The organism is Streptomyces sp. LHD-70 (assembly GCF_031157275.1).
In the GTDB taxonomy this organism is placed as follows: Bacteria; Actinomycetota; Actinomycetes; order Streptomycetales; family Streptomycetaceae; genus Streptomyces.
Window position 1 is genome coordinate 114,008 of the sequence record NZ_JAVIFW010000014.1, and the last position, 56,127, is coordinate 170,134.

The window sequence follows — 56,127 nt, forward strand, 5'->3', positions numbered from 1 at the left end:
CCACCGGCATTGCGATGTCAGTGGTGGGTGCCACAGTGGGGGAGTGAGCAAAGCCGTCGCAGGGCAGAGGGGGTGACGTCCGGCCGTGTCCGGAACCGGTATGGAGGGCGAGATGGGCGCGCAGGCGGCGCGCTTCCGTGCGCTGGCCGTGCTGCGGGTGCGCAGCCGGGCGATCGCGGTGGCTCTGCTGCCCGCGGCTGTGGCCGTGGTGCTGCTGGCCGGAGGCGTCACCGGCCGTATCGGCGGCGGGAGTTGGGACGTCGTCCGGTGGTTCGTGACGGGCGCCGCGCTGCTCGTGCTGCTCGCCGCGGCGGGCGTCGCCCTCGTGGTGGCCCGCGCGCGGCCGGCCGTCAGTCCGACGGTCCCGATCGCGGAGGAGTCCGCCCCGGATCTGTACCGCCTGGTGCGCGATCTCGCGGACCGGCTCGAGGTCCCTGCGCCCTCCGCCATAGCGCTCACGCCCGACTGCGACAGCTGGCTCGAGGACCGTACGCACCCGGCTCACGGCCCGCCCCTCCCCGCCGCCGAGGGCTCGCCGCCCGGCCGCTCCGCCGCGGATTCCGGCTCGGGGACAGCCGCCGAGACCGCCCCGGCGCCGCCCGCGCCGGTGCTCGTCATCGGCTCGCCCTTCCTGTGGTGGATGCGGGTCGCCGAGCTGCGCGCGGTCCTCGCCCCCGTCGTGGCCGGTACGGGACCTTCCGCCCACCCCGACATAGCGGCGGCCCGGCGCTTCGTGCGCGGCCTGGACGCGGCGGTCGCCGTGGCCTCGAAGCCGGGCCGGGGTTCGGTGCCGCGAGTCGTCCTGGCCGGGGTCGGCTGGGTCTCCCGGCTGCTGCTGCGGGCCTGCCGCGGGCACGCCGCGGAGATGGAGCGCGGCGTCGCCGCAGCCGCCGCGGAGCGCGCGAAGTCGGTGGACTACGGCCTGCGGATCGTCGCCCAGGAGCAGGTAGGCCTGGCGTACGCGGGCTGGGACCGGCTGCTCACCAGGGTCGCGCTGCCCGCCTGGCGCATGGGCCGCTGGCCGGACCGCCTGGACGCCGGAGTGGTCGCCGCCCTGACCGAGCTGTCCCGGCGGGACCGCCTCGCGGAGGGCTTCGCCTCCCGGCTCGGCGAGCGCCCCGCCTGTGACCTCCTTGAGGAGCCGGGCGTGGTGGACGAGGCGACGTCGCTGCTCGCCGCCCGCCTCTTCCACGGCGGCCCCGCCGAGCGGGGGCCGGACTGGGCGCCGGTCGGCTGGCAGGAGTATCCGGAGGAGGTCGTCGACCGGAAGTGGCGCACGGACGCCGCCCGCCTCCATCGCGTACTGAACGACCTGGGCGTACGCAGCACGAGCACAGACGCGGCCGGCACGATCACGGACGCACTCGGCACGATCACGGACGCACGCGGTGCCAGCACGGACGCGCACGGTGCGAGCACGGCGAAGGGTGACCCCGAGCCGCCCACGCTCGCCCGGATCATGGAGCACCTGGCAGCGAGACCGACCGGCGCCGGACCGAGTACGACAGCCCCCGGAACTGCGTCCTCCGGCACCGGGCCCAACGGCAGCACGCCCTCCGTCGGCGCCCCGGCACCCACTGCGGCCGCCTCCACCTCCGCCACCTCCGCCACCTCCACCTCCGCCACCTCCACCACCTCCACCTCCGCCGTCGGTACGCGGGCCAAGCCCGACCTCACCGAGGCCGACACCGCAATGGCCCCCGCCGACACCGCGACCTTCCCCGACCCCACCGCTCCCCTGGACCTCGCCGACGTGAGCCCCACCGAGGCGCCGGAGGCGGCGGAGTCGGCCGAGACCGCTGCTCTGGCCGCGCGGCTCACCGCGGAGGTGGCGCGGGAGGAGGCCGCCGTTCCGGTGCCCGCGGCGCCCGGGGGCGGGCCGGACGAAGTCCTGTGGGGTGACGGGCAGTTGCCGCTCTTCCCGCTGCAATCTCCGCGCTCAGGACGCGAGTTGCTCACGGATCACGTGCTGGCGATGATCTGCTGCGCCGCCGTCGACACCGCGGGTGCCGCCCCCGGCCTCGACTGGCTGGACGGGCCCACGCTGCTCGTCTCCGGTGAGCGTGCCGTGGACCTCACGCCCCGTGTGCAGAGCCTCGTGGAGGACGGCGACCCCGAGCCGTTGCGCGGCTGGCTGAAGGAGCTGGGCGTGCGCCCGGAGAAGCCGGTACGCCTGGTGTAGACCCGGCGCAGACCGTCACAGCAGTAGGGGGACAAGCCCCGATACGCCCCCAACACCCCTGAGAAACCCTGAATTTCGCGACGAAGGGTGACGGTGTGCATGCGTGATGTGATGTGCTGTGGCCGAAGCAGGCCAGACGCACACGCCCGCTGAACGGCGACCGAGAACGCAGATCGCAGACCGCAGATCGCACGCTAGACCGCAGACCGCAGACCGCAGACCGCAGACCGCAGACCGCAGACCGCAGAAAACGCAGAACCCGAAGGAGCGAAGAAAGGGGGGCGCCATGGGGACGGAGCGGGAGACACCGCAAGAGGCACAGCAGCAGGCACAGCAGCAGGCCTCGGAGACTCCAGGCCCGAAGCAGCCGATCCGGCGCTGGGAGTCCGGCGCGCTCGCGCACGGCGTCACCGACCCCTTCGGCCAGGGCCCGCTGCCCTGGCTGCGCGGCAGCGAGCACTACTTCGACGACACCGGCAAGGTCGTCCCCTGGTACGTGGACCTCGCCCCCGCGCAGCCCGCCGAGACGCAGCCTGCCCAGACGCACACCGCCGAGGCGCGGACCGCCCCCCGCAGGGCACCCGAGATCCCGCACCCCCGCAGCACGACGGGCGGCCCGCGCACCGCCGACGACGTGCACCGGCAGATCAAAGGCTTCACGTCGACCGGAGCAGTGGCGCCCGGAGAGGCGATCGACTTCCACGTGACGGTCGACCCGCCGCAGGAGTTCGGCGTCGACGTCTACCGCATCGGGCACTACGCCGGCGACGGCGCCGCGAAGATCACCACCAGCCCGCGCCTCTCCGGCATCGTCCAGCCGCCCCCGCTCACCGCGGACCGCACGGTCTCCTGCCACCACTGGTGGCTCTCCTGGCGCCTGCAGATCCCGAGTCACTGGAACATCGGGGCGTACGTGGCGGTCCTCACCACCGCCGACGGATACCGCTCGCACATCCCCTTCACCGTCCGCGACGACCGCCCGGCCGACCTGCTCCTGCTCCTCCCGGACATCACGTGGCAGGCGTACAACCTCTACCCCGAGGACGGCCGGACCGGCGCCAGCCTCTACCACGCCTGGGACGAGGAGGGGCGGCTGCTCGGCGAGAACGAGGCCGCCGTCACGGTCTCTTTCGACCGGCCGTACGCGGGCGCGGGCCTCCCCCTGCACGTGGGCCACGCCTACGACTTCATCCGCTGGGCCGAGAGGTACGGATACGACCTGGCGTACGCCGACGCCCGCGACCTGCACGCGGGCCGCGTCGACCCCGCGCGCTACCGCGGCCTGGTCTTCCCCGGCCACGACGAGTACTGGTCGGTGCCCATGCGCCGCACCGCCGAGCAGGCCAGAGACGGCGGCACGTCCCTGGTCTTCCTCTCTGCCAACACCATGTACTGGCAAGTGGAGTTGAGCCCGTCCCCGTCCGGCGTGCCCGACCGCCTGCTGACCTGCCGCAAGCGCAGAGGCCCCGGCCGCCCCACCCTGTGGCGCGAGGTGGACCGGGCCGAGCAGCCGCTCCTCGGCATCCAGTACGCGGGCCGCGTACCCGAGCCGGCCCCGCTGGTCGTGCGCAACGCCGAGCACTGGCTGTGGGAGGCGACCGGGGCGGGCGAGGGCGATGAGCTGGAGGGCCTGGTCGCCGGGGAGGCCGACCGCTACTTCCCGCGGACCGCACTCCCCGATCACCGCGGCCGCATCCTCCTCGCCCACTCCCCGTACGAGGACGGCGAAGGCGTCCTCCGCCACCAGGAGACTTCGCTCTACCGCGCCCCCTCCGGCGCCCTGGTCTTCGCCTCCGGCACCTTCGCCTGGTCCCCGGCCCTGGACCGCCCCGGCCATGTCGACCCCCGCATCCAGCGCGCCACGGCCAACCTCCTCGACCGCATCTGCAAACGCGACTGACGCCCCGGCCCGCCCCGGCAGCCACCCCGCCCCCTGGCCGGAAGCAGCCCCCGCGTACGGGAGAATGCGAGGTACTTGGCCCGCCCGTCTCCCACCGCCACCCTGCCGGAGCCCTGCGGGCGCCCCTCTTGTTCCAACCACGGGGAGGAACCGTGTCCGGATTCGTTGAAAAGCCCGAGCCGATCGAGGTCCCGGGTCTGGTGCATCTGCACACCGGCAAGGTGCGCGAGCTGTACCAGAACGAGGCGGGCGACCTCGTGATGGTCGCCAGCGACCGCATGTCCGCGTACGACTGGGTGCTGCCCAGCGAGATCCCCGACAAGGGGCGGGTGCTCACGAAGCTGTCGCTCTGGTGGTTCGACCAGCTCACCGACCTGGTCCCCAACCACGTGCTCTCCACGGAGCTGCCCGAGGGCGCCCCGGCCGACTGGGCGGGCCGCACCCTGGTCTGCAAGTCGCTGAAGATGGTCCCGGTGGAGTGCGTCGCGCGCGGCTATCTCACGGGTTCGGGACTCGTCGAGTACGAGCAGTCCCGCACTGTGTGCGGCCTCGCCCTGCCCGAGGGCCTCGTCGACGGCTCCGAGCTGCCCGCGCCGATCTTCACGCCCGCCACGAAGGCCGAGGTCGGCGAGCACGACGAGAACGTCAGCTACGAGGAGGTGGCCCGCCAGGTCGGCGCGGAGACCGCCGCCCAGCTGCGCCGCACGACCCTCGACGTGTACGGCAGGGCCCGCGACATCGCCCGGGAGCGCGGCATCCTGCTCGCGGACACCAAGTTCGAGTTCGGCTTCGACGGCACGGAGTTGGTGATCGCCGACGAGGTGCTCACGCCGGACTCCTCGCGCTTCTGGCCGGCCGCGACCTGGGAGCCGGGCCGCGCGCAGCCCTCGTACGACAAGCAGTACGTACGGGACTGGCTGACCTCGCCGGCCTCCGGCTGGGACCGCAGGAGCGAGCAGCCGCCGCCCGCGCTGCCCGCCGAGGTGGTGGAGCGGACCCGCGCCAAGTACATCGAGGCGTACGAGAAGCTCACCGGAACTTCCTGGTGAGGCCGTGAACGACGAAGCCCCCGGCGCCGATGGCGCCGGGGGCTTCGATCAAGAGCGGACGACCAGGTTCGAACTGGCGACCTCAACCTTGGCAAGGTTGCGCTCTACCAACTGAGCTACGTCCGCAAGGCGTGCACCGCGTCGGTGCACCTCCACTATAGCCAACCTCGCTCGCGTGCGATGCGCACTGCCGCATGACGATTCTCGGCGGAGAGCTTCGAGACGGCGGACGAGAGGTAGTTGCGGACCGTTCCCTGCGACAGCGCGGCCCGCTCCGCGATCTCCGCGACGGGCGCTCCGTCGGCCGCGAACTCAAGCACCTCGGCCTCCCGCGCGGTCAGCGGAGAGTCCCCCGAGGCGATCGCGTCGGCGGCCAACTCCGGGTCCACATAACGGTTTCCGGCGTGGACGGTACGGATGATCTCGGCGAGCCGCTGGGCGCTGACGGTCTTCGGCACGAAGCCGCGCACCCCCGCTTCGAGGGCCCGCTTGAGGTGTCCGGGACGGCCGTGGCTGGTCACGATCATGGTGCGGCAGCCCGGGAGTTCGGACCGCAGGGATGTGGCCACACTCACACCGTCGGCGCCCGGCATCTGCAGATCGAGGACCGCGACGTCCGGCCGGTGCGCCCGCGCCATGGCGAGCGCCTCCGGACCCGAGGCGGCCTCGGCGACCACGCTCAGGTCGTCCTCCAGCGCGAGCAGGGCGGCCAGCGCCCCCCGGATCAGATGCTCGTCGTCGGCGAGCAGTACGCGTACGGGCGTCACCGGGTTTCCTCTCGTGCCTTCTGTGCCTTCTGTGCCTGCTGTGCCTTCGGGGCTGTCGGGACTGCCGGTGCTGCCAGCGCTGCCGGGGCTGCCGGGGCTGTCCCGACGGTGGCCGGGGCGCCGGTCAGCGGGACCTCGGCCGTCAGGCGGAAGTGGCCGTCCCCGGTCGGGCCCGCCTCCAGGGCGCCGGCCACGCCGGAGAGCCGTTCGCGCAGGCCCACGAGGCCCGAGCCGCGCGAGGTGCCGGGCGGCGCGGACTGGGGCCGTACGCCGTCGTTCTCGACCGTCAGGACCGCGGTGCGGCCGTCGTCGTCGGTCACGCGGAGGGCCACCGTGCAGCGCTCCGCGTCGCCGTGCCGCAGTACGTTCGTGGCGGCCTCTCTGACGACCCAGCCGAGCGCCGCGTGCACGGCCGGTGGCAGAGCGTCGGCGGCCTCCGCGCCGAACACCCGGCAGTCGATCCCGGCGGCCTTCAACACACCCTGGGCGCCCGCGAGTTCGGCGCCGAGTCCGGTCTCGCGGTAGCCGCGTACGACCTCCCGGACCTCGCGCTGCGACTCCTGGGCGATCCGCTGGACCTCGATCATCTGCTCCACCGCCTCGGGCCGGTCGCGCCGGGCCAGCTGGACGGCGAGCTCGCTCTTGAGGGCGACCACGGCGAGGTTGCGGCCGAGCACATCGTGCAGGTCGCGCCCGAACCGCAGCCGCTCCTCGGCGACGGCCAGGCGGGTCTCGATGTCGCGGGCCTCGCGCAGCTCGTACATCACACCGAGGACCCAGCCCGAACAGCGCACGGTCATCGACATCCATCCACCCGCGAAGGTGAGGGAGATCAGCGCGGCCGCCGTCAGCGGGGCGCTCCCGCTCATCAGCCACACGGCCGCGCACAGCACCGCGTTCAGCGCGAGGATCCGCTTGACGGCCGTACGCACCGGGACGATCAGGGCGTAGGCGCAGAGGAACGGCATGGTGGCGCAGCCGAGGGCCGTCGTCAGCATCGGGTACTTCGCCATCCCGGCGAGCCCGCCGAGTGCCAGCAGGCCCACGAGCAGCATGCCGGTGAGCGCGGCCCCCACCTGCACCTCCCGGCGGGGCACGTCCGCGACGCCCAGATACTGGAGGAACGCCTTCCGGATCAGCCGGATCGCCAGACAGCCCACGGCGAGCGCGATCAGGATCACGGCGGCGATCAGCACCGCCGGGGCCTCCGCCCGCACCGGCCGCGTCACCGACAGGGCGATCACGGCGGGGACGGCGGCCCAGACCAGGAGGTACACCGTCGCGCGCGTATAGAGGTCGACCCGGTCCAGGGCACTGCCCTCACGCCACTTCCTGACCCGCACGAACACCGTCCCGCTCACTCCCCGCTCAGTGCCGCGGTTCCCACCGGAACCACCGCTGTACAGCAAACACCGCGAGCACCACCCAGGCCACCGCCGTGGCGACGGCACCGAGCGCCTCGTACGCGGAGAGCTCCCCGGTCCAGCCGCCGCGCACGAGCAGGATCGCGGGGGACAGCGGCAGCAGCTCGAGTACGGAGGCCACGCGGTCCGGGAAGATCTCGAAGGGCACGGTCATGCCGGAGCCGATCATCGAAATGAACATCAGCGGCAGGCTGCTGACCTGCGCGCTCTCCGCGGTACGGCTGAACGCGGCCGTCACCGCCCCGAGTGCCACCATCAGCACGATCCCCAACAGCACGCCCAGGACGGCCAGATGGAGGGCCTTGGGCGCCTCCAGGTCGATGAGCGCCGTGCACGCGACGGCCACGACGACGCACTGCACGAGCCCGATGAGGGCGGCGGGCAGCGCGGTCCCGGCGAGGATCTCCCGGTCGAGCAGCTCGCCGGTGCGCAGCCGCTTGAGGACGAGTTCCTCGCGGCGGGCGACGTAGATGTTGACGAGCGCCGCGTACACCGCGAAGAGCATCGCGAAGCCGATGCCGGCGGTGAGCATGGCGGTGCCCATGCTGAGCCCGGCCTTCTCCAGGATGTCGCCCTTGAGCGTCTGCTGGACGCTCAGCGGGAGCACCAGCGGGATGACGACGGCGGTGACGAGCATGCCCTTGCTGCGGCCGAGCAGCGTCAACTCGGCCTTCCCCAGGGCCGCGAGCCGTCCCGCGGCGGTCGTGCCCGGTCCTGCGGTCGGTCCTGCGGTCGGTCCTGCTGTCGTGGTCGCGGCGCTCATGCCACCTTCTCCTTGTCCCCGGCTTCACGGGCGTCCCGTGCTTCCTGCTTGACGTCCCGCGCGATCCGCAGGAAGGCCTCTTCCAGCGAGGCCGACCGCACATCGAGCCCGCGCAGCTCCACGCCCGCGTCCCGCGCCCACAACAGCAGCTGCGTGGCGGCCTGTTGGAGCACGTCGGTACGGAGCTTCACGTTCCGCCCCTCCGTCTCGTGCGCGGTGACGCCGAGCGAGCCGAGCGGCGGCAGGTCGCCGAGGTGGTAGCCGTCGGGCAGCTCGAAGCTGATCTGGGAGGGCTGCGCGGCGGTGACCTCGGCGGGCGTGCCGCTCACCGCGAGCTGCCCGGCGTGCATGATCGCGAGCCGGTCGGCGAGCGACTCGGCCTCTTCGAGGTAGTGCGTGGTGAGCAGCACGGTGGTGCCGGAGGCGCGCAGGGCACGCACCAACTCCCAGGTCTCCACGCGCCCTTCGGCGTCGAGTCCGGTGGTGGGTTCGTCGAGGAAGAGCACCTCGGGCCGGCCGAGCAGGGCGAGCGCGAGGTCGAGCCGCCGCTTCTCGCCGCCGGACAGCTGCTTGATGCGTACGCGGGCCCGGTGGCCGAGGCCGACGAGTTCCAGGGCCTCTCCCGTGGGCCTGGAGCCGCTGGTGCACCCGGCCCACATGCGGACGGCCTCGCTGACGGTCAGCTCGGAGGGAAAGCCGCCCTCCTGCAGCATCACGCCGATCCGGGGCCGTACGCGGCTCCGCTCGGCGTACGGGTCGTGCCCGAGCACCCGCACCCGTCCCCCGGTGGGCCGGGCCAGGCCTTCGAGCAGTTCGACGGTGGAGGTCTTGCCCGCGCCGTTGGTGCCGAGCAGGGCGAAGAGTTCGCCGCGGCCGACGGCGAAGGAGATTCCCCGTACGGCCTCGAAACCGCCCCCGTACACACGCCGCAGATCGGTGACTTCGATCACGTGGTCATCGGTGTTCATGGTTCAAGGATTTCGTGGGCGCCGGGCCGGCGGCAGTGCGCGCTGTCACGAGCGTGCATGACAAATGTCAGAGAGGGGCGGTGCATACGACGAAGGCCCCGGTCCATCGGACCGGGGCCTTCGTTTCTGAGCGAACGACGAGGTTCGAACTCGCGACCTCAACCTTGGCAAGGTTGCGCTCTACCAACTGAGCTACGTTCGCATTGCCTCCGACCGCTTGCTTCTCAAGTAGAGGAGCCACCGATCGGCGCGAACACCAGAGTACCTGATCCACCGGAGTGGTCGGTAACCCGATGCGGAGCGGGTGACAGGAATTGCACACTGCGCCTCCCCCTTGGAAAGGGGGTGTTCTACTACTGAACTACACCCGCGCGTTCTCCGTGGAGTCCGGCCTTGCGGCCTCGCCCCGCGGCGCGCTCCAGACTTTAGCCGACCTGCGGGGGTGGTGTGCAAGTCGGCTGCTGCGACGAGCTCGCGGAGCTTCGCCGCAGCGTCCGTGCGGGGGCGGTCAGTTGGCGGCTTCGAACGCCTCGTAGACCTTCTTCGGGATGCGCCCGCGGGCCGGGACCTCCATCTTGTGCGATCGGGCCCAGGCGCGGACCGCGGCGGGGTCGGCGGTCACCGCGGTGTGCTTGAACTCCTTGCCCGGCTTGCCGGCCCGGCTCGTCCGCGACTGCTTGCGGCCCGCCTGCAGGTAGGGGGCGAGTGCCTTGCGCAGTTTCTTGGCATTGGCTTGATTCAGGTCGATCTCGTACGACTTGCCGTCGAGACCGAAGGCGACCGTTTCCGCCGCTTCTCCGCCGTCGATGTCGTCAAAGAGAGTGACCACGACACGCTGCGCCACGAATATCGGTCCCTTCATGCGGACTCACCGCGCTGACATGCGGTGATGGCCGACTGTTCGGCTGTGTTGCGGCTCTTACCCCGGTATTTCCGGAGCAGTGTGCGGACTGTCCCGAGGTATTGCCATTTCCTTTGTACAGGGCGAGGCAATGCATGGGGAAGTCCGACTGAATACGTCCGCGTGTCCATGTGCAATGGGTGCGGCAATGCCTGCACGGAATTTTTCCTGGATTTTCCCCGGCTGGTGCTCCGTGTCTCCCTAAAGTGACGGCCATCACGTAGGACTCTACGAATCTATGCGCGTAGAAATTTCCGTCGGATACGCTGAAGGAACCGTTCTCACGCACCACACACCGGGAGTGCCAGTGGCACGCGTCGTAGTCGACGTCATGCTCAAGCCCGAGATCCTCGACCCCCAGGGACAGGCGGTGCAGCGTGCACTGCCGCGCCTGGGATTCCAGGGCATCGCGGACGTACGTCAAGGAAAGCGCTTCGAGCTCGAGGTCGAAGGGCCGGTCGACGAGGCCGCCCTCGCCCGTATCCACGAGATGGCCGAGACGTTCCTCGCCAACACCGTCATCGAGGACTTCGTCGTCAAGGTCGAAGAGCCCGCAGCTGCCGGGGAGCCGAAGTGACCGCTCGTATCGGAGTCGTCACTTTTCCCGGCACGCTCGACGACCGTGACACTCAGCGCGCGGTCCGTGTCGCCGGCGCGGAAGCGGTGCCGCTCTGGCACCGCGACAAGGACCTGAAGCAGGTCGACGCCGTGGTCCTTCCCGGCGGTTTCTCCTACGGCGACTATCTGCGGGCCGGGGCGATCTCCCGGTTCTCGCCGTTGATGGAGACGATCATCGAGCAGGCCAAGGGCGGAATGCCGGTTCTGGGCATCTGCAATGGCTTTCAGGTGCTGACGGAAACGCATCTGCTGCCCGGCGCGATGCTGCGGAACAACCATCTGCACTTCGTCTGCCGCGACCAGAAGCTGCGCGTCGAGACCGACAGGACCGCCTGGACCTCCGATTACTCGGCCGGCCAGGAGATCTCCGTACCGCTGAAGAACATCGACGGCCGGTACGTCGCCGACGAGCGCACCCTGGACATGCTGGAGGCCGAGGGCCGCGTCGCCTTCCGGTACCTGGCCCGCGGCGAAGCCGCTGATGGGTACGGCAATCCGAACGGCTCGCTCCGTGACATCGCGGGCATCAGCAACGAGGCGGGCAACGTCGTCGGTCTGATGCCGCACCCCGAGCACGCCGTCGAGCCGCTGGTCGGCACCGGCCGCACCGACGGGCTCGGCTTCTTCACCTCGATCCTGAAGAACCTCCTCAAGGGGGCCAACGCATGACGCTCGACACGGTCAAGCACGCCGCCGAGACCCCCGAGTCCGACCAGCCCTGGAAGGAACTCGGCCTCAAGCAGGACGAGTACGCGCGTATCCGCGAGATCCTCGGCCGCCGTCCCACCGGCGCCGAGCTCGCCATGTACTCGGTGATGTGGTCCGAGCACTGCTCGTACAAGTCCTCCAAGGTGCACCTCAAGCAGTTCGGCGAGAAGGCGCCCGAGAGTGACGCGCTGCTCGTCGGCATCGGCGAGAACGCCGGTGTCGTCGACGTCGGCCAGGGCTACGCGGTCACCTTCAAGGTGGAGTCGCACAACCACCCCTCGTACATCGAGCCGTACCAGGGCGCCGCGACCGGCGTCGGCGGCATCGTGCGCGACATCCTCGCGATGGGCGCCCGCCCGGTCGCCGTCATGGACCCGCTGCGCTTCGGCGCCGCGGACCACCCCGACACCAAGCGCGTCCTGCCGGGCGTCGTCGCGGGCATCGGCGGCTACGGCAACTGCCTGGGCCTGCCCAACATCGGCGGCGAGGTCGTCTTCGACGCCTGCTACCAGGGCAACCCACTGGTCAACGCGCTCTGCGTCGGTGTCATGAAGCACGAGGACATCCACCTCGCCAAGGCCTCCGGCACCGGCAACAAGGTCATCCTGTACGGCGCTCGTACGGGTGGCGACGGCATCGGCGGCGTCTCGGTCCTCGCGAGTGAGACCTTCGACTCGACCGGCCCCTCGCGCCGCCCGGCCGTCCAGGTCGGCGACCCGTTCCAGGAGAAGCTGCTCATCGAGTGCACCCTGGAGATCTTCCGCGAGGACCTCGTGGACGGCATCCAGGACCTCGGTGGCGCCGGACTCTCCTGCGCCACCAGCGAGTTGGCCTCGGCCGGCTCCGGCGGTATGCGCGTCGAACTGGACACGGTGCCGCTGCGTGACGCGACGCTCTCGCCCGAGGAGATCCTCATGAGCGAGTCGCAGGAACGCATGTGCGCGGTCGTCGAGCCCGGCAAGGTCGACCGCTTCCTGGAGATCTGCGAGAAGTGGGACGTCATCGCCACCGTCATCGGTGAGGTGACCGAGGGCGAGCGCCTGGAGATCTTCTGGCACGGCGAGCAGATCGTCGACGTACCGCCGCGCACGGTCGCGCACGAGGGCCCGGTCTACGAGCGCCCCTACGCCCGGCCCGAGTGGCAGGACGCGCTGCAGGCCGACGACGCGAACGCCCTTGCGCGCCCGGCGAACGCGGACGAGCTGCGGGAGCAGATCCTCAAGCTCGTGGCCTCGCCGAACCAGGCGTCCAAGGCGTGGATCACGGACCAGTACGACCGTTTCGTGCAGGGCAACACGATCCTCGCGCAGCCGGAGGACTCCGGCATGGTGCGGGTCGACGAGGAGACCAACCTCGGTGTCGCCGTCTCCACCGACGGCAACGGCCGGTACGCGAAGCTCGACCCGTACGCGGGCGCGCAGCTGGCGCTCGCCGAGTCGTACCGCAATGTCGCCGCGTCCGGCGCCAAGCCGCTCGCCATCTCCAACTGCCTCAACTTCGGCTCGCCCGAGGACCCGGCGGTCATGTGGCAGTTCGCCGAGGCCACCCGTGGTCTCGCGGACGGCTGCCTGGAGCTGGGCACCCCGGTGACCGGCGGCAACGTCTCCCTCTACAACCAGACCGGGGAGACGGCCATCCACCCGACGCCCGTCGTCGCGGTGCTCGGTGTGATCGACGACGTCACGCGGCGTACGCCGATCGCGTTCGCCGAGGAGGGGCAGCTGATCTACCTCCTGGGCGACACCCGCGAGGAGTTCGGCGGTTCGGCCTGGTCGCAGGTGGTCCACGAGCACCTCGGCGGTCTGCCGCCGCAGGTCGACCTGGACCGGGAGAAGCTGCTCGCCGAGATCCTGATCTCCGGCTCGCGCGACGGCATGATCGACGCCGCGCACGACCTGTCCGACGGCGGTGTCGTGCAGGCGGTCGTCGAGTCCTGCCTGCGCGGCGGCAAGGGCGCCCGCCTGGTCGTCCCGGACGGCCTGGACGCGTTCACGTTCCTGCTCTCCGAGTCGGCGGGCCGCGCGATCGTCGCGGTGCCGCGCAGCGAGGAGCTCCGGTTCACGGACATGTGCGGGGCGCGCGGGCTTCCGGCCACGCGGATCGGCGTCGTCGACGGTGCGGGTTCCGATGCGGTGGTCGAGGTGCAGGGCGAGTTCAGCATCCCGCTGAGCGAGCTGCGCACGGCCCACGAGGAGACGGTGCCCGGGCTGCTCGCCTGAGGTTCCTCTCGTACGTACGCGGCTTCGGCCCCGTCCGGTTGTTCCGGGCGGGGCCGAAGTGCGTTCACCCACGGGGTTCGTACGCCGGACGTAGGGTTTTCGCATGCCGCCTGCGAAGAAGCGTCCGCGTACGTACGACCCGAAGAAGACCGTCGCGGCCGTCCGGGCCCAGTTCGGTGCCGTACGGGAGGCCGCGAAGGCTCTGACGCCCGAGCAGCTCGCGGGTCCGACGCACCTGGGTGCCTGGACGGTGCGCGAGCTCGTGGTGCACATCGACATGGCGGTGTCCGCCGTGGTCCGGCACATCGACGATGCCGAGCCGGCCAAGCCCGAACTGGGGCTCCTGGACTGGCCGTCGGCCACCCTCCCCTTCGCCGGGGCGCTGGCCGATGTCGTCCCCGAACTCGCGGCGCGCGCCCCGGAGCAGTTGGACGAGCTGTTCGCGCGGACCACGGCGGACTTCGACGACCGCCTGGCCACGGCCGACCCGCACCGCACGCTGGCGACGCGGCTCGGCGCCATGGACCTGAGCGACTTCCTGGTGACCCGCACCATCGAACTCGTCGTCCACACCGACGACTTGAACCGGGCGGCCGGCATCGACATCCCGATCGACCGCCAGGCCCTCGCCGCCTGCACCCGGGTCCTCGCGGACGCGCTCGCCGCGAAGGCGCCCGGCGGTGCGACGGAGGTGCGCATCCCGCCGTACGCGGTGGTCCAGTGCATCGAGGGCCCGCGCCACACCCGCGGCACCCCGCCCAACGTGGTGGAGACGGACCCGCTGACCTGGGTCAGGCTGGCGACGGGACGTACGGAGTGGGCCGCCGCGCTCGACGCCGCGAAGATCATGGCGAGCGGTGAGCGGGCCGACCTGTCGGCGGTCCTGCCGGTCATGGGCTGACGGGCCAGGAGCGATGGTCGGCGAGGGGTGACCGGAAAAAGAACGGAACCGATCCCCCCACCTCCTCCGTCACATCGGCATGCACACGCAGCGAAAGACCCTCAGCACCGTCGGAGCCGTCAGTGCCGCAGCGGCCTTGGGGCTGCTCACGGCCTGCGGAGCCGACAAGACCGACGCCGGTGCCGCCCCGGCCGAACCCAGCGTGCCCGTGACCGGCACGCACTGGACCGTGGACAGCGTCACGGCCGGCGGTAAGAAGATCGACGCCCCGGGCACCAAGGCGCACGTCGCCTTCGACAAGAAGGGCCGGGCCTCGGGCAACTTCGGATGCAACGGCTTCGGCGGTGTCGCCGAGATCAAGGGCGACACCATCACCGTCGACAAGATCGCCAAGACCGAGATGTCCTGCGGCGACGAGATCGACAAGCTGGAGACCACCCTGACCGAAGCGCTCAAGGGCAAGCTCAAGGCCTCCGTGAAGGGCGACAAGCTGAACCTCACCACGGCCAAGGGCGACTCGATCACGCTCACCTCGGAACCGCCCGCCGAGCTGGCCGGCACCAAGTGGATGCTGACCGCGGTCGTGGAGAAGGAGGTGGCGACCTCCCTGCCCAAGGCCTCGGGCAAGGCCGAGAAGGCCCACCTGATCTTCGACGAGAAGGCCGGCACGGTCCACGGCAACCTCGGCTGCAACACCGTCAACGCCAAGGCGAAGGTCACCGACGGCAAGATCGAGCTCGGCACCCCGCGCCTCACCCGCAAGATGTGCGACGGCGACGTCATGAAGGCCGAGCAGAACCTGGTGAAGCTCTTCGGCTCGACGGTGACGTACGAGATCGACCACCGCACCCTGCACCTCACCGGCAAGGACGGCCTCGGCCTCAACGCGAACGCGGCCGCCGTGAAGAAGTAGACGGCCGGGGGTCCGGGGGCTGAGCGGTCCGGGGGCTGAGCCCCCGGACCCGCCCGCCCTCACCCCGGGTAAGGCAACAACTCCCCGTCCGTCCGCGCCCAGGACGCCCGCAGCTCCGCGAGCAACCCCGGCTCGGCGCCCGCCCGGTCGGCCTGTTCCCGCTGGTCGGAGCCCAGATGGAAGAGCTGGTCGTGGCCGGACGTCCCCCGGTAGTACTTCCACGGCCCGCGCCGCAGCGCCCGCTCCCCGCGCACCCGCCACGCTCGCGCCCCGCCCAGTTCGAGCAGGGTCGCTGTCCCGTCGGGCGTGAACACCGGCACGTCGCTGACTTGCCCGCCCGCGATCCGCGCGGGCCGGCGCAGCAGCGCCGGCACCCGTATCCCGCCCTCCCGCAGCGAGGCCGTCGGCCCACCCCAGGTCGTCGCCGAGGACGAAGAGGATGTTCGGCCGCTTCCCGTGCCGCCCCGGTCCCACCACCCCGCCGAAGGCACGCCGGGACAGCTGATGATCGTCGTACGAGGACACAGCGCACTCCTGCGTACGGCTGCGGCGCGCACGGCGAAGCCGTCGGCGGGGCAGCCGGAAGCTGAGGGAGAACCGGCCGTCACCGACAGACATGGGCAGACAGGGACAGACAGGGACAGCCGGGGGCGAAGAACTACTCAGCAGGCGCAGCGACAGATGGCGCTCGCGGCACGGACCAGGTCGACGTGGCGGCGCTCCGCAAGGGTGACCGGACGGTCACTGAGGGGCTGCAGGGTCAGGGAGCCTGACGCAAGCCCCGCGCGGCTGTCAACGACGTGCCCGAAGCTTCCCGAGTGCGAGGTGTGTCACCTACGCGTGTTGACCGGCGTCCCCAATTCGGACCAGTGGTCGATCTCGCCTACACTCGGAGGCGTGCCTCGTGGTGATGGACGACTCAACCACGACCTGCTCCCCGGTGAGAAGGGCCCCCAGGACGCTTGCGGCGTCTTCGGTGTCTGGGCTCCGGGTGAAGAGGTCGCCAAGCTCACCTATTTCGGACTGTATGCCCTGCAGCACCGTGGACAGGAGTCCGCGGGCATCGCAGTGAGCAACGGGTCCCAGATCCTCGTCTTCAAGGACATGGGTCTGGTCTCGCAGGTCTTCGACGAAACCTCCCTCGGTTCCCTCCGAGGTCATATCGCGGTCGGTCATGCCCGCTACTCCACCACCGGAGCCTCGGTGTGGGAGAACGCGCAGCCGACGTTCCGTGCGACCGCGCACGGATCGATCGCGCTCGGCCACAACGGCAACCTGGTCAACACGGCCCAGCTCGCCGAGATGGTCGCGGACCTCCCGAAGGAGAACGGCCGCGCGACCCAGGTCGCCGCGACCAACGACACCGACCTGGTGACCGCCCTGCTCGCGGGCCAGACGGACGCCGACGGCAAGCCGCTGACCGTCGAGGAAGCCGCCCCTCAGGTGCTTCCGCACGTCAGGGGCGCCTTCTCCCTCGTCTTCATGGACGAGCAGACGCTGTACGCGGCCCGTGACCCGCAGGGCATCCGCCCGCTGGTCCTCGGCCGCCTGGAGCGCGGCTGGGTCGTGGCCTCGGAGTCCGCGGCCCTGGACATCTGCGGCGCCGCATACGTCCGCGAGGTCGAGCCGGGCGAGATGATCGCCATCGACGAGAACGGGATGCGAAGCTCCCGATTCGCCGAAGCAAAGCCCAAGGGCTGTGTCTTCGAGTACGTCTACCTGGCGCGCCCCGACACCGACATCGCCGGGCGGAACGTCTACCTCTCCCGCGTGGAGATGGGCCGCAAGCTCGCCAAGGAAGCCCCGGCCGACGCCGACCTGGTGATAGCGACGCCGGAGTCCGGCACCCCCGCGGCCGTCGGATACGCGGAAGCCAGCGGTATTCCGTACGGCGTGGGCCTGGTCAAGAACGCCTACGTCGGCCGGACCTTCATCCAGCCCTCGCAGACGATCCGCCAGCTGGGCATCCGGCTGAAGCTGAACCCGCTCAAGGAAGTCATCAAGGGCAAGCGCCTGGTCGTCGTCGACGACTCGATCGTGCGCGGCAACACCCAGCGCGCCCTGGTCCGCATGCTCCGCGAGGCCGGCGCCGCCGAGGTGCACGTACGCATCTCGTCGCCGCCCGTGAAGTGGCCCTGCTTCTTCGGCATCGACTTCGCCACCCGCGCCGAGCTGATCGCCAACGGCCTGTCGGTCGAGGAGATCGGCAAGTCCATGGGCGCCGACTCGCTGGCGTACATCTCCATCGACGGGATGATCGAGGCGACCACCATCGCCAAGCCGAACCTCTGCCGCGCCTGCTTCGACGGCGAGTACCCGATGGAGCTGCCCGACCCCGAGCTGCTCGGCAAGCAGCTTCTGGAGACCGAGCTCGCCGCGGGCGCCGCCACCACGGCCGCGACCGACGCGATCCGTCGCCCGTAACACCCGCAGTAACGACACGAAGGTTCTCTCCGCCATGTCCGAGACCACTGGTGCCAGCTACGCGTCCGCGGGCGTCGACATCGAAGCGGGCGACCGCGCCGTCGAGCTCATGAAGGAGTGGGTGAAGAAGACCCAGCGCCCCGAGACCACCGGCCTCGGCGGCCTCGGCGGCTTCGCCGGCCTCTTCGACGCCTCCGCCCTGAAGCGGTACGAGCGCCCGCTCCTCGCCTCCGCCACCGACGGCGTCGGCACGAAGGTCGACCTCGCCCGCAAGCTCGGCGTGTACGACACCATCGGCCACGACCTCGTCGGCATGGTCGTCGACGACCTGGTCGTCTGCGGTGCCGAGCCGCTCTTCATGACGGACTACATCTGCGTCGGCAAGGTCCACCCCGAGCGCGTCGCCGCCATCGTCAAGGGCATCGCCGAGGGCTGCGTCCTGGCCGGCTGCGCCCTCGTCGGCGGCGAGACCGCGGAGCACCCGGGCCTGCTCGGCGCGGACGACTTCGACGTCGCGGGCGCCGGCACCGGTGTCGTCGAGGCCGACCGGGTCCTCGGCGCCGACCGCATCCGCTCGGGCGACGTGGTCCTGGCCATGGCCTCCTCGGGCCTGCACTCCAACGGCTACTCGCTGGTCCGGCACGTGCTGTTCGACCGCGCCAAGATGTCCCTCGACGAGCAGGTCGCCGAGTTCGGCCGCACCCTCGGCGAGGAGCTCCTGGAGCCCACGCGGATCTACTCCCTGGACTGCCTGGCCCTGACCCGTACGACCGAGGTGCACGCCTTCAGCCACGTCACCGGCGGCGGCCTGGCGAACAACCTGGCCCGGGTCATCCCGGACGACCTGCACGCCACGGTCGACCGCTCCACCTGGACGCCAGGACCGGTCTTCGACCTCGTCGGCAAGGCCGGCTCTGTCGAGCGTCTGGAGCTGGAGAAGACCCTGAACATGGGCGTCGGCATGATCGCCGTGGTCCCCGAGGGCTCCGTCGACGTCGCCCTCGCCACCCTCGCCGACCGCGGCGTGGACGCCTGGGTCGCGGGCGAGATCACCGAGCGCGGCGACCACACGACGGGCGCGACGCTCACGGGCGACTACGCCTGAGGTCTTCCGCACAGGCAAGCCGAGCAGCGGGGTTCCGGCACGGAGCCCCGCTCAACGCTCACGCGCTGCGTACCGCACCGTAGAGACAAAAACGCAGCACGAAACCCGGTCCGGCGAACCCGGGACCGGGTGAAGTGCGAAGGTGCGGCGGGTTGGTTACGCGCCGCGGCGTTGTCGAGACGAAGGACCGGACTCGTCGTCCTCGTCCTCATCGTCGTCGTTGTAGAGATCCGCGTACTGGGAGTACGGGTCGTCTTCGTCCTCGTCGTCCTCGAACGGCTCGCCGTTCGGCGGCTGGCTCGAAGTCGAAGCGCCCAGCTCATTGGCCAGACGCGACAGGTCAGTCCCGCCGCTGCTGTACTTCAGCTGGCGGGCGACCTTTGTCTGCTTGGCCTTTGCCCGGCCGCGCCCCATGGCTCGACCCCCTCGGATACGGGGCTCGACGGCCCCAGAGTCTTGACACGCGTTCATGATTCAGAACGGACTCTCCTCGGAGAGACCGGTCCGTAGGGCTTCAACGGTACCTGCTTCGGCGGCCATACGGTACGCCGCCCACAGTACGCGCCTTGCCCGAAGACCGTGGAGGAGCTTCGTCCTCGCTGGTCACAGGCGATTTTAACCTCTTCTTGGCAAGCGACCCGCCGACGGGGGTGAGGCTTGTCTCGTCATGTCCACGTGATGAGACAACCCCGTGGGCGGGTCACCCGCAGTGATCGCCTCAGTGGGCCCGGCGGGCCTCCGCCATGCGCTGCTCGGCGATCCGGTCGGCCGCCGCCGCGGGCGGAATCCCGTCCGACTTCGCACGTGCGAATATGGCGAGCGTGGTGTCGAAGATCTTGGACGCCTTGGCCTTGCAGCGCTCGAAGTCGAAGCCGTGCAGCTCGTCGGCGACCTGGATCACGCCGCCCGCGTTCACCACGTAGTCCGGGGCGTAGAGGATCCCGCGGTCGGCGAGGTCCTTCTCCACTCCGGGGTGCTCCAGCTGGTTGTTGGCCGCGCCGCAGACCGCCTTGGCGGTGAGCGCCGGGACCGACACGTCGTTCAGGGCGCCGCCGAGCGCGCACGGAGCGTACACGTCGAGGCCCTCCACGCGGATGAGCGCGTCGGTGTCGGCGACGGCGGACACCTTGCCCGGGTGCCGCTCGAGGATGCGGCGCACCGACTCCTCGCGCACATCGGTGATGACGATCTCGGCGCCGTCCTCGACGAGGTGCTCGACCAGGTGGTGGCCGACCTTGCCGACCCCGGCGATGCCGACCTTGCGGCCGCGCAGCGTCGGATCGCCCCACAGATGCTGGGCGGAGGCGCGCATGCCCTGGTAGACGCCGTACGCGGTGAGGACGGAGGAGTCGCCGGCGCCGCCGTTCTCGGGGGAGCGGCCGGTGGTCCACCGGCACTCGCGGGCCACGACGTCCATGTCGGCGACGTAGGTGCCGACATCGCAGGCGGTGACGTAACGGCCGCCGAGCGAGGCCACGAATCGACCGTAGGCGAGCAGGAGCTGCTCGGTCTTGATCTTCTCCGGGTCGCCGATGATCACGGCCTTGCCGCCGCCGTGGTCGAGCCCGGCCATGGCGTTCTTGTACGACATCCCGCGCGCGAGGTTGAGCGCGTCGGTGACGGCCTCCGCCTCGGTCGCGTACGGGTAGAAGCGGGTGCCGCCGAGGGCGGGGCCCAGTGCGGTGGAGTGGATCGCGATCACGGCCTTGAGGCCGCTCGCGCGGTCCTGACAGAGCACGACCTGCTCATGGCCGCCCTGATCCGAGTGGAACAGGGTGTGCAGTACATCGGCAGGCGCGCCGGTCACTTCGGTCACGGTGGTGACTCCCAGGTGTGTAGCGGCGGATGGAACCAGCTCTGCTCGCCGCCCGCTTGTGGCAGGCGGAGGGTGGGGCGAGCTGGTGGTGGGCGGCTGTGGGCCGCGTGAGCAAGAGAGTACGACCTGTCATGGCACTCCCGGGAGGCAGTGCCGTGGAGCACTCCCTGGTGCGTCGGGCCGTGGGACGATCGGCAGGGTTTTCCCGGCTGTCGTGAGGGGAGGGAGCAAGTCGTGCCCAAAGCGACCCCACCCGTATCGCTCTGCGTCCCCTATGCCTCGTACCTGCGCGTGTACGAGCCTCTCGCCGCCTTTCCCGAGCCCGAGCGCAGCCATTGGGCGCGCTATGCGGAGCGCCCCGAGCTTCCGACGTACCAGGTCGAACTCCGCCGTTCCCTGGGCGACTTGCTGCCCACGCCGCCGATGCCGGTGCCGGCGCACGAGAGCGCGGACGCGTTCGTGACGCACGTCGACGGGGTGCTCTGCGTCTGCCCCTGGCGCACTCGGCTGCGCGGCTGGCAGGCACTCGGCGATCTGGCCGAGGAGCTGCCGCTGCCGGTGCTCGACGCGGTCCTTCCGCCGGTGGTGCGCCGGCAGGCGAGCGCGGACTACGAGGAGTGGCGCGAGCGCAACCCTGACGCCCGCCCGTGGATCCGCACGGAGATCTGGCACGTACCGCTGCACTGGTTCGCGCTCGTCGCCGACGAGGAGCGGAGTTACGAGAAGGGGGCGGGCGACGCCGGCGCCGAGGCCGGGGCGCCGGTGCTGCGCTACCGGACGCCGATGGTGCAGGCGCGGCGCCGGGTCGCGCGGGCGCTCAGGACGCTGCGGGAGGCGCTCGACGAGGGGGCGCTGATCGACGGCCTGGTAGATGTGGGGCGTTGGCTTGAGGAGTTCCACCCCCGCTCGTTGGTCGAGCTCGACTACGGCGGTCTGGTGCACGCCCTTCCGGCCGACCTCCTGGATGCGGACCACTCGGCGGCGGACGTCGCGGAGGGCATCGAGGCGTTGCGTGACGGGGACGGGGTCCGGGCCGGTGAGGCCTATGCGCGGCTCGTGGAACGGTGGCGCGCGGTCCGCGAACGACAGTTCGCAAGCTAGTAGCTATCCTCGCAAAGCGGACCCTTCGGGGCCAATGCCTCAGGCGGCGTGGGTCTATGGTCGGAGGACGGCGAGGACGTAGGTCCCGATCCGGGCTTTTGTCTCAAGCGTGACGGACCGCACTTACATCGCCCTTGCCCTCTTCCCCTACCCTCGTGCCAAAATAGGACAAGGAGTCCGGGGAGGACTCCATCCGTCCATGTTTGGGCGGAGTGCTCGGCATTGCACTCTATGGGGGGCCTGATGACTGCTGATCACCCTGTGACTGATCGTCACAGTGGCGTGACTGTCCGCTATGGCACGGTCCATTGGCTTCCGCCGCTGATGGACACCTGAGAGGGCAATTCCATCGGTTTGGCCGACGTGGCTGGACGGATGGTGTAGTTGTAGTGCCGAGGACAAGCCGTTCGTCCTATAACCGACTCGACCCGCGTCCGCCATTTCGGGCAACGTGGGTCAAGGTGCAGAATTTAGAGGAATGAACCGAGAAGGTTCGGTTCACCCGAGGAGGCCGCTCATGACCGCTCGCACCCCTGATGCCGAGCCGCTGCTGACCCCGGCTGAGGTCGCCACGATGTTCCGCGTCGACCCGAAGACGGTCACGCGCTGGGCGAAGGCCGGCAAGCTCACGTCCATCCGCACGCTGGGTGGGCATCGTCGTTACCGCGAGGCTGAGGTCCGCGCGCTTCTTGCGGGGATCCCGCAGCAGCGCAGCGAGGCCTGAATCACCGCCTAGCACTGCATTACCGGGCAGTTCAGGGTCCCCCAACCCGGAAACCGCCCGAAACAGCTCCATATGACGGGAGCCTGCCCCAACAGGCTCCGCGCCCGTGCATCTTGGGTACGTCGTCGATCGCGCTGGACTCCGCCGGGTCCAGCGCGATCTTTTTTGTGCCCTCCGCGAGGCCTTCCGCGGGCCTCCGTATGTCCTTCGCGTGCCCTCCGTGCGGGATGCTGTTGGTCCCTGAACGCCTGGTGAGGCCCGTCGTGTTGGAGCGTGAGGGGCTGTGTGGGAGTCCGTCGGAAGCGTTCCGGGAGACCTTCAAGGGGCAGTGCAATTGCACATATTAAATCGACCCCTTGTAGGGGGGGTGTAAGTAAGAGTGTTTCCCAAACCAGTTCGGTGACACCCGTCACAGGCAGTGCAGCTTGTTACTCAAGTTGCTTGTGCGCTAAGGGAGATCACGCGCGCCACAGGGCCGACCGCACGCCTCCTCTGTCCCCAGCGTGCCACCCGGGCAGGCGTCATGAGGGCCCCATTGGTCGTGAAGGGGCGGGACTTTCGTCCTTGGTTGTCGACTCCATCGCGAGCCGCAGCAGGCGATGGCAGACCGGACAGTGCCGGGTCAGATGGCGATACCCCGAGCGATTGCCGGAGGCCGCGGCCAGATGGGCCCGCAGCAGTGCCCGTGTCTCGTGCCGTCGTGGGGACGCCCGCATGTGCGACCTCCTTGCCCCGTCCACCCCTTGTTGTGTGAGTACCGGCGGTACGGGACGGAGTCAAGACGCACCGAAGCCCGCATCCGACGGATGCGGGCTTCGATTCTGTGCGGTCCTGACGGGATTTGAACCCGCGGCCTCCACCTTGACAGGGTGGCGAGCACTCCAAACTGCTCCACAGGACCAGGTGTTGCGGCGCTTGATCATGCGTTGCGCTGCGAGAAGAGACTCTACAGCAGCAGTTGGCCAGGGTCGAACTCGCTCTCTGTGAGCGGCCCGTCACGCCTTTTCCGCTACGGTGCCGCCGCGTCGACGGCCTTCACGATCCGCTTGTCCGAGATCGGATACGCCGTGCCGAGCGCGTGCGCGAAGTAGCTGACCCGCAGCTCCTCCAGCATCCAGCGGATGTCCCGTACGTTCTGCGGCACCGGCCGGCCCTGCGGCAACTGCTCAAGCAGCCAGGCGTATTCGTCCTGCATGTCGTGGACCTTCTGCATGCGCGTGGTGTCCCGCTGCACGCTCGTCGGCATCTGCTGCAGCCGGCGGTCGGCGGCCGTCAGATACCGCATCAGATCGGGCAGGCGGCGAAGGCCCGTCGCCGTGACGAAGCCGGGCCTGATCAGGGCGTCCAACTGCGTGCGTACGTCCGTGAGGTTGGCCAGGAGCGCCGGGGAGTTCGTGGACTTCAGGCGGCGCTCGCAGGCCTGCCAGGCGGCGAGGACCTGCTGCACCTGGCCGACCGTGTGCACGGTGGCGTCCACGAGGTCGGCGCGGACCTTCTCGTAGAGCGCGCGGTACGACCCCTCGTCCCAGGCCGGGCCGCCGAAGTCGGCGATGAGCTTGTCCGCGGCGGCCGTGGCGCAGTCGTCCACCAGGGCCTGGATGGAGCCGTGCGGGTTCGAGGAGAGCGTGAGCTTCTGCTGGTTGGTGAGCTTGCCCGTGGCGAACTTGGCCGCGTTCACCGGGATGTTGAGCAGGATCAGGCGCCGCGTGCCCTGCCACATCGACTCCAGCTGCTCGGCCTCGGTGTCGAAGAGGCGTACGGAGACGGAGTCGCCCGCGTCCACGAGCGCCGGGTACGCCTTCACCGGCTGGCCCGCGCGCCTGGTCTCGAAGACGCGCTTCAGCGTGCCGATCGTCCAGTCCTGAAGGCCCGTACGCTCCACGGACTCACCGCCGGAGCGCTCCGCGGTCGCCGCGGCGGCCTGCGAGATCGCCTTGCGGGCCTTGGGCTTGAGGCGAAGCTTCAGGGCTTCCAGGTCCTTGTCCTCGGCGAGCTTCTTGCGCCGCTCGTCGACGATCCGGAACGTGATCTTCAAGTGGTCCGGTACGCGCGACAGATCGAAGTCGTCCGCCGCCACCGGGACGCCGACCATGCCCTTCAGCTCGCGGGCGAGCGTGACCGGCAGGGGTTCCTGTAGCGGCACCGCGCGCTCCAGGAACGCCTTCGCGTAGTTGGGCGCCGGGACGTAGTGGCGACGGATCGGCTTGGGCAGCGAGCGGATCAGCTCCGTCACCACGTCCTCGCGCAGGCCCGGGATCTGCCAGTCGAAGCCCGCGTCCGTGACCTGGTTGAGCACCTGGAGCGGTACGTGGACCGTCACACCGTCGGCGTCCGCGCCCGGCTCGAACTGGTAGGTCACCCGGAACTTCAGCCCGCCCTGACGCCACTGGTCCGGGTAGTCGTCCTTGGTGACCGCCTCGGCGGACTCGCGGATCAGCATCGACCGCTCGAAGTCGAGGAGTTCGGGCTCCTCGCGCTTCTTGTGCTTCCACCACGAGTCGAAGTGCGCGCCGGACACCACGTGTTCGGGGATGCGCTGCTCGTAGAAGTCGAAGAGCGTCTCGTCGTCGACCATGATGTCGCGGCGGCGGGCCCGGTGCTCCAACTCCTCGACCTCGGTGAGGAGTCTGCGGTTGTCCGCGTAGAACTTGTGGTGCGTGCGCCAGTCGCCCTCGACCAGGGCGTTGCGGATGAACAGCTCGCGGGAGACCTCGGGGTCGATCCGGCCGTAGTTCACCTTGCGCTGCGCCACGATCGGTACGCCGTACAGCGTGACCTTCTCGTACGCCATCACCGCCGCCTGGTCCTTCTCCCAGTGCGGCTCGGAGTACGTGCGCTTCAGGAGGTGCTCGGCGAGCGGCTCGACCCACTCCGGCTCGATCTTCGCGTTGACCCGCGCCCACAGCCGGGAGGTCTCCACCAGCTCCGCGGACATGATGAACCGCGGCGGCTTCTTGAACAGCGCGGAGCCGGGGAAGACCGCGAACTTGGCGTTGCGGGCGCCCAGATACTCGTTCCGGCCGCCGCCGCGCTGCTTCGGGTCGCTCTCCTTGGACTCCTTCACGTCCTTCATCCCGATATGGGAGAGGAGGCCGGCCAGGAGCGAGATGTGGACGCGCTGCTCCGGGGCGTCGTCCTCGTTCAGATGGATGCCCATCTGCTTCGCGACCGTCCGCAGCTGGTGGTAGATGTCCTGCCACTCGCGGATCCGCAGGAAGTTCAGATACTCCTGCTTGCACATGCGGCGGAACGAGCTGGAGCCCCGCTCCTTCTGCTGCTCCCGGACATACCGCCACAGATTCAGGTACGCGAGGAAGTCGGACGTCTCGTCCTTGAACCGGGCGTGCTGCTGGTCCGCCTGCGCCTGCTTCTCCGCCGGGCGCTCGCGCGGGTCCTGGATGGAGAGCGCGGCCGCGATCACCATGACCTCGCGCACGCAGCCGTTCTTGTCCGCCTCCAGGACCATCCGGGCCAGCCGGGGGTCGACGGGCAGCTGGGAGAGCTTGCGGCCCTGCTCCGTCAGACGCTTCCGTACGTCCTTCTGCTTGGGGTCCAACGCGCCCAGTTCCTGGAGGAGTTGGACGCCGTCGCGGATGTTGCGGTGGTCCGGCGGGTCGATGAACGGGAACTTCTCGAGGTCGCCGAGGCCGGCCGCGGTCATCTGCAGGATCACGGAGGCCAGGTTCGTACGGAGGATCTCCGCGTCCGTGAACTCGGGGCGGGCCTCGAAGTCGTCCTCGCTGTAAAGCCGGATGCAGATGCCGTCCGACGTACGACCGCAGCGGCCCTTGCGCTGGTTGGCGCTGGCCTGGCTGATCGCCTCGATGGGCAGCCGCTGGACCTTGGTGCGGTGGCTGTAGCGGGAGATACGCGCCGTGCCCGGGTCGATCACGTACTTGATGCCGGGGACGGTCAGCGAGGTCTCCGCCACGTTCGTCGCGAGGACGATCCGTCGGCCCGTGTGCTGCTGGAAGACGCGGTGCTGCTCGGCGTGGCTCAGGCGGGCATAGAGCGGAAGGACCTCGGTGAACCTGTACTTCTTCTTCTCCAGCGCGTCCGCCGTGTCCCGGATCTCGCGCTCGCCGGAGAGGAATACAAGGATATCGCCGCTGTCGCCGTCCCCCTGCAGCTCCTCGACGGCATCGCAGATCGCGGTGATCTGGTCGCGGTCGGACTCCTCGCTGTCCTCTTCGAGGAGCGGCCGGTAGCGGACCTCCACCGGGTACGTACGGCCGCTGACCTCGACGATCGGGGCCTCCCCGAAGTGCCGGCTGAAGCGCTCCGGGTCGATGGTCGCCGAGGTGATGACGACCTTCAGGTCCGGGCGCTTCGGCAGCAGCTGGGCGAGGTAGCCGAGCAGGAAGTCGATGTTCAGGGACCGCTCGTGGGCCTCGTCGATGATGATCGTGTCGTACGCGCGCAGCTCGCGGTCCGTCTGGATCTCGGCGAGCAGGATGCCGTCCGTCATCAGCTTCACGAACGTGTCGCCGCCGACCTGGTCGGTGAAGCGGACCTTCCAGCCGACCGTCTCGCCGAGCGGGGTGTCCAGCTCGTCGGCCACGCGCTCGGCGACCGTGCGCGCCGCGATCCGGCGGGGCTGCGTGTGGCCGATCATGCCGCGGGCGCCCCGGCCCAGCTCCATGCAGATCTTCGGGATCTGCGTGGTCTTCCCGGAACCGGTCTCACCGGCGACGATCACGACCTGGTGGTCCCGGATCGCCGCGAGGATCTCGTCCTTCTTCTGGCTGACCGGCAGCTGCTCGGGGTACGTGACCGGCGGCAGGGCCGCACGCCGCTCCCGTATCCGTGCGGCGGACTTCTCCGCCTCGGCCGCGATCTCGTCGAGGACGGCCTGCCGCGCCTCGGGCTTGCGGATCTTACGGCTGCCTTCGAGGCGACGGCCCAAACGGTGCGCGTCGCGGAGCGAGGCCTCGTCGAGGAGCCGGGCGAGTTCGGCATAGGAAGTAGACATACGAACTCCAGGATCTCACCCGCCTGTCGGCACTGGCGAACGCATTTCTGTCCCCTCTGTCCGGGTGGTGCAGTATGGAGCCATGTCGCTCGCAGCCGCCCGCCGTCGCCGCTCCGCGGTGACGCTTCTCCTGGGCGCGCTTCTCGCGCTGCTCACGGTGGGGTTGGTGTGCGGCCCGGCGAGCGCGAGTGCGGGCCAGGCGACCGAGTCCGTACGCGCCGCCGCACCCTCGGCCGCCGCACCCTCGGCCTCCGCCCTGGACGGCAAGACCGGCTGCGGCAAGAAACAGACCGACGAGGGCAGCCAGCCCGCCGCCCCGTCCCGCACCACCGTCCACGAACAGCTGGCCTCCACGCTCTCCTACGAGCAGTCCGGCACCGGCGACTGGACGGCCTGTGGCCCCCTCGCCGGCGTCGCGCCCGACCGCGGCCCACCGCCCCGCGACCCGCCGTCCCCCGTCGAACTCTCCGTCCTGCGCGTGTAGAGGGCCCTGTCTCCGGCCCTCACCCACCCGCCCAGGACAGGAGAAGAACCCGCATGAATCTGCGGCTCGCTCTGCGCGCCCCCGCTCTCTGGCCGGCGGCGCGCCGGCTCGTCGCGCTCGGCGGCGCCCTGCTCAGCGCACTGCTGCTCGGCCTGCCGACCGCCCTCGTACCGAACCCGGTCTTCGGGCGCGAGATCCCGCCCGAGTGGTGGAGCTATCCGGTGCTCGTGGCCTCCGCGCTGCTCGCCGGTCTGCTGCTCGCCACGTACGTACGCACCGGAGCCGAGCGCACCCGGGACAGCGAACGGGTCTCGCGGCTCGGCTCGGCCGGAGCACTGCTCTCGTTCCTCGCCGTCGGCTGCCCCGTGTGCAACAAGCTCGTGCTGTTCGCCCTCGGCACCTCCGGCGCGCTCACCGTCTGGGCGCCGCTGCAGCCCGTGCTCGCGGTCGCCTCGCTCGTGCTGCTCGCCGTGGCCACCGTCCGCCGGCTCGCCGGCGAGGTCGCCTGCCCGGCGAAGCCCGCGCGCTGACCCACCGACTTCCCGACCCGTACCACCAGGAGACCTGAACACCCATGGCCCCCACCTCATCGAAATCCTCCCCCGCCGCCGGCAAGGGCCGCGGCATCGCGATCGGCGCGGCCGTCCTCGTGGCCGCGCTGCTCCTCGGCGTCTTCTCGTTCACCGCGACCAAGCCCGGCTCCGGTTCCGGCTCCGACTCCGGCAGCGCGAGCGACACCCCCGCCGCCGACGTCTCCGCCGACCCGCAGGACGGCGTCTACCCGGAGCTGGAGAAGCTGGCCCGCCGCGACGCCGACGACCCGCTCGCGCAGGGCCGCGCGGACGCCCCCGTCGTCCTCGTCGAGTACGCCGACTTCAAGTGCGGCTTCTGCGGCAAGTTCGCCCGCGACACCGAGCCGGGCCTGGTGAAGAAGTACGTCGACAACGGCACCCTGCGCATCGAGTGGCGCAACTTCCCGATCTTCGGCGCCGAGTCGGAGGCCGCCGCGCGCGGTGCCTGGGCGGCCGGGCAGCAGGGCCGCTTCTGGCAGTTCCACGAGGCGGCGTACGCGGAGGGCGCCAAGGAGAAGGGCTTCAAGGACGACCGCCTCGCCGAGCTCGCCAAGCAGTCCGGGGTCGCCGACCTGGACCAATTCCAGAAGGACCTGGACAGCGCGGCGGCGGAGAAGGCCGTCGGCAAGGACACCGAGGAGGCGTACAAGCTGGGCGCCACCTCCACCCCGTCCTTCCTGATCAACGGCCGTCCGCTGGCGGGCGCCCAGCCCGCGGAGACCTTCGAGCAGGCCATCGAGCAGGCCGCCGCCGCGGCTTCCGGCAAGAAGGACACGGGCCGGTGACCGGCGACATCGGCTATCTCGCCGCGTTCCTCGGCGGCCTGCTCGCCCTGCTCAGCCCGTGCAGCGCACTGCTCCTGCCGGCCTTCTTCGCGTACTCGATCAACAGCTCGTCCCGGCTCCTCGCCCGCACCGGCATCTTCTACCTGGGCCTGGCCACGACCCTGGTCCCGCTGGGCGCCGCGGGCTCGTTCGCCGGGCGGTTCTTCTACGGCAACCGGGATCTGCTCGTCCTCGTCGGCGGCTGGCTGATCATCGCGCTCGGCCTGCTGCAGCTCCTCGGCATGGGCTTCGCCTCCCGCAAGATGTCCGAGCTCTCCGGCCGCATCCGCCCCACCACCGCCCTGTCGGTGTACGCCCTGGGCGCGGTCTACGGCCTGGCCGGCTTCTGCGCGGGCCCGATCCTCGGCAGCGTCCTCACGGTCGCGGCCCTGGGCGGCAATCCGGGGTACGGGGGCGCACTGCTCGCGGTGTACGCCCTCGGCATGGCGGTCCCGCTGTTCCTCCTGGCCCTGCTCTGGGAGCGCTTCGACCTGGGCCGCCGACGCTGGCTCCGTGGCCGCACGTTCCGCGTCGGCCGCTTCGAGCTGCATACGACCTCGACCCTGTCGGGCCTGTTCTTCATCGCCCTCGGCACGCTGTTCCTGGCCTTCGACGGCACGACCGCACTCCCCGGAATCCTCGACGTGGACGACTCGTTCGCGGTCGAACAGTGGGCCCGCGGCATCGGCGAGCGCGTCTCGGACGGCACGCTGGTGCTGGTCGCGATCGCGGCGGCGGTGACGTTCTTCGCGGTACGCGCGTGGCGCCGCCGTGCGGCCGCCGGGGTGAACGCGGGGGCGGAGACGGAGAGCTGAGGGACCGGCTCCGCCCACCGGCGTTCGGGTGGGCGGAGCCGGTCACTCGACAGGCACGTCCGAAAACACCGAAGCCCCCGTCCGAAGACGAGGGCTTCACTGGTGGCTGGGGCCGGGGTCGAACCGGCGACCTTCCGCTTTTCAGGCGGACGCTCGTACCAACTGAGCTACCCAGCCACGAGATTCGCGTGGAATCTCAGCGGTCCTGACGGGATTTGAACCCGCGGCCTCCACCTTGACAGGGTGGCGAGCACTCCAAACTGCTCCACAGGACCAAGCTGTTGCGCGACTAAGTGTCGCACAGGGTGGTGCGTGCCCCCAACGGGATTCGAACCTGAAACCGTTACCGTCCTGACCTGCGAGAACGCCAGAGAATCGGGATAAACACCACTGTTTCCATCCCTCTCAACCTCGATCGATCCCGCTCGGTCCGGGTCCCGTGCTGACATGTCAGCACGCCCTGCTAATCGTTTGCGGTACGAAATCAAGTCGTTCCAGGCGCAGTCAACTCGCCTGGCGCCAAAGGGCTTTATCCCATTCTTTACGTGATGCGCGAGAGCAAACACAGCCAGTGGCTGCCGGAGGGCAATATTGCGGATGGGAGGCAGGCATTGTGAAGTTATCCAATACGTCTCCGGATGTCCCTACTCGCGCGGGTTGGCGCGTTTTGTCCCAGAATGGGCGAGCTGACAGACCTCGGCGCGGCAGAAGCCCCACGGCCCAGGCCAGATCTAAGCAGAGGGGTGTACGGGGGCGTCCGATCAGTTGAACCCGGCGCTCGGCTGCCGGGCCGTGCGAGGGGGTGAGTCAGCCATCCGGCTATGGCCGGCCTCTCCATGGCCGCGACCGCTTGCGTTCGCTCTGGAGCGGCGGCACCCATCCAACGACGAGGTCCGTAGCCGCGTCACCGGCCAGGGCGAATACGGGTGCCCAGCGTGATCATGGCGTCAGGGTCGCCCGCCTTTGCAGCGCTCAAGGCGCCTTCCCAGCCTGGTGCAGGCAGAAGGCAGCAGCACCCTGTTGCTCACAGCAAGCGAGCCAGCCCGCAAAGGAGCGCCGCCACGGACAGGCCTCGATCGACAGACGGCGGCGCGGGCGAGGTCGCTCCAAGCTTGTGTCCTACCTGAACATCACCGCGCTGCTGGACGCCGAGGTCGACTACGTCAACGACCGCGAGCGGAACACCCCCGCCGACCAGCGGGAGTCCTACCGAGTCCTGGAGGACATCCATGTCATGGCCGGGCCGCGTAAACGCGACCCGGCCCACCGGTTGCGCAGGATCCTGGTCCACTCGACCGGCAACGCCAGGGGCCAGCAGGCCGCTGCCCGTGGCGCCGTGGTTCCCCAAGGACGCCCGGCAGTCGATGCGCTGGCTGGTGCTGCATCTGATTGAGGAGACCCGCCCGGCACGCGGGCCACGCCGGCATCATCCGCAAGTCCCTGGACGGCAAGACCGCTTTCGTGCTCGTGGACGAGGAGCGGGCGCTGTGCGGGCAGAAGCCGGTCAATAGCGGGCGTACGAGCGGGCGGGGTCCGGTCGAGCAGTAGTTTGGCGGATAGGATGTCGATAACATCGCATCCCTAAGACGTCCGCTGCCATGGTTCACGGGGGATCGATGGTCAGAGTTCTGCTTGCCGAAGACATGCTCATGCTCCGCAAGGCCCTGGTCTCCCTGATGGAACTGGAGCCGGACATCGAGATCGTCGCCGAGGTGGATTCCGGTGACGAAGTGGTGCCGCGCGCCCTCGAAGTCCGGCCTGATGTCGCCGTGCTGGACATCGATCTGCCGGGGCAGGACGGGATCGCCGCCGCGGCCGAGCTGCATGAACGGCTGCCGCAGTGCCGGACGTTGATGCTCACGAGCCTCGGCCGGCCCGGCACTATGCGCCGGGCGCTGGCCGCGCACGCCTCGGGCTTCCTGCTCAAGGACACCGAACCGGACCGGCTGGCGGTCGCGATCCGGGACGTGGCGGCCGGGCGCCGCGCGATCGACCCGCAGCTGGCGGTCGCCACGCTGGAGGCGGGCAGCAATCCGCTGACCACGCGGGAGGGCGAGGTGCTGTGCCTGGCCGCCGAGGGCGATGACATCACGCAGATCGCCGGGCGGCTGTTCCTGTCCGCCGGGACCGTACGCAACTACCTGACCTCGGCGGTCAGCAAGCTCGGCGCTAGGAATCGGATGGACGCGGTCCGGATAGCCCGGGAGTCGGGCTGGCTGTAAGGCCGTTGCCGGGCCCGCTCGCGCCCGCCACCGCGGTCTTCAGCGGCAGTTCCGCCGCCAGGCAGAAGCGGCCCGGCCCCGCCGGCTCGGCAATGAGCGTGCCGCCGAGCCGGGCGACCCGCTCGGTGAGGTTCCCGATCCCGCTGCCGCCGCCGTCCGTGCCCGCCTTCAGCGTGCCCGCCGTACGGTCGGCACCGTCGTTGACGATCCGCAGCCGTACGGACCCGGCCTCGCCGACCGCCTCGATCAGACAGTGATCGGCCTTGCTGTGCCGCAGCATGTTGGTGATGCCCTCGCGCAGAACGGTCGCCAGGACCGTGTCCACCTCGTCCGGCAACGGCCCGAACTCCAGCCGGGTCTCGGCCGTGATCCCAACCGCGGTGAGTATCGACTCGGCCGTGCACGCCTCCGTACGCAGCGACAGGCTGCGGTAGCCGCTGGCCACCGACCGTACGTCGGACAGCGCCTGGCGTGCGGTGTGCAGCACCTCCGTCAGCTCCTGCTGGGCGCGCTGCGGCTGGTGCAGCACGAGCCGGTGGGTCAGCTCGCACTTGAGGGTGATCGTGGAGAGGCTGAAGCCGAGCAGGTCGTGCAGATCGCGGGCGAAGCGCAGCCGCTCCTGGGTGACCGCGAGTCTGGCCAGTTCGCCGCGCGCCGCCTGCACCTCGCTGACCAGGTCGGAGAGTCGGCTCAGTCCGTACACGACCACTCCGGTCAGCGCGGTCGCCAGGACGTTGTACGCCAGCTCGTCCTTGCCGAAACCCACCGCGAACTGCAGGACGCCCACGCTAATCACCGTGCCCACGAAGATCGCCCAGGCCAGTACGCCGTCCACGACAAGGAGCGCGGAGGCGGCCAGGAAGCCCGGCATGCCGAGCCAGGCCGCCTTGAAGAAGGCGAACGGCAGATACGTCAGCAGGGCCTGTGCGGCCAGGGTCCATCTGCGGCGCGGGGCCAGGGGTTTGACCAGGGTGGGAAAGGAGTGGAAGAGCTGCAGGCCGAGCAGGACGGCCAAGAGCACCACCGCCGCGGCCAGCGACCACGCGGAATGCGGGATGCGCAGGACGTACGACAGTGCGACCGCGAAGAAACCGCAGACCACCACCGAGGTGATGGTCGCGGCCACGCGGGGTGCGAGGTCGGGGTGCTGTCCGCCCACGCCGGCGTGCAGACCGGCGCGGCGGACTTCAGGGCGTATGGCGGGGTGGGGCGCAGCGGGCTCGGGAGATCGCACGTTTTCCTCCGGACGCTCGGCGAATTCCGAGCATAAACGGCGCCGGTGCCCGCTGCGGGCCTTATGACTGGCTCCGGGCCAGTCATTCGCCTCCGTGCTCCCGACGCGTTGTCCAAGGGATGTGCAGGACTTGCGTCAGAAACGCGAATACACAGGCGTATTGCCGCTTTCACCCGCTAACTCCTCGGCGGGAAGCGGCCCCAGGACGAATTCCCCTACGCTCGATTCCTTCAGCCAGTCCAGTCCAAAGGCATGTGCCAACAGGTCGCTGTCGCCGATCGCCAGCGCGCAGGGTGCCAGTCCCATGGCCGTACTCACCAGATATAGCGTCTGCTGCAGGGCACCGACCTCCTTGAGGAGACCGCTGTACGCGAGACCGTCGTACCGCCGGTTCATGGCACCGAATCGGGCGGTCATGGTGATCAGCACCGGCGGTTCGGTGGTCAGCGAGGCGGAGATACGGGCCTGGGCGAGCAGTTCGTCCACCGCCGCGGCGGGTGCGGCCAGCGGCCGCAGTGCGAGCGCCAGCGGGTCGTAGTGGTACGTACCGCGCGCCAGGCCCGCGCAGTTCCCGGCCGTGATGTACAGCTCCAGCGGGTAGCTGCCGCCGAGGCTGGGATAGGGACGCGAGCCCGTGGAGACGGCCGGTGCATCCGGCGATCCGTTCTCCAACGATCCGCTCTCCGGTGTCCGTATCCGCGCCGCCCGGTACAGCAGTTCGCCCAGCCGCGCCAGCGACAGCGGCTCGCTGCCGTAGGTCCGTACCGACCTGCGCGCCTCCAATACGGCGGTGATCGGCGGATCCTGGCTCAGCAGCCGGGCCAGCGCCGGACGCGGCAGCGGAATCGGCGCGGGCGCGCCATACGGGGCGCGGGTAGCGGCCGCGGCGTCCGGCGCGCCCCGCTCCGCGGCCCCGAACGGATCGTCGTGCCGCCCCAGCCGGCTGCGCGAATGCAGCATCAGATCAAACGGCGACCAGGACGCCAGCGCCGGATCGCGGTCCTCCGGGAACTCCGCGAACCCCGGCCGCCCGCCGCCCCCCACGGCGCTCACCAGCATCCGTACGGCCGTCAGATAGGCCACCGCGGCCCGCACAAGGCCGGTGGGCAAACCGAGCCGGTCGGCTACCGCCTCGGCGGTGGTGGCCCGGCCGAAGCAGCCCAGCAGCCAGGTGGCCTCGGCCCGGTGCAGTTCTACCCGGTGCCCGGACAGCGGCGACTCCACCCACAGCCCGCCCGCCGCGGTCCGGATCAGCGCGAAGCGCGAGAGCCGGTGCAGGGTGCCGGGCCCGGGCACGCTCGTACGGAAGCGGGCGCGGCGCGAGATCGGTACGGCCGACAGCAGCGGCCGGCCGTCCGGCCCGCTCAACGAACGGATCACTATGTGCTCCAGATCGCCCAGGCAGGCGGTGAGTTCGCGATAGTCAGCGCCGCCCGCGATGTTGTGCAGTGACACTGGGCCGTAGGACATCCGCTCCAGCGCGGAGCGCAGCAGCGGCCCGGTGCCGGGCAGCGTCAGATCGCCCCAGCGGGTGGTGAGTTGGGCCGTGCCCCCGTCGTGCTCCGGGAATTCGACGAGGGTGTCCTCGCGCAGCGACCACAGGTCGACGTGGTCGGGCGACGGGTACGGCGGAGCGGGCAGGGCGTTCACGGCGGATCCTTCGGGGGTGTGGGGGGTGTACCGGCGTGCTTCACATGAAGAGCGGACGTGGGTTGAGGTCCTCGTACCGCGTGGGCGAGGCCAGCAGGCCCTGCCGTACGGGGACGTCGAAGAGACGGCCCGGCGCGAAGCGGGTCCAAAAGGGCCGCAGGCCCGGGACGATGACCTTCACGACGGGCAGCTCCAGGTCGGGGCGGGTCTGGTCGAGTACGAGCAGTTCCATACCCCGTCTGCGGACCAGCTCCTCGATGGCTGCCACGTCCTCGCGCAGATCGCCGCGCGGGGTGCAGGGGTGGGTATCGGGCGTGGTCGGCTGTCCGGTGGGGCGCAGATACGGTTCGCTGTCCACCGTCGCGGTCCGCCACCACGTAAGCGCCGCCGGATCGTCGCAGCTGTAGCCGCTGCCGTCGGCGCGCACCGCGACCAGCGGCGGCAGCATCTGATTGAGCTCGGTGAGCGCGCGGCGCAGCGCGGTGCGCGGGTCGAAGTGGGCGCCGAAGCCCAGCGCGATGTCCTGCGCGGGCTTATCGGTACGGCGGGAGAGTGCGGCGAAGACCGGGATGCCCAGGTCCGTGGTGAGGTCCAGGGCCCATACCGTACGGCCTAGCCCGGCGTGCACCTCGCGCAGCCGCGTGGTCCAGGAGTCGCCGAATGCGTCCAGGTCGAGGCCGGCGCGTCGGGTGCGGTTGTACCACCACTGCGCGACCGCGTCCCGCTCCACCAGCTCCAGGAAGCCCTGGACGAGGGCGTCCTCGGGGCTGCTGCCGGCCGCCGTGCCGTTGGAGTTGGCCGAGCACATGCCGCGGCAGGACGGGTCGGGGACGTTGTAGTAGAGCAGCGCGGTGGGCAGCAGGCGGTGGCGGCCCGCGGTCAGCGACCAGACCGGCGTCCAGTCGATTTCGGCCGACGAGTCGAAGGGCGCGCAGACCTGGTGGAAGGGGCCGTGCGCGGCGTTCCACGCCGTACGGCCATCGAACTGCCGCTGATCGAAGAGCTGGATCGTATCCGGGTGCACGGCCTCCGCCGCGATATCGCGGTAAGCGGCCCGAACGGTCGGCTCGTCGCCCTGGAAGAAGCCGCTGTGCCGCTCGACGGCCTCGCACAGCGCGCTGACCTGGGCGTCCAGCGGGGTGGTGCCCTTGCCCGAGCTGCGGCTGCGCAGTCCGGCGCGTACGGAGGCCAGGCCGGTGGGCGTGGCGACCGGATTGTGGCCCGCGTGGAAGCAGTTGAGGAAGTCGGGGCCGCGCGTGTCGCGGCGGAGTGCTGTGACGACACCGGTGAGGGGGCCGACCAGATGGCCGTACCGCTCCAGGACCTGCTGCGGGGTGAGCGCCCGGTCGCCGCCGCCGGTCTGCGCGGCCTTGGGGCGGGAGCGCGGCGTCATGGGGGAGGTGACGCGCTCGGCGACCAGGCCGGGGTTTCCGCATGCGGGGCACTGCGGGCGTTGCCGTGCCGGATGGTGGCGCCCGCCGAGAGTGAGACTGTCCAGCGTCCAGATGGCGTCCTGGCCCGGATAGCGGTGCCCGGCCAGCCACTTGGCGGCCTCCAGGGCGGCCAGGTGCAGTCCGCTCGCATGGCCGGCGGGGGAGGCGGAGGGCGGCGGGGGGACCGGCCCTTCGAGGCCCGCGGCGTGCTGGAGATACGTCTCGGCGCGGCGGTTCAGCCGCAGCCAGTGGGCCAGGCAGTGCCAGCACGGGCCCTTGCCGGGCCGCAGGACCGGACCGATCCAGGGGTCGGCGCCGCCGGAGCGGACCACCAGCCAGGGCTTGCCGGCCGCACGCTGGGCTGCGTCCACCTCGGCGAGCGCCGGGTCGAGATAGTCCTGGCAGACCACGACGGTCAGGGGGGCGGTGCCGGGCCGTACCGAAGCGGACTCCACTGGTGCATCGGAAACCTGTACGCCGGAGACCGGGACGCCCGAGGCGCGCAGGGCCTCGCTCAGGCCCGTGCCGTCGCCGCCGCCCAGGGCCAGCACGGCCACCGAGCCTTCCGCGACGCTGCGGGCCGCGTGATGTCCGTCCAGACCGGCCAGTTCCCAGTACGCGCGGTCCGCTGCGGGCACCGCGGCGGCGAGGCCTGGAAGGTGGGTGAGGAAGCCGCCTTCGGTGAGGCGGGTGACGATGCGGGTGACCTGCGGGGCGGCAAGGACGCCCGCGGTGTCGGCCAGCAGCTTGTCCAGGTCGCGGGTGCCGTCAAGCAGCGGCGCCAGCGCCGTGATGGCGCTGCCGTGCAGGGCCGTGACACCGCGCTCGGAGACGAGATAGACGCCCTCGCCAGGGACCGTGTGGACCCTCAGATGGGATTTGAAACCCAGACGGGAGCCCGAGAGTTGTGCGGTTGCGACGCCCACTTCGGCATGCGCACCCCGGTACGGACTGTTCACGATTCCCCCTAGATCGTGCGACGGACACGGACGGTTGCAGGTGCGGGTGCCTGGGCTCAGACGCCGGTGGCCTCGGTCCAGCAGATGCACGTCCCGGGCAGGAACTCCTCGGCCAGGTCCTGGCTGAGCTCCTCGATGACCAGGTCGTCGGCGGGCACGAGAGTGGTGGTGGCGGTGAAGGTGGCGTTCATGACGTTCTCTCCGTTGTCCAGGCGCCCCGGGCCGGTGCGGCCGGGGTGCGGCGGTTGGCATGGCACAAGACTGGCCAAGGCGGCGAGGAGCGGCCAGTGCCGGGAGCACCGACTCGGGCATGAAACTTTCACGTGGCGAATACCGTTCAACGCACGCGGCGTTGAGGTGTGACGCACTGTTGCCGGCCCCGCTCCCCGGGCGATCCTCGGACCAACGGAGGACGCACCGAGAAGGAGCAAGACATGGACATCGGAGTACTGGGCCCGCTCGTGGCCCGTGCACACGGCATGTCCGTCGCCCCGACCGCGGGCAAGCCCCGCCAGATCCTGGCGCTGCTCGCGCTGCACCCAGGGCAAGTAGTGACCGCATCCGCGCTGATGGAGGAGGTGTGGGGGGAGGATCTGCCGCGCAGCGCCAGCACCACCCTGCAGTCCTACATCCGGCAGTTGCGCTGCTGCCTGCGGCGGGCGCTGGCGGTGGCGGGCAAGGGGGACGTCAAGGACGTACTGGCGACCCGGCACGGCGGGTATCTGCTGGACATCGACCCCGAATGCGTCGACGTGGCCGCCTTTGAGCGGCTGGTGGCCTCGGGCCGGGCGGCCTGGTCGGCGGGTGACCTGGCCGCCGCGGCCGGGCGGTTCGCCGACGCGCTGGCCATCTGGCGCGGCCCGGCGCTGGTCGATGTGAGCGCCGGCCGGCTGCTGGAGGTGCAGCTGCTGCGCCTGGACGAGATGCGACTAGCGGCCCTGGAGGCGCGGATCGCCGCGGACCTGGAACTTGGCCGCCATGCCGAGCTGCTGGGCGAGCTGGCCGCGCTGTCGGCGCTGCATCCCACGTACGAGAACATCCACGCCATGCACATGCTGGCGCTGCACCGTGCGGGGCGCACCGGGGACGCGCTGGAGGCGTTCCACCGGCTGCGCGGCATGCTCGTCGAGCAGCTGGGCGTGGAGCCCGCCCCACAGGTGCAGCGGCTGCTGCAGTCGATCCTGTCAGCCGATCCGCAGCTGCGTCGGCACGGCCGTGCGGACGGTCCGCTGCCCGTCCGGCTGGTGGGCTGAGGCTGAGGGGGCCTGCCGGCCGCGGGAGATCTCGTGTGTGGTGTTCTCGCGGTCGGTACGGAAGAGCAGCGCGACCCAGCTGCGGTACGGGGACCAGGCCGAGGCGATACGGTGCAGGGCCGCCGTGTCGGTCGCGTCCACGCCGTACGCCTCGCTCATCGAGGCGTGCAGCCGGCGTTCCTGGGACGCGAAGTGATCGGGGTGCCCGGCGCCGCGGATCAGGATCAGTTCGGCCGAGAATGGTCCGATCCCGGAGATCTTGCACAGCCGCTGCAGCGCGTCGCCGGGGTCGAGGGAGCGCAGGACCGCGGGGTCCAGCTCGCCGTCGAGGGCCGCGCGGGAGACCGCGTGCAGGCGTTCGGACTTCACCGACGGCAGTCCCGGCACCTCCGGCAGTGCCAGCAGGGTCTGCGGGGACGGGAAGGCGGGTACCTCAAGTCCGCCCACGTCCACGGGCGTTCCGTACTTCCGCGCGATGCGGGTGCGGATCGAGGCCGCCTGCACGATACGGATGCGGTGGCCGATCACGGCCCAAGCAGCGGCCTCGTAGGGCGAGTTGAAGCACACTGGGCGCAGTCCCGGATACAGCCCCTGGAGCCGCCCGACGATCTCGTCCCGCTCTCCGACGGCCGGGAAGCTGCTGCCGTCCACATCCAGCGACAGGATGCGGGCGGCTTGTTTCCGTACCGCCTCCGGGTCGCCTTCGCCGTACGGCTCGACGAGCACCCTGCCGTCCGTCGCCTCGGGATCGGGGTGTACGAGGGCGCCGGCGGGCGTCCATTCGTCGTCCAGCGCGAACGCGAAGCGCAGGGATTCGAAGTCCTGGGGACCAGATCCGGTGACGGCGGTGGAGCAGGCGGGAGCGGCCTTCGGCGCTGCCCCGCCGTTGTTCTTGTAGTCCGCGGGCGCGAAGCCCTGCTGGAAGCGGATGGCGGCGGCCAGGGAGAAGGGGCCCTGGGGGCGGATCCGGAGCGGGGTGGCCATGGCGTACTCCTTGCTGCTTGCTTGTGGCGCGGCGGTCCCCCGTGGCCGGCACGGGGGACCGGCCACGGGGGGCGTGCGGTCAGCCCTTGTCGTGGATGGTGATCGTGTAGCCGTCCGGGTCGACGAAGGCGAAGGTGCGGCCGAAGGGGCCGTCGAACGGCTCGACGGCGATCGGGCGCCCGGCCTTGGTGACCCGCGCGTACACGGCCTCGGAATCGTCGGCCAGCAGCCACAGGGCCACGCCCCAGCCGAGCTTGTCGGTGGCGTCCAGGTCGACGACCGGGGTGCGGACCGCGAAGGGGATGGGCCGGGTGGTGAAGACCACGGCCTCCGGTGGCGACGCCGGGGCGCGGGTCAAGCCGATCACATCGGTGTAGAAGGCGGCGGACTTCTCCAAGTCGCGCACCTGGATGGCGGCGAAGTCGATGCCCTTGACGTCGGTCATGGTTTTTCTCCTGGTGGGTCGGGTGTACGGGTTCCGTACGGTGTGGTGGTCAGCGAGTGGACAGCAGGACCGGCAGCTTCTCCAGGCCGTGCAGCGTCAAGTTCGTACGCCACGACGGCCGTTCGGTGGCCGATTCGATCCTCGGGAAGGCGCGCAGCAGCTCGCGGAAGGCGATTCGGCCCTCCAGGCGGGCCAGGCCCGCGCCGATGCAGTAGTGGATGCCGCCGCCGAAGGACATCGGGCGCACGCGGGTGCGGGTGAGGTCCAGGCGGTCGGGGTCGGGGTAACGGTCCGGGTCGCGGTTGGCGGCGCCCAGCAGCACGACGATGGATTCGCCAGCCGGGACGGTGGTGCCGCTGATGTCCAGGTCCTCGAAGGCGGTGCGCATGGTGAGCTGCACCGAGCAGTCGTAGCGCAGCAGTTCCTCGACGGCGCCAGGCAGCAGGCTCTCGTCCGCGCGCAGCCGTTCCAGCTGGTCGGGGGCCCGGAGCAGGGCGAGCATGCCGTTGCCGATGAGGCTGGTGGTGGTCTCGAAGCCCGCGCCGAAGAGGAACTGGACCATGCTGTTCAGCTCGGACGGTGTCAGCCGGTCGCCGTCGATCTCGGCGGCCGCGAGCTGGGAGATCAGGTCCTCGCGCGGGTGGGCGCGCCGCTCGGCGATCAACACATCGAAGTACGCGTTGAGTTCGGTGGCCGCCTCGTCCGCCAGCGCGAGCTGCGCGGGTGAAGGCGAGGGCTCCACGCAGAGCACCACCTGCCGTATCAGCCGGTGGAACATCGGCCAGTCCGCGCGCGGTACGCCCAGCAGCGAACCGATGACCGCGACCGGCAGCGGGAAGGCGAAGGTCTCCAGGAGGTCCACCTCGCCGCCATCCTTCAGCGGTTCGAGGAGTTCGGCGACCCGCGCCTCGATGGCGGGCTCCCAGCCAGCCACCGCGCGGGGTGTGAAGACCTTGCTGACCAGGCTGCGGCGGCGGGTGTGCACCGGCGGGTTGGCCCAGATCAAGTGGTCGAGCATGCGGGTGAAGCAGGTGTGCCGCTCCCAGTCCGGGACGCCCTGGCTGTGGATGAAGGCCTGTACGTCCTTGCCGACGCCGGGGGCCTGCATGACGTGCTCGGCGTCCGCGTACCGGCTCAGCACCCAGTGGCCGGTGAAGCTGCGGTGTACGGGCGCGGTCCGGCGGAGTTCGCGGTACGTCTCGTAGGGTTCGCCGGCCACGGCGGGGTCGCGGAAGAGCGAGGCGATGAGCTGGTCGGCGTGGTGCACCGGTGGGGCGGTCATCGGAAACCTCCGGTCGGAGCGACGGGGCGACGGGGCGACGGGGCGATCAAGCAGCGCCTTCGATGGGGCGATTGATCAGCCTCACTGAGGATCAGTGTAAGGGATTATTTGTCACGCTGCCATATCAAACGGAAGGCGGGAGGGAACGAGTCGTACGCGTGCAGGCACGAGCCGTTCCCTCCCGCCTCGCCACCGCCCTCAGGCGGTCTCCGGCACCACCGCCGTGATCAGCGTCTGCGGTCCGGCCGGGCAGCGCCGCGCCGCGACCTTCGTGAAGCCGGCCTCGCGCAGCCAGCCCTGGTACTCGTCCAGGGCATAGCCCGAGCCCTCGCTGGTCAGCAGCATCTGGAGGCTGAAGAACCCGGCGACCGGGTTGTCCATTGGGCGCTCCACGTCCGGTACGAACTCGAAGACCGCGACCGTGCCGCCGGGCCGCAGTGCCGCGCGAGCGCGGCGCAGCAGGGACAGCGCCTCATTCTCCGAGTACCCGTGCAGCAGATTGCTGAGCAGCGCGAGGTCGTACGACGTGCCCCAGTCCAGCTCCCGCAGCTCGCCGCCGCGGAAGGTGACCTTTTCCGACAGGCCGGCCGCCTCGGTCTGCTCCGCGGCCAGCTTTGCCACGTCGGGCCGGTCCAGACCCACCGCGCGGGCATTCAGCAGCCGGGCCAGAGCCCGGGTGTAGCCGCCCGAGCCGCAGCCCGCGTCCAGCAGGGACGGTTCGGCGGGCAGGCCCGGCGCCGCCTCGCGCAGCGCCTGCGCGAGCCAGGGCGCGGCCGCCCCGCCGAGCTGGTCCAGATACGGCGTGACCTGCTCCCATACTCGGCTGCCGTCGTCGCCGAAGAGATCGTCGAAGGGCCGGTCGCCGCGCACCGCTTCGGTGAGCCGCGGCCACAGCGGGAAGTTGATCACCCGGTGCATGTGCCGCAGATCGCCGAGGTAGTTCGGCGCGCCGCGCACCAGGAAGGCGGCCGAGTCGGCGGGCAGCCGGTACCCGCCGTCACGCTGCCGTACGAGCAGCCCGAGCGCGTTCAGAGCACCGGTGAGCAGGCCCATCGCGCGCTCATTCGTGCCGGTGCTCTCTGCGAGCGCCGGGACCGTCCGCGTCCCCGCGGCGATCAGCGAGAAGACGTCCAGTTCGAGGGCGGCGACCAGGGTGCCGGTACGGGCGATGCCCCAGGACAGGTCGAGGATGCGGGCCGGGTCCGGCGGCGCCGGGCGGTCCTCGCAGGAGCCGTAACCGGTCGGCGCGGTGTCGTCGGCCACGGTCGCGGTCGGTGTGAACAGGTCGGTCATCGTTCAGCTCTCCATGACCGGGCGCTGCCCGCCGAGCCCGGAGATGAGCTTGATGAAGTCCTCGCGCTGCTCCAGCTCCCGTACGGGGTCGATGAGGTCCTGGGCCTTCTCCCAGTACTCGGTGCGCTTGCGGCGGGCGTCGTAGAAGAACCGGACAAAGGAGACGACGGTCTCGAAGAACTCGCGGTAGCTCTCCTCGTACGCCTTCTGGTGCGCCTCCTCGCGCTCCGGCTCGTCGAGAATCGCGTCGATGGTCTTCGCGGCCTGCGACGCGCTCTTCATCGCGAGCATCACGCCGGTGGAGAACAGCGGGTCGACGAACGCGGCCGCGTCCCCGGCCATCAGATATCCCGGCCCGGAGAACTTCTCCGAGACGTAACTCCAGTCCTTTGTCGCCCGGTAGTCCGCGATCCGCACCGCGCCGGCCAGCTGCCGCTTGGCCTCTCGGCTGGTCTCCAGCTTGCTGTGGAAGTACTCGGGCAGCGTCATCCCGGACCGCCCGAAGGCGTCGTTCGGCCCGACGAACCCGACGCTCCGCGTCCCGTCGCTGAACGGAATCACCCAGACCCAGCCATCGGGGTGATACTCCGTCAGGATGTTGCCGCGATCGCTCCCCTCGAAGAACTCACCACCCTGGAAGTACGTCCACACGGCGATATTCCGCAGGTCCTCGTGCCAGTGCAGCTGGTCCATCCGGCGGGCAAGGAGCTTGGCCTGGCCCGAGGTGTCCAGCACGTACTGCGCGCGGACCTCGGTGGGCTCGCCCTGCTCGCCGAGGGTGTAACGCACGCCGGTGCAGCGTCCGTTGTCACCGGGCTCGAAGAGCGCCTCCGCGACAGTCGCCTCCTCGATGACGGTGGCGCCCAGCTCCCGGGCGTGCTGCAGCAGCACATTGTCGAACTCGGCGCGCTTGACCTCATACGCGTACTTCCACGGGCCGCCGTCGCCGAAGTAGACGGTCCACAGCTCGCGTTCGGCGCCCCACAGGAGGGTGATGCCGTACTTGCGCTGGAAGGCATCCGACTCGATCTTCTCCCTGGCGCCGAGCTCCTCCAGTACCGGGACCACGCCCGGCACCAGGGACTCGCCGACGTGGTAGCGCGGGAACTTCTCCTTCTCCAGCAGCAAGACGTTGCGGCCCGCCTTCGCGAGCAGGCCGGCGGCGGTCGAGCCGGCCGGCCCGCCGCCTATCACGATGACGTCGTACTCGGTGGTCATGAAGATCTCCTTCAAGCGTCAGGGACGGGCCGCGGACGGCTGCTGGTGATGTCTCAAGGATCGAAGTTGATCTCGGCCTCCCTCAATCGGATGTTTTCACCATGCGCCAACTGATTGTCAGCATCCCTGATTGTCAGTTACGGTGATGGAATCTCGCCGGGTCGCCCGGCGTTACCTACGAGAGAAGAGCCCGCCCATGACCGCCGACACCGGCCCAGACACCAGAAGCCTGAAACCCGTTTCGGTCGACATCGCCGTGGTAGGCGCGGGTCCCGCCGGCCTCTTCGCCGCGTACTACGCGGGCCTGCGCGGTCTGCGCGTCGCCCTGCTGGACTCGCTGCCGCACCCCGGCGGCCAGGTCGCCGCCCTCTACCCCGAAAAGCGCATCCACGACATCGCCGGCCTCCCCGCCGTGCATGGCCGCGAACTGATCGACAACCTGCTGCTGCAAGTCGCCCCCTTCGAACCGGAGTGGCTGCTCGGCCACACCGCCGTCTCCCTCAACCGCTCGGCGAACGGGGGTGGTTGGGTCATCGGTACGGACCAGGGCGGCGACGTACGCTGCGGCGCGGTCGTGGTCACCGGGGGAGTCGGCAGCTTCACGCCCCGGCGACTGCCGGCCGGAGACTCGTACGAAGGCCGCGGCGTCACGTACCACGTGGCGCGGCTGGCGGACCACCGCGGCCAGGACGTCGTCGTGGTCGGCGGCGGCGACAGCGCGGTGGACTGGGCCCTCGCCCTCGAACCGCTGGCCCGCTCGGTCACCCTCGTCCACCGCACCGACCGCTTCCGCGCCCAGGCGCACAGCGTCGACCTGCTGCGCCGATCGAGTGTCGAGGTGGTGACGGGCGCTCAGGTCACGGCCTGCCACGGCGTGGAGCGGCTGTCGGCGGTGGACGTCACGGTGACAGGCTCCGAGGGCAGCCCGGAACGCCGCGACTGCCAGGCCATGATCGCCGCGCTCGGCTTCACGGCCCGCCTCGGCCCGATCGGCCAATGGGGAATGGCCCTGGTCGGCAACAGGATCCTGGTCGGTACGGACATGCAGACCGACGTACCGGGTGTGTTCGCCGCCGGCGACATCGCCACGTACCCCGGCCGGGTCCCTCTGATCGCGGTCGGCTTCGGTGAGGCGGCGACGGCCGTCAACAACGCGGTGGCGCGCGTCCGGCCGGACCTGGGTGCGGTGCCGGGACATTCCTCCGACGCCGTCATGCCACCGGCGCCGCAGCCGGTCCCGGCCCTGGCCGCAGCCTCCTGACCCGATGCCCGAGATCACGTAATCACGTATCAAGGAGAGATCGACCATGAGCTATGTCATCGGTGAACCGTGCATCGACGTGATGGACCGCTCGTGCATGGAGGAATGCCCGGTCGACGCGATCTACCCGGGCGAGCGCATGATGTACATCAACCCCACCGAATGCATCGGCTGCGGATCGTGCGCGCTGACCTGCCCGACCCAGGCCATCAAGCCCGTACAGAAGCTGCCGGACAGGTGGAAGCCCTTCCGCGAGGCCGCCGCCGACCTCTTCGCGGGCCTGGGTGACACCCCCGGCGGCAGCAACATGGCCGAGCGGGTCCCGGACTCGCCGCTGGTGGATCAGCGCGTACGAGCGGGGAGCTGAGGTGACCGCGATGTCTCTTCAGGAACTGGCCGCCGGGCCCTCCCCCGAAGCCACCGCGACGGGCGCGCTCGCCGCCCTGGCCGTCGTCATCGTCGTCGCAGCCGCAGCGGGGAAACTCGCCGGCAAGCTCCGCCAGCCCGTGGTCGTCGGCGAAATCGCCGCGGGGGTGCTCCTGGGCCCCAGCGCCCTTGGCCTCCTCCCCGGCAATCCCACCGACTCCCTGTTCCCGCCCCCCGTCGTCAGCATCCTCGGCGGCATGGCCCAACTTGCCATCGCCTGCTACATGTTCGGCGTCGGGTACGAGACCGACCTCGGCGAACTGCGCCGCCGCCCGCGGGGGGTGGCGGCCGTCGCCGGCGCGGCCACAGCCGTCCCGATGCTCGGCGGTATCGGCCTCGGCTTCCTGATCACGGCACTACCGGGCGGGAGCGGCTACGGCCCACTCCTCCCCATCTTCACCGGCATCCTCCTCTCCATCACGGCCGTCCCCGTCCTGACCCGGGTCCTGGATGAACGCGGCCTGCGCTCGACACCCGCCGGCGTCGTCAGCCTCGGCGCCGCCGCGGCCTGCGACGGCATCGCCTGGCTCCTGTTGGCCGGAGCCATCTCCCTGAGCGGCGGCAGCCACACCACCCACAGCCCACTGATGGTCTGCGCCCTGCTGGCCGCCTTCACCCTCGTCCTCTTCACGGTGGGCCGCAGGCTGCTCGGCTACGCCCTGGCGCGGGTGGATTCCCTCCCCAGCATGGCGGCACTGACCGGCATCCTCCTCGCCTCCGCCTGGTTCACCTCCTGGCTCGGCCTGCACGCCGTCTTCGGCGCCCTGCTGTGCGGCATCGCCGCCCCCCGCCGCCCCGACGGCACCCCCCACCCGGTCGTACTCACCCGCCTCCGCGGCCTGGGCACCCTCCTCCTCCCCGCCTTCTTCGTCGTCGCCGGCCTCGGCGTACACCTCAACGGCATCGACGCCGCAACCTGGCTGCTCCTGGCCTTGGTCTGCGCCACAGCGGTGGCAGTGAAGCTGTTCCCCTCCGCGGCCGGCGCGAGGCTGTCCGGCCTGGACCGCCACCAGTCCCTGACGGTCGGCGCCCTGATGAACACCCGAGGCCTGACGGAACTGATCGCCGTACAAGTCGCGTACACGGCCGGTGTGATCGACACCCGCCTGTACGCGGTCTTCGTCCTGATGGCGCTGCTGACGACGGCGGTGACGGGTCCGCTGCTGGACCTGATCGAGTCCCGCCGGGGCCGTACCCGCATCAAGGCGACCCCGGCGCCGACACCGGAACAGGGGTCGGCATCGGCGTCAAGGAACCCTCAACTGGTCCTCGACTCAGTTCCCTGAGGCCCGTCAGGAGGGTGATGTCGCGCCTGATACGGCCCGGGTGGCAGCCGACACGGCCGCTCCCCGGGCCGCATGCCGCCGCCTTCGAACGTGCGCGAGAAGAGCGGCTCGTTCCAGACCCGGAGGGACGCTCCGGGGCATCCAGCCATACGGTGGTGCCAGTACCTGCGATGGTGAGGCCGAACGGGGTGACGTCAGGGCGGCACACTCCTCATGCCGTGGCCACGCGAGACGCTGACCGCGGGCCTTCATGAACTGCACCGGACCGGTAAACCGGCCACCTGCACTCCACCCGTCCTCGGCCACGACGAGACGGCGGACCACTGCGTCCTGGTGCCTGTACTGGGTCCCCAGGGGCGAGGACGATACCTCCGGCGGGCACTGCGCGACCCGCGCGTAGGGGAGGTCCCGTACGCCGCGCGTCGCGATGATCCGGTCGTACGGGGCGTGCGGTTCGTACCCCCGAAGGCCGTCACCGGGTGGCGGACCGCTGTCCGGAGACGGCGGGGGCGGAGGCTCGATCGACGCTGGCCCGCACCGTAGTTGCCACCGTCTGTCATGGCTGATTCTCCTTCTCTCTTGGGGTGGCCTGTCGGCCTTGCCGGTGCCCCAGGGCCGGCACCGCTGAGTGCGGGTGCCGCCGAATCTCGACGTTCACGTCTGACACACATCGCATCCGGCGACCGGCGGAGGGTCGGACGCCCACAGATGCGTCGGCTCAACCGGCGCTGTGAAGTACGTCGTTCAGTCGCTCGTGGAGTCCGCCCCCTCTCATATTCCGATGTACGGAACCGTCAGGAACGGTGAGCAGCCGGAAGCCAGAAGGTTCTACGGGATTGCACGCAGGTTCACTCCGGGGTGTCCAGCGCATCCATGGCCGCCGTGATCAGCGCACGGGCGTCGACTCCAAAGACCGCCAGTTCGGCCAGCTCCGCGAACGTCCCGGCATACAGGGCGAGCTCACCGGGTTGTGTAACGGTGAGGTAGCCGGAGACCAGCTCGACATTGACCTGAACCGTGCCATAGATCCAGAACCCCTCGACGGGCCAGCGCGCACGGTCCGGCCGCATGAGCACGACGCCGAAGCTCACATGGGGCAGCCAAGCGATGGTGATCAGCTGCCCGATCATCGCCTCTGCGGCGCCGATACCGGACCGCAGGACGGATTCCTCGACGAGGAATGCTCTTGGCCCGGCCATGACCCAGCCGTCCAGGGCGGGCAGCAGAAGATCACGCGCTCGGGAACGCGGAGGCCAGCGCATCTGCTCCCCGGCCTCCGCATTGGTGAACGTGCAGTCGTACTCGTACCGGACATAGCCACTGATCGGCTCGGACACGACCCACAGGCGGCGAATGGCGACACCCCCTGCCGGTCGCCTCGACGACCACGTCGAGCCACGGGCGCCACCACGCAGCGCGGTCCGCGGGATCCTCCCGGTGCCCCTCTTGCCAGCGGACGAACGCGGGGTCGTCGCGCGTGTAGCTGTCCCGCAACTTCAAGAGTGCCGGAACACGGGTTCGGGACGCCGGGCCGCACATGCCGTGGACGCAACTGCGTTGACCGCCCCTCGAACGCGTACCGGGTCTCGGCACACACCGAAACACAAATAATCTCGGTTACGGATTGACGGGAATCCGAATCATCAGCAATCCTGATTGTTGTGAAGCCGACACCACGAACGGGTCGGTTCCGATCTCAGGAGGTCGACCACGCCATGGGGAATCCCCGGTACGCCTTCGTCTTCCCGGGCCAGGGCAGCCAGTACGTGGGCATGGGGGCGGAGCTGCGCGCTGCCTCCCCGCTGCTCGACCGGACGCTGCGCCGGGCCGGACAGCTCACTGGACAGGATGTGGCCGGCGCGATGCTGCGCGGGCCCGAGGAGCGGCTGGCCGACACCGTGAATACCCAGCTGTCGGTGTTCGCGGTGTCCGTCGCGCTGCATGAAGCCGTCACCGAGCGCGGGCTGCGGCCCGTCGCGGTCGCGGGGCACAGCCTCGGCGAGTACGCGGCGCTGGTCGCCGGCGGCTGGCTGGAGCTGGACGACGCACTGATCGCCGTCGCCCGCCGGGCCAAGGCCATGCGGGCCTGCTGCGCCCGTACGGAAGGTGCGATGGCGGCGGTGCTCGGGCTGAGGCCCGAAGCGCTGGTCCGTCTCGCCGCGGACGGGCCGGCCGATGCTGTTGTGGCCAATGCCAACAGTCCTAAGCAGTCCGTTATTTCGGGCACCGCCGATGCCGTTGCCAAGCTCGGGGAGCTGGCGCTGGAGCGCGGCGCGAGTGCCGTGATCCCGCTGACCGTTGATGGTGCCTTCCATTCGCCGCTGATGGGGGAGGCGGAGGAGCGGCTACTGCCGCTGGTTGCCGAACTGCCCTTGAAGAAAGGGCGGATACCGATCGTCAGTTCGGTGAGTGGGGAGGTTGTCACCGATCCGCGCACCTACCGGGCGCTGCTTGCCCGGCAGATCACCTCGCCCGTGCGGTGGGCCGACGTCATGGTGCGGCTGCGCGGGCTGTCGGTCGGCGCCTTCGCCGAGGTCGGGCCCGGGAAGGTGCTGCGCGGGCTGTTCCGCCACCTCGACCGGCGGATTCCCGTCGTTGGCGTCGGCTCGTTCGCCGATTGCCTGGAGATCACCGGGACTGCTGCCGGCACTGCTTCCGCCGTCGCGGAACGCGCGGCCTGACCGCCATCCGAGTTCCACCGGCCAATAAGGAGATCAGCACATGCGTCGAGTTGCCATCACCGGACTTGGGGTTCTGGCCCCCAACGGAGTCGGTGCCAAGAATTTCGCCGAGGGGCTGTGGGAGGGGAGGAGCGGGGTCGACCGGATCCGGCCCTTCGATCCCAGTGGGTTCAATTCGCAGATCGCGGGGCAGTTGCCGGCCGTCGAGCTGCCGGGGAGTGAGGCCACCGAGCCGGACGGGGACGACCGCGTCGTACGGATCGCGCTCGCCGCGGCGCGCGAGGCCATGGCGCACGCCGGGCTCGCGGGAGGGGAGGGCCTCGATCCGTACCGGAGCGGCGCCGTCATCGCCAACGCCATCGGCGGTACACGGTTCATGACCGAGCACTTCCCGGACATTACGAAGAACGGGACCGAGCCGATCGATGTGGCCGCCGCTCATCCGCGGCTGCATCTGTCCGCGACCTTCAATACGCCGACGGCCGCGGTCGCCGACTCGTACGGGCTGCGCGGGCCGTCCGTCACCGTGACGACCGGCTGCACGGGCGGCAATGACGCCGTCGGGTTCGCCTTCGACGCCATCCGGCGCGGGGAGGCCGATGTGATGGTCGCGGGGGCCGCGGAGGCGCCGGTCACCCCGTTCGTGGTCGCCTGCTTCGACGTCATCGGGGCGCTGTCCGTTCGGAACGCCGATCCCGAGCACGCCTCGCGCCCCTTCGACCGTGAGCGCGACGGGTTCGTGCTGGCCGAGGGCGCCGGCATCGCAGTACTGGAGGAGTGGGAGCACGCCAAGGCGCGCGGCGCCACGATCCTCGGTGAGGTGCTGGGGTTCGGGTCGACGGCCAACGCCTTCCATATGACCGACCTCGCCGAGCACGGGACCGATCTTGCGCGGTCCTTCCAGCTTGCGCTGGACGACGCCCGGCTCGCCGGCGAGCGGATCGGTTACGTCAACGCGCACGGCAGTTCGACTCCGCAGAACGACGTGTGCGAGACCAATGCCGTCAAGCGAGTGCTCGGCGCGCATGCGTACGACGTGCCGGTCAGTTCCATCAAGTCGATGGTCGGGCACGCGCTCGCGGCCGCCAACGCGTTGGAGTTCGTCGCCTCAGTGCTCGTGTTGAAAGACCGGATGCTGCCGCCGACGATCAACCACAGTGCGTCCGGCGAGCACTGCGATCTGGACTACGTGCCCAACACCGCCCGCGAGGCCACGGTCGACGCGATCGCCAGCCTCTCCAGCGGGTTCGGCGGGATCCACTCCACTGTCGTACTCGGTCGCGCCTGAGCCCCAACTACGTTTCGAGTCAGGAGAGTTGAGAGATGCGTAAGGTTGTCATCACCGGGGTCGGGCTGGTTCTGCCCAGTGCCGGGAACACCGAAGAATTCTGGGATCTGCTCACGAGTGGGCGTACCGCCACCACGCCCATCGACCGCTTCCCGGCCGGGGAGTACGCGGGCGGGCACGCCGGTGTCGTGGACGACACGGCACTGTCGGCGATACCGCTGCGGCAGCGCAAGCGGATGGACCGTTTCTGCGCGCTGGCCATGGCCGCCGCGCACAGCGCCCTGGACGACGCCGGCCTGGCGGAGGAGGCCGGGGGCCCGTCCGAAAGTGCCGCCGCGGTGGAGCGTACAGGCGTGTACCTGGGCAACATGTACGGCGGCTGGGAGATCACCGAGCCGAGCATGCGCAAGCTGTGCCAGATCGGGTACGGCGGCGTCAGCCCGTACATCGCCTCGGCGTGGTTCCCGACCGCACCGCAGGGCCAGATCAGCATCAACTGGGGCTTCAAGGGCTTCAGTAAGACGGTGGCCGCCGATACGGCCAGTGGCAGTGTCGCGGTCGGGTACGCGGCCCGCGCGGTCGCCGAGGGGCGCGCCGATGTGATGCTCGCGGGCGGCGCGGAGGCGCCGGTCACCCCGTACACATACACCTTCTGCCACACCAGCGGACGGCTCACCGACGGTGAGTACCGGCCCTTCGGTGAGGGTGCGGACGGATACCGGGTCGGTGAGGGCGGGGTCGTCTTCGTCCTGGAGGCCGAGGAGAGCGCGCTGGCGCGCGGCGCCCGGCCGCTCGCCGAGATCGCGGGCTTCGCGACCGGGCACGCGGTTGGGGACGACGTCTTCGGAACGGCCGGCGCCGAGGTCATGGCGCATGTCGCCGCCACCGCGCTCAAGGAGGCCGGTGTCGAGGCGGGTGAGCTGGGGGTCGTCGGACTGGACGCGCAGGGGGAGTCGGCGGCCGACGCCACCGAGGTGGCGGCGCTGCGCACGCTCCTAGGTGACGCGGCGGGCCAGGTGCCGTGCACCACCGCCAAGCCGGCCACCGGGCATCTGCTTGGCGCCGCGCCCGTGGTGGATCTGCTGGCCGGGCTGCTGGCGATACGGAAGGGGGCCGTGCCACCGGTCGCCGCGCCGGACGCCGCGGCGACCGGTCTGGACGTGGTCACGGGCGCCGCTCGCGAACGCGCCGTACGCAGCGCGCTGGTCAACGCCCGCGGCGCCGACGGGACCGTCGCCGCGCTCGCCCTCAAAGCCATCTGATCAAGGCCGTCCGAACGGAGCGTCCGCATGGCTTGTCTGCGGACCGACACCAGCCACGCGTACGACCAGCTGTGCCGCCCGCTCGGCGGCCAACCAACGGTCGTCTGGCGCACCCGGGTCCATCGCAACCGCACCGAACACATCCATACCGCAAACAGGGAGAACACCATGACCGCCACCGCCGTCATCGACCGCGACACCGTCCACGCCCGCCTGCTGGCCGCCTTCGCCGAACTGGGCATTGAGGAGGCCGAGATCACGCCGGATACCCAGCTCCGCGCCGACCTGGACATCGACTCGGCCGAACTGGTCGAGATCGTCGCCTCGCTGGCCGGCGGCAAGGCGCCCGACGGCAAGGCCCTGAAGGACGTCCGCACGGTCGCCCAGCTGACCGGCTTTCTGCAGCAGCACCAGATCTAATCCCCCCTGGGGGCGTCCCTCCCTCTGGGACGCCCCCGGCCCGCACCTCTCCCGGAGGCCCGTAATGCCGTACGCACCGCAGACCCTCCCCGCTCCTGTCGCCGCGCCGCGCGCCGCGGCCCGTCCCGGCCCCCGCCTGATCGACCTCAGTGTCGTGACCGGGCCGACGCCCAGTGAGGCCACGCCGGTCGCGATCGACGTGCTGGACCACCGGGCCGGCGCCGCGGTGCTCGGCCGCGGCCGGCTCGGCCCCGACGACTTCCCAGGCGGCATGGCCATCTCCAACGAGACGGTCACGCTCACCACGCACACCGGTACGCACATGGACGCGCCGCTGCATTACGGACCGGAGTCCGGCGGAGCCCCCGCCAAGAGCATCGACCAAGTGCCCCTGGAGTGGTGCTACGGGCCCGGCGTGCGTCTGGACCTGCGCCACGTACCGCCCGGCGAGGCCATCACGCCCGGCCAGCTGGCCGCAGCGCTCGACGTCATCGGCCATGAACTCACCCCCGGCGACATCACGTTGCTGTGGACCGGCGCCGACCGCCTGTGGGGCTCGCCCGACTACCTGACGACGTACGCGGGGCTCTCCGGCGAGGGCACGGCGTACCTCGTCGAGCGGGGCGTGCGCACGATCGGCATCGACGCCTGGGGGCTGGACCGGCCGATGCACGCGATGATCGAGGAGTACGAGCGGACCGGGGACCGCGGCGCGCTGTGGCCCGCCCATGTGTACGGCCGCGAGCACGAGTACCTCCAGCTGGAGAAGCTCGCTCACCTGGAGCGGCTGCCCGCGCCCACCGGGTTCACCCTCGCCTGTTTCCCGGTCGCGGTCGGCGGTGCGGGCGCGGGCTGGACCCGCGTCGTGGCCATCGCCCCGCAGGACGCGGACGCGTAGGGGTGCGGCCATGGACGCCGTCCGAGCCGTCCGTCTCGGCATCGATGTCACGGACGCCCGTGCCTGGGCCGCCCGTCTCACCCGCTGCCCCGGGCTGGCCGCCACCGCCTTCACCGGGCGTGAGCTGAGTGAGACCGGCGCTGAACCCGGCGCTTTGGCTTCGGTCTGGGCGATCAAGGAAGCGGTGGTCAAGGCGCTGGGCACGGGCTTCGCGGGCATCGGATGGCGCGGAGTGGAGGTGCGCTCGCCCGCGGGCCGCCCCGCATCTGTGCGGCTCACCGGTGACCTGCCGCCGTGGGTGTACGACAGCGACGCCGTACGCCTGGCCGTACGAGGTCCGCACTCCGCTGCCGACGCGCCGCGCACCCTCCTCGCAGCGGTCGCCCTGACCGCCCCGACGGGACCGGGGACGCACATCGTCGCGACCGCTCGCACCGACCAAGTCCGCGACGTATTCGACGGCCCTCGGGCGGGCCGCGCGGCCCGGGCGGGAGCCGCCGTACGCCGTACCGCCGAGCGCGCCGCACGGGCCGTGCTGGAACCGTACGACGGCCCCTGGACGTGGACCCGTACCGAACAGGGCGCCCCCCTGCTCCGCACAAGAGACGGGCGCCACCTGCCCGTTGCGCTGTCGCACGGCGCGGGCATCACGGCGGCGCTCGTCGCCGCACCCGCGCCCCGCACGGCAAGCGACTCGACACCGACGACTGCGACGACTAGTCAACAGTCGCTCCTGCTGACTATCATTGACGATGATTATTTGCTGGAAGGGGTGAGCGCGAGTGACTGAGCACGATTCCGCCGGGACCGGATGGCTGCTGCAAGTCGCGGCGGTGCGCAGGTCCCAGTTCCTGAAGGAGGCGCTGCGCCCGCACGGCGTACGCCCCCGCTGGTACGGCGTACTGGTCACGCTGGCCGAGTCCGGACCGCTGCCCCAGCAGCAGCTCGGCGAAACACTCGGCATCGACCGTACGACCATGGTCGGGCTCATCGACCAGCTGGAGGAAGAGGCCCTGCTCCAGCGCAGGCGCAGCCCAGACGACCGCCGCCGCTATCTCATCGGGCTCACGGCGGAGGGCGAGCGGCACGCCAAGGGCATGCTCGTGGTCGGCTCCGAGGCCGACGCCGAGCTGCTCGCCGGGCTGACCCCGCACGAGATCCGCACGCTCGACGAACTGCTGGCCCGCATCGCGGACCAGCCCGCCGCGCCACAGCCCGCCGAGCCAGACTCGGCCACGCCACAGCCCACCGCGCCGCCGCTCGCTACGCTTGGCGGCGCCGCCGAGCCGCGGCGGGCGGCCAAGTAGTAGCGGCCCCGGAGGAACGAAATGGAAGCCGAACCGATGACCAGGCCGACCCTGCGGCAACAAGACCTTTCGCCGGAACTGACCGTCTCCGTCGGCTTCCTGCTCAGCAAGGCCGCCGAACTGGTCACCGCCGACTTCGAGCAGTCGCTGCGCCCGTACGGCATCAAGGCCCGGGACTACGGTGTGCTCACCCTCCTCCACCAGCACGGGCCGCTCTCCCAGCAGCGCATCGGCGAGAGGCTGAAGATCGACCGTACGACCATGGTCTCGGTCGTCGACGACCTGGAGGGCGTGGGCCTGGTCGAGCGGATGCGCGACCCGGAGGACCGCCGGCGCTACGCCGTCACCATGACGGAGAAGGGCCGCGAGCTCTTCGGCGGGGCGCTGGCCCAGGTCGACCGCGAGGTGCACGACGCGTTCCTCACCCCGCTCACCGACGGTGAGCGCTCGGGCCTGGTGGACATGCTGCTGCGGCTGGTCTCGCACTCCTCGGAGTGATTCGCGTACGTACGTGATGAAGGGCCGGACCCCCGCACCGGGGTCCGGCCCTTCGGCGTACGTACGCGCCCATGTACCTACGAGTCTTCAGAACCGCCGTCGCTACAACGGGCAGTCCGGGCGGGCCACCGACGGCGGATGGTGCACCGCGGCGCCCGGGCAGAGCACCTTCACCACCCGCCCGCCGTCCGGCGCCGCGAACGGCACCACCAGCGGCTCGTGCCCGAAGCGCCGGTGCGCCTGCTCCACCCAGTCGGTGACCGGGCGGCGCGGTACGGCGAGCCCGCGCTGGACGTTCAGCCGCAGCAGGTCCAGATGCGGACCGCCCTCCCGCCAGCCGGCCAGCCGGGCCGCGTGCGCGCGCAGGAACGCCGCGCGCAGCGCCTGCCGCGGACCGGAGCCCGCCGCCACACCGAAACCCGCCGCGGCCCCGCCGCCCGCGTGGATCACGGACAGCACCACCGTGAACGGCAGCTGCAGCCAACAGAACGCCTCGACGCTCAGGCCGTGCGCGTCCGACACCGCCATGACCGACTCCGGGAGCAGCCGCCGCGGCGCCAGCCGCACCAGCCGCGGCCGGGGCCGCTGCCACCAGCGGACCGCGATGTCCGCCGCCAGAACGTCCGCGACGGTGGGGCCGACGAGGGAAGCGACAGACTCGATGGACGCGACACTGG

At 70.5% G+C, this 56,127-nt stretch carries 51 protein-coding genes, 6 tRNA genes and 5 pseudogenes (1 of these 62 running past the window's edge); 31 read left to right on the plus strand and 31 right to left on the minus strand.

All coding sequences use genetic code 11. From position 1 onward, the window contains the following. Window positions 1–100 precede the first annotated feature (100 nt). The 3 genes from RCO28_RS26115 (at window position 101) to RCO28_RS26125 (ending at window position 5,131) form a co-directional block, all read left to right on the plus strand. A complete protein-coding gene (locus tag RCO28_RS26115) occupies window positions 101–2,182 on the plus strand; it encodes a hypothetical protein (RefSeq protein WP_308943792.1) in 2,082 nt (693 codons plus the stop codon). A 286-nt stretch (window positions 2,183–2,468) separates the two neighbouring features. Further along, window positions 2,469–4,082, plus strand: coding sequence for a N,N-dimethylformamidase beta subunit family domain-containing protein (locus tag RCO28_RS26120; protein ID WP_308943715.1), 1,614 nt, complete (start codon window positions 2,469–2,471; stop codon window positions 4,080–4,082). Between the two features lie 152 nt (window positions 4,083–4,234). Beyond that, window positions 4,235–5,131 carry a phosphoribosylaminoimidazolesuccinocarboxamide synthase gene (locus RCO28_RS26125; RefSeq protein WP_308943716.1) on the plus strand — a complete coding sequence of 299 codons (897 nt, stop codon included), beginning with the start codon at window positions 4,235–4,237 and terminating at the stop codon, window positions 5,129–5,131. Window positions 5,132–5,184: 53 nt separating this feature from the next. Here RCO28_RS26125 and RCO28_RS26130 read toward each other — a convergent pair. From RCO28_RS26130 to RCO28_RS26165, 8 genes are all read right to left on the minus strand, one after another. Further along, window positions 5,185–5,257: transfer RNA gene (locus tag RCO28_RS26130), tRNA-Gly, on the minus strand. Window positions 5,258–5,286: 29 nt separating this feature from the next. Continuing rightward, window positions 5,287–5,898: a response regulator transcription factor gene (locus RCO28_RS26135; RefSeq protein ID WP_308943717.1), complete on the minus strand. Its 612-nt coding sequence runs from the start codon at window positions 5,896–5,898 to the stop codon at window positions 5,287–5,289. After that, a complete protein-coding gene (locus tag RCO28_RS26140) occupies window positions 5,895–7,259 on the minus strand; it encodes a histidine kinase (RefSeq protein WP_308943718.1) in 1,365 nt (454 codons plus the stop codon). Before RCO28_RS26140 ends, RCO28_RS26135 begins: the two co-directional genes overlap by 4 nt. A gap of 7 nt (window positions 7,260–7,266) precedes the next feature. Further along, window positions 7,267–8,085 carry an ABC transporter permease gene (locus RCO28_RS26145; RefSeq protein ID WP_308943719.1) on the minus strand — a complete coding sequence of 273 codons (819 nt, stop codon included), beginning with the start codon at window positions 8,083–8,085 and terminating at the stop codon, window positions 7,267–7,269. Beyond that, window positions 8,082–9,053, minus strand: coding sequence for an ABC transporter ATP-binding protein (locus tag RCO28_RS26150; protein WP_308943720.1), 972 nt, complete (start codon window positions 9,051–9,053; stop codon window positions 8,082–8,084). Before RCO28_RS26150 ends, RCO28_RS26145 begins: the two co-directional genes overlap by 4 nt. Before the next feature lie 129 nt (window positions 9,054–9,182). After that, window positions 9,183–9,255 (minus strand) — tRNA-Gly (locus RCO28_RS26155). Between the two features lie 97 nt (window positions 9,256–9,352). Then, a tRNA-Gly gene (locus RCO28_RS26160) sits at window positions 9,353–9,424 on the minus strand. 137 nt (window positions 9,425–9,561) lie between these two features. After that, entirely contained in the window at window positions 9,562–9,897 is a 336-nt protein-coding gene (locus tag RCO28_RS26165; RefSeq protein WP_308943793.1) for an Lsr2 family protein, read from the minus strand. 364 nt (window positions 9,898–10,261) lie between these two features. Here RCO28_RS26165 and purS point away from each other — a divergent pair, with 364 nt between their 5' ends. The 5 genes from purS (at window position 10,262) to RCO28_RS26190 (ending at window position 15,313) form a co-directional block, all read left to right on the plus strand. Beyond that, entirely contained in the window at window positions 10,262–10,531 is a 270-nt protein-coding gene (gene purS, locus RCO28_RS26170) for a phosphoribosylformylglycinamidine synthase subunit PurS (RefSeq protein WP_282538126.1), read from the plus strand. Continuing rightward, window positions 10,528–11,241, plus strand: coding sequence for a phosphoribosylformylglycinamidine synthase subunit PurQ (gene purQ, locus RCO28_RS26175; protein ID WP_308943721.1), 714 nt, complete (start codon window positions 10,528–10,530; stop codon window positions 11,239–11,241). The genes purS and purQ overlap by 4 nt, the downstream gene beginning before the upstream one ends. Beyond that, complete coding sequence (gene purL / locus RCO28_RS26180) at window positions 11,238–13,499, plus strand: phosphoribosylformylglycinamidine synthase subunit PurL (protein ID WP_308943722.1); 2,262 nt, start codon at window positions 11,238–11,240, stop codon at window positions 13,497–13,499. Before purQ ends, purL begins: the two co-directional genes overlap by 4 nt. 103 nt (window positions 13,500–13,602) lie before the next feature. Next, on the plus strand, window positions 13,603–14,400 hold the full coding sequence (locus RCO28_RS26185) for a sterol carrier family protein (protein ID WP_308943723.1): 798 nt from the start codon (window positions 13,603–13,605) through the stop codon (window positions 14,398–14,400). Window positions 14,401–14,479: 79 nt separating this feature from the next. Then, entirely contained in the window at window positions 14,480–15,313 is an 834-nt protein-coding gene (locus tag RCO28_RS26190) for an META domain-containing protein (protein WP_308943724.1), read from the plus strand. A 59-nt stretch (window positions 15,314–15,372) separates the two neighbouring features. Here the strand turns inward: RCO28_RS26190 and RCO28_RS26195 are convergent. Both RCO28_RS26195 and RCO28_RS39415 read right to left on the minus strand, forming a co-directional pair. Next, window positions 15,373–15,723: pseudogene (locus tag RCO28_RS26195) on the minus strand (twin-arginine translocation pathway signal protein); the annotation flags it as partial. Window positions 15,724–15,975: 252 nt separating this feature from the next. Continuing rightward, window positions 15,976–16,077: a putative leader peptide gene (locus RCO28_RS39415; protein WP_374991252.1), complete on the minus strand. Its 102-nt coding sequence runs from the start codon at window positions 16,075–16,077 to the stop codon at window positions 15,976–15,978. A 133-nt stretch (window positions 16,078–16,210) separates the two neighbouring features. Here RCO28_RS39415 and purF point away from each other — a divergent pair, with 133 nt between their 5' ends. Then, a complete protein-coding gene (gene purF, locus RCO28_RS26200) occupies window positions 16,211–17,737 on the plus strand; it encodes an amidophosphoribosyltransferase (RefSeq protein WP_308943725.1) in 1,527 nt (508 codons plus the stop codon). 34 nt (window positions 17,738–17,771) lie between these two features. Then, window positions 17,772–18,842: a phosphoribosylformylglycinamidine cyclo-ligase gene (gene purM / locus RCO28_RS26205; RefSeq protein ID WP_308943726.1), complete on the plus strand. Its 1,071-nt coding sequence runs from the start codon at window positions 17,772–17,774 to the stop codon at window positions 18,840–18,842. A gap of 156 nt (window positions 18,843–18,998) precedes the next feature. Here purM and RCO28_RS26210 read toward each other — a convergent pair whose 3' ends face one another. Both RCO28_RS26210 and RCO28_RS26215 read right to left on the minus strand, forming a co-directional pair. Then, entirely contained in the window at window positions 18,999–19,256 is a 258-nt protein-coding gene (locus RCO28_RS26210) for a DUF3073 domain-containing protein (RefSeq protein WP_282538120.1), read from the minus strand. 304 nt (window positions 19,257–19,560) lie between these two features. Next, window positions 19,561–20,658, minus strand: coding sequence for a Glu/Leu/Phe/Val dehydrogenase dimerization domain-containing protein (locus RCO28_RS26215; RefSeq protein ID WP_308943727.1), 1,098 nt, complete (start codon window positions 20,656–20,658; stop codon window positions 19,561–19,563). A 234-nt stretch (window positions 20,659–20,892) separates the two neighbouring features. Between RCO28_RS26215 and RCO28_RS26220 the strand changes: the two genes are divergently transcribed. Together RCO28_RS26220 and bldC are read left to right on the plus strand one after the other, a co-directional pair. Beyond that, a complete protein-coding gene (locus tag RCO28_RS26220; RefSeq protein ID WP_308943728.1) occupies window positions 20,893–21,759 on the plus strand; it encodes a hypothetical protein in 867 nt (288 codons plus the stop codon). A gap of 517 nt (window positions 21,760–22,276) precedes the next feature. Continuing rightward, entirely contained in the window at window positions 22,277–22,483 is a 207-nt protein-coding gene (gene bldC, locus RCO28_RS26225; RefSeq protein ID WP_003949541.1) for a developmental transcriptional regulator BldC, read from the plus strand. A 521-nt stretch (window positions 22,484–23,004) separates the two neighbouring features. Here the strand turns inward: bldC and RCO28_RS26230 are convergent. The 3 genes from RCO28_RS26230 to hrpA all read right to left on the minus strand — a co-directional run bounded on the left by RCO28_RS26230 (window position 23,005) and on the right by hrpA (window position 27,455). Next, a complete protein-coding gene (locus tag RCO28_RS26230) occupies window positions 23,005–23,199 on the minus strand; it encodes a DUF6274 family protein (RefSeq protein ID WP_308943729.1) in 195 nt (64 codons plus the stop codon). A 110-nt stretch (window positions 23,200–23,309) separates the two neighbouring features. Continuing rightward, window positions 23,310–23,384: transfer RNA gene (locus RCO28_RS26235), tRNA-Asp, on the minus strand. A 108-nt stretch (window positions 23,385–23,492) separates the two neighbouring features. Further along, complete coding sequence (gene hrpA / locus RCO28_RS26240; RefSeq protein ID WP_308943730.1) at window positions 23,493–27,455, minus strand: ATP-dependent RNA helicase HrpA; 3,963 nt, start codon at window positions 27,453–27,455, stop codon at window positions 23,493–23,495. Window positions 27,456–27,537: 82 nt separating this feature from the next. Here hrpA and RCO28_RS26245 point away from each other — a divergent pair, with 82 nt between their 5' ends. From RCO28_RS26245 to RCO28_RS26260, 4 genes are read left to right on the plus strand one after another with little or no spacing between them, the layout of a single operon-like run. Beyond that, the gene (locus RCO28_RS26245; protein WP_308943731.1) at window positions 27,538–27,939 is read left to right on the plus strand and encodes a hypothetical protein; all 402 of its coding nucleotides are present in this window, start codon (window positions 27,538–27,540) and stop codon (window positions 27,937–27,939) included. A 53-nt stretch (window positions 27,940–27,992) separates the two neighbouring features. Continuing rightward, complete coding sequence (locus RCO28_RS26250) at window positions 27,993–28,469, plus strand: hypothetical protein (protein ID WP_308943732.1); 477 nt, start codon at window positions 27,993–27,995, stop codon at window positions 28,467–28,469. 44 nt (window positions 28,470–28,513) lie between these two features. After that, the gene (locus RCO28_RS26255) at window positions 28,514–29,296 is read left to right on the plus strand and encodes a thioredoxin domain-containing protein (RefSeq protein ID WP_308943733.1); all 783 of its coding nucleotides are present in this window, start codon (window positions 28,514–28,516) and stop codon (window positions 29,294–29,296) included. Beyond that, complete coding sequence (locus tag RCO28_RS26260; RefSeq protein ID WP_308943734.1) at window positions 29,293–30,150, plus strand: cytochrome c biogenesis CcdA family protein; 858 nt, start codon at window positions 29,293–29,295, stop codon at window positions 30,148–30,150. The genes RCO28_RS26255 and RCO28_RS26260 overlap by 4 nt, the downstream gene beginning before the upstream one ends. Window positions 30,151–30,250: 100 nt before the next feature. Here the strand turns inward: RCO28_RS26260 and RCO28_RS26265 are convergent. Next, a tRNA-Phe gene (locus tag RCO28_RS26265) sits at window positions 30,251–30,327 on the minus strand. 23 nt (window positions 30,328–30,350) lie between these two features. Beyond that, a tRNA-Asp gene (locus RCO28_RS26270) sits at window positions 30,351–30,425 on the minus strand. Between the two features lie 839 nt (window positions 30,426–31,264). Here RCO28_RS26270 and RCO28_RS26275 point away from each other — a divergent pair. The 3 genes and pseudogenes from RCO28_RS26275 (at window position 31,265) to RCO28_RS26285 (ending at window position 32,372) form a co-directional block, all read left to right on the plus strand. Then, window positions 31,265–31,543 carry a hypothetical protein gene (locus tag RCO28_RS26275; protein WP_308943798.1) on the plus strand — a complete coding sequence of 93 codons (279 nt, stop codon included), beginning with the start codon at window positions 31,265–31,267 and terminating at the stop codon, window positions 31,541–31,543. After that, window positions 31,470–31,698 (plus strand): annotated as a pseudogene (locus RCO28_RS26280) (DUF664 domain-containing protein); the annotation flags it as partial. The gene RCO28_RS26275 and the pseudogene RCO28_RS26280, both read left to right, overlap by 74 nt. A gap of 68 nt (window positions 31,699–31,766) precedes the next feature. Continuing rightward, window positions 31,767–32,372, plus strand: a complete 606-nt coding sequence (locus tag RCO28_RS26285; RefSeq protein WP_308943735.1) for a response regulator transcription factor — start codon at window positions 31,767–31,769, stop codon at window positions 32,370–32,372. Here the strand turns inward: RCO28_RS26285 and RCO28_RS26290 are convergent. From RCO28_RS26290 to RCO28_RS26305, 4 genes are all read right to left on the minus strand, one after another. Continuing rightward, window positions 32,320–33,606 carry a histidine kinase gene (locus RCO28_RS26290; protein ID WP_308943736.1) on the minus strand — a complete coding sequence of 429 codons (1,287 nt, stop codon included), beginning with the start codon at window positions 33,604–33,606 and terminating at the stop codon, window positions 32,320–32,322. The genes RCO28_RS26285 and RCO28_RS26290 overlap by 53 nt on opposite strands. 135 nt (window positions 33,607–33,741) lie before the next feature. Further along, window positions 33,742–35,256 (minus strand): SagB family peptide dehydrogenase, encoded by a 1,515-nt coding sequence (locus tag RCO28_RS26295; RefSeq protein ID WP_308943737.1) that lies wholly within the window; start codon window positions 35,254–35,256, stop codon window positions 33,742–33,744. Between the two features lie 40 nt (window positions 35,257–35,296). Then, a complete protein-coding gene (locus RCO28_RS26300; RefSeq protein ID WP_374991253.1) occupies window positions 35,297–37,615 on the minus strand; it encodes a TOMM precursor leader peptide-binding protein in 2,319 nt (772 codons plus the stop codon). Window positions 37,616–37,704: 89 nt separating this feature from the next. Next, window positions 37,705–37,839, minus strand: coding sequence for a hypothetical protein (locus RCO28_RS26305; RefSeq protein ID WP_308943739.1), 135 nt, complete (start codon window positions 37,837–37,839; stop codon window positions 37,705–37,707). Between the two features lie 243 nt (window positions 37,840–38,082). Here RCO28_RS26305 and RCO28_RS26310 point away from each other — a divergent pair, with 243 nt between their 5' ends. Then, a complete protein-coding gene (locus RCO28_RS26310; protein WP_308943740.1) occupies window positions 38,083–38,901 on the plus strand; it encodes an AfsR/SARP family transcriptional regulator in 819 nt (272 codons plus the stop codon). Here RCO28_RS26310 and RCO28_RS26315 read toward each other — a convergent pair. The 5 genes from RCO28_RS26315 to RCO28_RS26335 form a co-directional block, all read right to left on the minus strand. Beyond that, entirely contained in the window at window positions 38,833–39,885 is a 1,053-nt protein-coding gene (locus RCO28_RS26315) for a DNA-3-methyladenine glycosylase 2 family protein (RefSeq protein ID WP_308943741.1), read from the minus strand. The genes RCO28_RS26310 and RCO28_RS26315 overlap by 69 nt on opposite strands. Window positions 39,886–39,964: 79 nt before the next feature. Continuing rightward, on the minus strand, window positions 39,965–40,330 hold the full coding sequence (locus tag RCO28_RS26320) for a VOC family protein (protein ID WP_308943742.1): 366 nt from the start codon (window positions 40,328–40,330) through the stop codon (window positions 39,965–39,967). Window positions 40,331–40,379: 49 nt separating this feature from the next. After that, window positions 40,380–41,612, minus strand: coding sequence for a cytochrome P450 (locus RCO28_RS26325; RefSeq protein ID WP_308943743.1), 1,233 nt, complete (start codon window positions 41,610–41,612; stop codon window positions 40,380–40,382). A gap of 198 nt (window positions 41,613–41,810) precedes the next feature. Then, on the minus strand, window positions 41,811–42,905 hold the full coding sequence (locus RCO28_RS26330; protein WP_308943744.1) for a class I SAM-dependent methyltransferase: 1,095 nt from the start codon (window positions 42,903–42,905) through the stop codon (window positions 41,811–41,813). A gap of 3 nt (window positions 42,906–42,908) precedes the next feature. After that, window positions 42,909–44,123, minus strand: coding sequence for an NAD(P)/FAD-dependent oxidoreductase (locus tag RCO28_RS26335; RefSeq protein WP_308943745.1), 1,215 nt, complete (start codon window positions 44,121–44,123; stop codon window positions 42,909–42,911). Window positions 44,124–44,319: 196 nt separating this feature from the next. Here RCO28_RS26335 and RCO28_RS26340 point away from each other — a divergent pair, with 196 nt between their 5' ends. Genes RCO28_RS26340 through RCO28_RS26350 form a run of 3 tightly spaced genes read left to right on the plus strand, consistent with a single transcriptional unit; the run spans window position 44,320 to window position 47,096 of the window. Further along, window positions 44,320–45,384, plus strand: coding sequence for an NAD(P)/FAD-dependent oxidoreductase (locus RCO28_RS26340; protein WP_308943746.1), 1,065 nt, complete (start codon window positions 44,320–44,322; stop codon window positions 45,382–45,384). A 46-nt stretch (window positions 45,385–45,430) separates the two neighbouring features. Beyond that, entirely contained in the window at window positions 45,431–45,751 is a 321-nt protein-coding gene (locus tag RCO28_RS26345; protein WP_308943747.1) for a ferredoxin family protein, read from the plus strand. Between the two features lie 10 nt (window positions 45,752–45,761). Continuing rightward, a complete protein-coding gene (locus tag RCO28_RS26350; protein ID WP_308943748.1) occupies window positions 45,762–47,096 on the plus strand; it encodes a cation:proton antiporter in 1,335 nt (444 codons plus the stop codon). A 6-nt stretch (window positions 47,097–47,102) separates the two neighbouring features. On the opposite strand, the gene RCO28_RS26355 is transcribed toward RCO28_RS26350, so the two are convergent. From RCO28_RS26355 to RCO28_RS39425, 4 genes and pseudogenes are all read right to left on the minus strand, one after another. Next, window positions 47,103–47,663 (minus strand): hypothetical protein, encoded by a 561-nt coding sequence (locus RCO28_RS26355; RefSeq protein WP_308943794.1) that lies wholly within the window; start codon window positions 47,661–47,663, stop codon window positions 47,103–47,105. Between the two features lie 281 nt (window positions 47,664–47,944). Beyond that, a pseudogene (locus RCO28_RS26360) lies at window positions 47,945–48,280 on the minus strand (Scr1 family TA system antitoxin-like transcriptional regulator); the annotation flags it as partial. A 57-nt stretch (window positions 48,281–48,337) separates the two neighbouring features. Continuing rightward, a pseudogene (locus RCO28_RS39420) lies at window positions 48,338–48,433 on the minus strand (DUF6879 family protein); the annotation flags it as partial. A gap of 79 nt (window positions 48,434–48,512) precedes the next feature. Next, window positions 48,513–48,635, minus strand: a pseudogene (locus RCO28_RS39425) (hypothetical protein); the annotation flags it as partial. A gap of 176 nt (window positions 48,636–48,811) precedes the next feature. On the opposite strand from RCO28_RS39425, the gene RCO28_RS26370 reads away from it, so the two are divergent. The 8 genes from RCO28_RS26370 (at window position 48,812) to RCO28_RS26405 (ending at window position 55,450) form a co-directional block, all read left to right on the plus strand. Continuing rightward, complete coding sequence (locus tag RCO28_RS26370) at window positions 48,812–49,777, plus strand: ACP S-malonyltransferase (protein ID WP_308943749.1); 966 nt, start codon at window positions 48,812–48,814, stop codon at window positions 49,775–49,777. A 40-nt stretch (window positions 49,778–49,817) separates the two neighbouring features. Beyond that, complete coding sequence (locus RCO28_RS26375) at window positions 49,818–51,065, plus strand: beta-ketoacyl-[acyl-carrier-protein] synthase family protein (protein ID WP_308943750.1); 1,248 nt, start codon at window positions 49,818–49,820, stop codon at window positions 51,063–51,065. Window positions 51,066–51,100: 35 nt separating this feature from the next. After that, a complete protein-coding gene (locus tag RCO28_RS26380) occupies window positions 51,101–52,327 on the plus strand; it encodes a beta-ketoacyl synthase N-terminal-like domain-containing protein (RefSeq protein WP_308943751.1) in 1,227 nt (408 codons plus the stop codon). 27 nt (window positions 52,328–52,354) lie between these two features. Then, window positions 52,355–52,747, plus strand: a complete 393-nt coding sequence (locus RCO28_RS26385; protein ID WP_308943752.1) for a phosphopantetheine-binding protein — start codon at window positions 52,355–52,357, stop codon at window positions 52,745–52,747. A gap of 64 nt (window positions 52,748–52,811) precedes the next feature. Further along, the gene (locus RCO28_RS26390) at window positions 52,812–53,645 is read left to right on the plus strand and encodes a cyclase family protein (protein ID WP_308943753.1); all 834 of its coding nucleotides are present in this window, start codon (window positions 52,812–52,814) and stop codon (window positions 53,643–53,645) included. A gap of 10 nt (window positions 53,646–53,655) precedes the next feature. Then, complete coding sequence (locus RCO28_RS26395) at window positions 53,656–54,435, plus strand: 4'-phosphopantetheinyl transferase superfamily protein (RefSeq protein WP_308943754.1); 780 nt, start codon at window positions 53,656–53,658, stop codon at window positions 54,433–54,435. Further along, on the plus strand, window positions 54,428–54,952 hold the full coding sequence (locus tag RCO28_RS26400) for a MarR family transcriptional regulator (protein WP_308943755.1): 525 nt from the start codon (window positions 54,428–54,430) through the stop codon (window positions 54,950–54,952). The genes RCO28_RS26395 and RCO28_RS26400 overlap by 8 nt, the downstream gene beginning before the upstream one ends. 36 nt (window positions 54,953–54,988) lie before the next feature. After that, entirely contained in the window at window positions 54,989–55,450 is a 462-nt protein-coding gene (locus RCO28_RS26405; protein ID WP_308943756.1) for a MarR family transcriptional regulator, read from the plus strand. A gap of 102 nt (window positions 55,451–55,552) precedes the next feature. Here the strand turns inward: RCO28_RS26405 and RCO28_RS26410 are convergent, their stop codons facing one another. Further along, window positions 55,553–56,127, minus strand: the 3' portion of a protein-coding gene (locus tag RCO28_RS26410) for a hypothetical protein (protein ID WP_308943757.1). 451 nt of this gene lie beyond the right edge of the window; 575 of the gene's 1,026 nt are visible here — the last part of the coding sequence; its start codon lies off the right edge, out of view; the stop codon is at window positions 55,553–55,555.

Bases quoted from the DNA above. Each gene is read 5' to 3' on its own strand.
- RCO28_RS26395 (WP_308943754.1), top strand. From the start codon at position 53,656: ATGGACGCCGTCCGAGCCGTCCGTCTCGGCATCGATGTCACGGACGCC.
- RCO28_RS26315 (WP_308943741.1), bottom strand. From the start codon at position 39,885: ATGGCCACCCCGCTCCGGATCCGCCCCCAGGGCCCCTTCTCCCTGGCC.
- RCO28_RS26305 (WP_308943739.1), bottom strand. From the start codon at position 37,839: ATGAACGCCACCTTCACCGCCACCACCACTCTCGTGCCCGCCGACGAC.
- RCO28_RS26335 (WP_308943745.1), bottom strand. From the start codon at position 44,123: ATGACCACCGAGTACGACGTCATCGTGATAGGCGGCGGGCCGGCCGGC.
- RCO28_RS26210 (WP_282538120.1), bottom strand. From the start codon at position 19,256: ATGGGGCGCGGCCGGGCAAAGGCCAAGCAGACAAAGGTCGCCCGCCAG.
- RCO28_RS26190 (WP_308943724.1), top strand. From the start codon at position 14,480: ATGCACACGCAGCGAAAGACCCTCAGCACCGTCGGAGCCGTCAGTGCC.
- RCO28_RS26285 (WP_308943735.1), top strand. From the start codon at position 31,767: ATGGTCAGAGTTCTGCTTGCCGAAGACATGCTCATGCTCCGCAAGGCC.
- RCO28_RS26330 (WP_308943744.1), bottom strand. From the start codon at position 42,905: ATGACCGACCTGTTCACACCGACCGCGACCGTGGCCGACGACACCGCG.
- RCO28_RS26385 (WP_308943752.1), top strand. From the start codon at position 52,355: ATGGCTTGTCTGCGGACCGACACCAGCCACGCGTACGACCAGCTGTGC.
- RCO28_RS26375 (WP_308943750.1), top strand. From the start codon at position 49,818: ATGCGTCGAGTTGCCATCACCGGACTTGGGGTTCTGGCCCCCAACGGA.
- purM (WP_308943726.1), top strand. From the start codon at position 17,772: ATGTCCGAGACCACTGGTGCCAGCTACGCGTCCGCGGGCGTCGACATC.
- RCO28_RS26340 (WP_308943746.1), top strand. From the start codon at position 44,320: ATGACCGCCGACACCGGCCCAGACACCAGAAGCCTGAAACCCGTTTCG.
- RCO28_RS26345 (WP_308943747.1), top strand. From the start codon at position 45,431: ATGAGCTATGTCATCGGTGAACCGTGCATCGACGTGATGGACCGCTCG.
- RCO28_RS26255 (WP_308943733.1), top strand. From the start codon at position 28,514: ATGGCCCCCACCTCATCGAAATCCTCCCCCGCCGCCGGCAAGGGCCGC.
- RCO28_RS26320 (WP_308943742.1), bottom strand. From the start codon at position 40,330: ATGACCGACGTCAAGGGCATCGACTTCGCCGCCATCCAGGTGCGCGAC.
- RCO28_RS26150 (WP_308943720.1), bottom strand. From the start codon at position 9,053: ATGAACACCGATGACCACGTGATCGAAGTCACCGATCTGCGGCGTGTG.
- purL (WP_308943722.1), top strand. From the start codon at position 11,238: ATGACGCTCGACACGGTCAAGCACGCCGCCGAGACCCCCGAGTCCGAC.
- RCO28_RS26120 (WP_308943715.1), top strand. From the start codon at position 2,469: ATGGGGACGGAGCGGGAGACACCGCAAGAGGCACAGCAGCAGGCACAG.
- bldC (WP_003949541.1), top strand. From the start codon at position 22,277: ATGACCGCTCGCACCCCTGATGCCGAGCCGCTGCTGACCCCGGCTGAG.
- RCO28_RS26325 (WP_308943743.1), bottom strand. From the start codon at position 41,612: ATGACCGCCCCACCGGTGCACCACGCCGACCAGCTCATCGCCTCGCTC.
- RCO28_RS26405 (WP_308943756.1), top strand. From the start codon at position 54,989: ATGACCAGGCCGACCCTGCGGCAACAAGACCTTTCGCCGGAACTGACC.
- RCO28_RS26245 (WP_308943731.1), top strand. From the start codon at position 27,538: ATGTCGCTCGCAGCCGCCCGCCGTCGCCGCTCCGCGGTGACGCTTCTC.
- RCO28_RS26350 (WP_308943748.1), top strand. From the start codon at position 45,762: ATGTCTCTTCAGGAACTGGCCGCCGGGCCCTCCCCCGAAGCCACCGCG.
- RCO28_RS26145 (WP_308943719.1), bottom strand. From the start codon at position 8,085: ATGAGCGCCGCGACCACGACAGCAGGACCGACCGCAGGACCGACCGCA.
- RCO28_RS26310 (WP_308943740.1), top strand. From the start codon at position 38,083: ATGGACATCGGAGTACTGGGCCCGCTCGTGGCCCGTGCACACGGCATG.
- RCO28_RS26250 (WP_308943732.1), top strand. From the start codon at position 27,993: ATGAATCTGCGGCTCGCTCTGCGCGCCCCCGCTCTCTGGCCGGCGGCG.
- RCO28_RS26380 (WP_308943751.1), top strand. From the start codon at position 51,101: ATGCGTAAGGTTGTCATCACCGGGGTCGGGCTGGTTCTGCCCAGTGCC.
- RCO28_RS26230 (WP_308943729.1), bottom strand. From the start codon at position 23,199: ATGCGGGCGTCCCCACGACGGCACGAGACACGGGCACTGCTGCGGGCC.
- hrpA (WP_308943730.1), bottom strand. From the start codon at position 27,455: ATGTCTACTTCCTATGCCGAACTCGCCCGGCTCCTCGACGAGGCCTCG.
- RCO28_RS26115 (WP_308943792.1), top strand. From the start codon at position 101: ATGGAGGGCGAGATGGGCGCGCAGGCGGCGCGCTTCCGTGCGCTGGCC.
- RCO28_RS26370 (WP_308943749.1), top strand. From the start codon at position 48,812: ATGGGGAATCCCCGGTACGCCTTCGTCTTCCCGGGCCAGGGCAGCCAG.
- RCO28_RS26390 (WP_308943753.1), top strand. From the start codon at position 52,812: ATGCCGTACGCACCGCAGACCCTCCCCGCTCCTGTCGCCGCGCCGCGC.
- RCO28_RS26185 (WP_308943723.1), top strand. From the start codon at position 13,603: ATGCCGCCTGCGAAGAAGCGTCCGCGTACGTACGACCCGAAGAAGACC.